The sequence below is a fragment of the Pseudomonas argentinensis genome, assembly GCF_001839655.2.
Taxonomy (GTDB): Bacteria; Pseudomonadota; Gammaproteobacteria; order Pseudomonadales; family Pseudomonadaceae; genus Aquipseudomonas; species Aquipseudomonas argentinensis_B.
The window spans coordinates 2,595,001-2,652,671 of the sequence record NZ_CP056087.1; the positions used below are offsets into that span (position 1 = coordinate 2,595,001).

At 54.0% G+C, this 57,671-nt stretch carries 46 protein-coding genes and 2 pseudogenes (2 of these 48 only partly in view); 25 read left to right on the forward strand and 23 right to left on the reverse strand.

Annotation, left to right across the window (positions count from 1 at the left end):
* Positions 1–1,146, reverse strand: partial view of a DUF5623 domain-containing protein gene (locus tag SA190iCDA_RS11580; protein ID WP_070886934.1) — the 5' portion only. It extends 162 nt beyond the left edge of the window; only the first 1,146 of its 1,308 coding nucleotides appear in the window; its start codon is at positions 1,144–1,146; the stop codon falls past the left edge of the window.
* Between the two features lie 355 nt (positions 1,147–1,501).
* Here SA190iCDA_RS11580 and SA190iCDA_RS11585 point away from each other — a divergent pair, with 355 nt between their 5' ends.
* Together SA190iCDA_RS11585 and SA190iCDA_RS11590 are read left to right on the forward strand one after the other, a co-directional pair.
* Complete coding sequence (locus tag SA190iCDA_RS11585) at positions 1,502–2,044, forward strand: HEPN domain-containing protein (RefSeq protein WP_070886933.1); 543 nt, start codon at positions 1,502–1,504, stop codon at positions 2,042–2,044.
* A 187-nt stretch (positions 2,045–2,231) separates the two neighbouring features.
* Entirely contained in the window at positions 2,232–3,404 is a 1,173-nt protein-coding gene (locus tag SA190iCDA_RS11590) for a hypothetical protein (RefSeq protein ID WP_070886932.1), read from the forward strand.
* Between the two features lie 59 nt (positions 3,405–3,463).
* On the opposite strand, the gene SA190iCDA_RS11595 is transcribed toward SA190iCDA_RS11590, so the two are convergent.
* A complete protein-coding gene (locus tag SA190iCDA_RS11595; RefSeq protein WP_070886931.1) occupies positions 3,464–3,823 on the reverse strand; it encodes a histone-like nucleoid-structuring protein, MvaT/MvaU family in 360 nt (119 codons plus the stop codon).
* A 335-nt stretch (positions 3,824–4,158) separates the two neighbouring features.
* On the opposite strand from SA190iCDA_RS11595, the gene SA190iCDA_RS11600 reads away from it, so the two are divergent.
* The gene (locus SA190iCDA_RS11600; protein WP_236100840.1) at positions 4,159–5,061 is read left to right on the forward strand and encodes a DMT family transporter; all 903 of its coding nucleotides are present in this window, start codon (positions 4,159–4,161) and stop codon (positions 5,059–5,061) included.
* Between the two features lie 112 nt (positions 5,062–5,173).
* Here the strand turns inward: SA190iCDA_RS11600 and SA190iCDA_RS11605 are convergent, their stop codons facing one another.
* Together SA190iCDA_RS11605 and SA190iCDA_RS11610 are read right to left on the reverse strand one after the other, a co-directional pair.
* Complete coding sequence (locus SA190iCDA_RS11605; RefSeq protein ID WP_070886930.1) at positions 5,174–5,719, reverse strand: cysteine hydrolase family protein; 546 nt, start codon at positions 5,717–5,719, stop codon at positions 5,174–5,176.
* Positions 5,720–5,878: 159 nt separating this feature from the next.
* Positions 5,879–6,769, reverse strand: a complete 891-nt coding sequence (locus SA190iCDA_RS11610) for an MBL fold metallo-hydrolase (protein ID WP_070886929.1) — start codon at positions 6,767–6,769, stop codon at positions 5,879–5,881.
* 117 nt (positions 6,770–6,886) lie between these two features.
* On the opposite strand from SA190iCDA_RS11610, the gene SA190iCDA_RS11615 reads away from it, so the two are divergent.
* Positions 6,887–7,924: a GlxA family transcriptional regulator gene (locus SA190iCDA_RS11615; RefSeq protein WP_070886928.1), complete on the forward strand. Its 1,038-nt coding sequence runs from the start codon at positions 6,887–6,889 to the stop codon at positions 7,922–7,924.
* A 36-nt stretch (positions 7,925–7,960) separates the two neighbouring features.
* On the opposite strand, the gene SA190iCDA_RS11620 is transcribed toward SA190iCDA_RS11615, so the two are convergent.
* The 8 genes from SA190iCDA_RS11620 to SA190iCDA_RS11655 form a co-directional block, all read right to left on the reverse strand.
* Positions 7,961–8,248: a c-type cytochrome gene (locus SA190iCDA_RS11620; protein ID WP_083329855.1), complete on the reverse strand. Its 288-nt coding sequence runs from the start codon at positions 8,246–8,248 to the stop codon at positions 7,961–7,963.
* A 331-nt stretch (positions 8,249–8,579) separates the two neighbouring features.
* Positions 8,580–9,104: a putative natural product biosynthesis protein gene (locus tag SA190iCDA_RS11625; protein WP_083329854.1), complete on the reverse strand. Its 525-nt coding sequence runs from the start codon at positions 9,102–9,104 to the stop codon at positions 8,580–8,582.
* Between the two features lie 201 nt (positions 9,105–9,305).
* Complete coding sequence (locus tag SA190iCDA_RS11630) at positions 9,306–11,384, reverse strand: TonB-dependent receptor (protein ID WP_070886927.1); 2,079 nt, start codon at positions 11,382–11,384, stop codon at positions 9,306–9,308.
* A gap of 59 nt (positions 11,385–11,443) precedes the next feature.
* Complete coding sequence (locus SA190iCDA_RS11635) at positions 11,444–11,866, reverse strand: DUF2946 family protein (RefSeq protein ID WP_236100841.1); 423 nt, start codon at positions 11,864–11,866, stop codon at positions 11,444–11,446.
* Positions 11,863–13,392, reverse strand: coding sequence for a PepSY domain-containing protein (locus SA190iCDA_RS11640; RefSeq protein ID WP_070886925.1), 1,530 nt, complete (start codon positions 13,390–13,392; stop codon positions 11,863–11,865). The genes SA190iCDA_RS11635 and SA190iCDA_RS11640 overlap by 4 nt, the downstream gene beginning before the upstream one ends.
* Positions 13,393–13,397: 5 nt before the next feature.
* Entirely contained in the window at positions 13,398–13,562 is a 165-nt protein-coding gene (locus SA190iCDA_RS11645; RefSeq protein ID WP_170833971.1) for a hypothetical protein, read from the reverse strand.
* An 80-nt stretch (positions 13,563–13,642) separates the two neighbouring features.
* On the reverse strand, positions 13,643–14,122 hold the full coding sequence (locus tag SA190iCDA_RS11650; RefSeq protein ID WP_329610153.1) for a DUF2946 domain-containing protein: 480 nt from the start codon (positions 14,120–14,122) through the stop codon (positions 13,643–13,645).
* A gap of 47 nt (positions 14,123–14,169) precedes the next feature.
* Positions 14,170–15,129 (reverse strand): GlxA family transcriptional regulator, encoded by a 960-nt coding sequence (locus SA190iCDA_RS11655; RefSeq protein WP_070886924.1) that lies wholly within the window; start codon positions 15,127–15,129, stop codon positions 14,170–14,172.
* 587 nt (positions 15,130–15,716) lie between these two features.
* Here SA190iCDA_RS11655 and SA190iCDA_RS11660 point away from each other — a divergent pair.
* The 7 genes from SA190iCDA_RS11660 (at position 15,717) to SA190iCDA_RS11690 (ending at position 23,208) form a co-directional block, all read left to right on the forward strand.
* Positions 15,717–16,091, forward strand: a complete 375-nt coding sequence (locus tag SA190iCDA_RS11660) for a hypothetical protein (protein ID WP_139159533.1) — start codon at positions 15,717–15,719, stop codon at positions 16,089–16,091.
* A gap of 156 nt (positions 16,092–16,247) precedes the next feature.
* Positions 16,248–16,835, forward strand: coding sequence for a hypothetical protein (locus tag SA190iCDA_RS11665; protein WP_139159532.1), 588 nt, complete (start codon positions 16,248–16,250; stop codon positions 16,833–16,835).
* A 350-nt stretch (positions 16,836–17,185) separates the two neighbouring features.
* Positions 17,186–17,581 carry a DUF2946 domain-containing protein gene (locus SA190iCDA_RS11670; protein ID WP_083329851.1) on the forward strand — a complete coding sequence of 132 codons (396 nt, stop codon included), beginning with the start codon at positions 17,186–17,188 and terminating at the stop codon, positions 17,579–17,581.
* A 71-nt stretch (positions 17,582–17,652) separates the two neighbouring features.
* Entirely contained in the window at positions 17,653–19,812 is a 2,160-nt protein-coding gene (locus tag SA190iCDA_RS11675) for a TonB-dependent receptor (RefSeq protein ID WP_070886921.1), read from the forward strand.
* Entirely contained in the window at positions 19,812–21,869 is a 2,058-nt protein-coding gene (locus SA190iCDA_RS11680) for a TonB-dependent receptor family protein (RefSeq protein WP_236100842.1), read from the forward strand. Before SA190iCDA_RS11675 ends, SA190iCDA_RS11680 begins: the two co-directional genes overlap by 1 nt.
* A 90-nt stretch (positions 21,870–21,959) precedes the next feature.
* Positions 21,960–22,451, forward strand: a complete 492-nt coding sequence (locus SA190iCDA_RS11685) for a copper chaperone PCu(A)C (protein ID WP_070886920.1) — start codon at positions 21,960–21,962, stop codon at positions 22,449–22,451.
* 133 nt (positions 22,452–22,584) lie between these two features.
* Positions 22,585–23,208: an SCO family protein gene (locus SA190iCDA_RS11690; protein ID WP_070886919.1), complete on the forward strand. Its 624-nt coding sequence runs from the start codon at positions 22,585–22,587 to the stop codon at positions 23,206–23,208.
* Between the two features lie 370 nt (positions 23,209–23,578).
* On the opposite strand, the gene SA190iCDA_RS11695 is transcribed toward SA190iCDA_RS11690, so the two are convergent.
* Complete coding sequence (locus tag SA190iCDA_RS11695) at positions 23,579–24,511, reverse strand: GlxA family transcriptional regulator (RefSeq protein ID WP_070886918.1); 933 nt, start codon at positions 24,509–24,511, stop codon at positions 23,579–23,581.
* Positions 24,512–24,986: 475 nt separating this feature from the next.
* Between SA190iCDA_RS11695 and SA190iCDA_RS11700 the strand changes: the two genes are divergently transcribed.
* From SA190iCDA_RS11700 to SA190iCDA_RS11705, 3 genes are all read left to right on the forward strand, one after another.
* Positions 24,987–26,045: a hypothetical protein gene (locus tag SA190iCDA_RS11700; protein WP_139159530.1), complete on the forward strand. Its 1,059-nt coding sequence runs from the start codon at positions 24,987–24,989 to the stop codon at positions 26,043–26,045.
* A 134-nt stretch (positions 26,046–26,179) separates the two neighbouring features.
* Positions 26,180–26,488: a DUF3817 domain-containing protein gene (locus SA190iCDA_RS23435; RefSeq protein ID WP_083329849.1), complete on the forward strand. Its 309-nt coding sequence runs from the start codon at positions 26,180–26,182 to the stop codon at positions 26,486–26,488.
* A 40-nt stretch (positions 26,489–26,528) separates the two neighbouring features.
* Positions 26,529–26,933, forward strand: coding sequence for a CopD family protein (locus tag SA190iCDA_RS11705; protein WP_236101280.1), 405 nt, complete (start codon positions 26,529–26,531; stop codon positions 26,931–26,933).
* Positions 26,934–27,038: 105 nt separating this feature from the next.
* Here SA190iCDA_RS11705 and SA190iCDA_RS11710 read toward each other — a convergent pair whose 3' ends face one another.
* Positions 27,039–27,977 carry a LysR substrate-binding domain-containing protein gene (locus SA190iCDA_RS11710; RefSeq protein WP_083329847.1) on the reverse strand — a complete coding sequence of 313 codons (939 nt, stop codon included), beginning with the start codon at positions 27,975–27,977 and terminating at the stop codon, positions 27,039–27,041.
* Between the two features lie 209 nt (positions 27,978–28,186).
* Between SA190iCDA_RS11710 and SA190iCDA_RS11715 the strand changes: the two genes are divergently transcribed.
* Positions 28,187–28,522, forward strand: a complete 336-nt coding sequence (locus SA190iCDA_RS11715; protein WP_083329846.1) for a carboxymuconolactone decarboxylase family protein — start codon at positions 28,187–28,189, stop codon at positions 28,520–28,522.
* A gap of 115 nt (positions 28,523–28,637) precedes the next feature.
* Here SA190iCDA_RS11715 and SA190iCDA_RS11720 read toward each other — a convergent pair whose 3' ends face one another.
* The 3 genes from SA190iCDA_RS11720 to SA190iCDA_RS11730 all read right to left on the reverse strand — a co-directional run bounded on the left by SA190iCDA_RS11720 (position 28,638) and on the right by SA190iCDA_RS11730 (position 31,703).
* On the reverse strand, positions 28,638–29,564 hold the full coding sequence (locus SA190iCDA_RS11720; RefSeq protein ID WP_070886916.1) for an AEC family transporter: 927 nt from the start codon (positions 29,562–29,564) through the stop codon (positions 28,638–28,640).
* Positions 29,561–30,721 carry a pyridoxal phosphate-dependent aminotransferase gene (locus SA190iCDA_RS11725; RefSeq protein WP_070886915.1) on the reverse strand — a complete coding sequence of 387 codons (1,161 nt, stop codon included), beginning with the start codon at positions 30,719–30,721 and terminating at the stop codon, positions 29,561–29,563. The genes SA190iCDA_RS11720 and SA190iCDA_RS11725 overlap by 4 nt, the downstream gene beginning before the upstream one ends.
* A 97-nt stretch (positions 30,722–30,818) precedes the next feature.
* The gene (locus SA190iCDA_RS11730) at positions 30,819–31,703 is read right to left on the reverse strand and encodes a LysR substrate-binding domain-containing protein (protein ID WP_083329845.1); all 885 of its coding nucleotides are present in this window, start codon (positions 31,701–31,703) and stop codon (positions 30,819–30,821) included.
* Between the two features lie 617 nt (positions 31,704–32,320).
* Here SA190iCDA_RS11730 and xth point away from each other — a divergent pair.
* The 3 genes and pseudogenes from xth to ligD (SA190iCDA_RS23445) form a co-directional block, all read left to right on the forward strand.
* A pseudogene (xth, locus tag SA190iCDA_RS23240) lies at positions 32,321–33,106 on the forward strand (exodeoxyribonuclease III); the annotation flags it as partial.
* Between the two features lie 219 nt (positions 33,107–33,325).
* Positions 33,326–34,291 (forward strand): annotated as a pseudogene (gene ligD / locus SA190iCDA_RS23440) (non-homologous end-joining DNA ligase); the annotation flags it as partial.
* The gene (gene ligD / locus SA190iCDA_RS23445) at positions 34,282–35,151 is read left to right on the forward strand and encodes a non-homologous end-joining DNA ligase (protein WP_419203647.1); all 870 of its coding nucleotides are present in this window, start codon (positions 34,282–34,284) and stop codon (positions 35,149–35,151) included. The pseudogene ligD (SA190iCDA_RS23440) and the gene ligD (SA190iCDA_RS23445), both read left to right, overlap by 10 nt.
* A 305-nt stretch (positions 35,152–35,456) precedes the next feature.
* On the opposite strand, the gene SA190iCDA_RS11740 is transcribed toward ligD (SA190iCDA_RS23445), so the two are convergent.
* The 6 genes from SA190iCDA_RS11740 to SA190iCDA_RS11765 form a co-directional block, all read right to left on the reverse strand.
* The gene (locus SA190iCDA_RS11740; RefSeq protein ID WP_236100843.1) at positions 35,457–35,705 is read right to left on the reverse strand and encodes a hypothetical protein; all 249 of its coding nucleotides are present in this window, start codon (positions 35,703–35,705) and stop codon (positions 35,457–35,459) included.
* Positions 35,706–35,956: 251 nt separating this feature from the next.
* Positions 35,957–37,119 (reverse strand): IS3 family transposase gene (locus SA190iCDA_RS11745; protein ID WP_139159584.1). Its coding sequence is split into 2 segments (ribosomal slippage): positions 35,957–36,864 and positions 36,864–37,119, totalling 1,164 coding nucleotides; the frame shifts between segments, so codons are not numbered across the junction.
* 280 nt (positions 37,120–37,399) lie between these two features.
* Positions 37,400–38,377, reverse strand: a complete 978-nt coding sequence (locus SA190iCDA_RS11750; RefSeq protein WP_070888311.1) for a hypothetical protein — start codon at positions 38,375–38,377, stop codon at positions 37,400–37,402.
* A 176-nt stretch (positions 38,378–38,553) separates the two neighbouring features.
* A complete protein-coding gene (locus SA190iCDA_RS11755; RefSeq protein WP_070888310.1) occupies positions 38,554–39,696 on the reverse strand; it encodes a hypothetical protein in 1,143 nt (380 codons plus the stop codon).
* Between the two features lie 332 nt (positions 39,697–40,028).
* A complete protein-coding gene (locus SA190iCDA_RS11760) occupies positions 40,029–41,258 on the reverse strand; it encodes an ankyrin repeat domain-containing protein (protein WP_170834009.1) in 1,230 nt (409 codons plus the stop codon).
* 395 nt (positions 41,259–41,653) lie between these two features.
* Positions 41,654–44,743 (reverse strand): error-prone DNA polymerase, encoded by a 3,090-nt coding sequence (locus SA190iCDA_RS11765; RefSeq protein WP_070888309.1) that lies wholly within the window; start codon positions 44,741–44,743, stop codon positions 41,654–41,656.
* 85 nt (positions 44,744–44,828) lie between these two features.
* On the opposite strand from SA190iCDA_RS11765, the gene SA190iCDA_RS11770 reads away from it, so the two are divergent.
* The 7 genes from SA190iCDA_RS11770 to SA190iCDA_RS11800 all read left to right on the forward strand — a co-directional run.
* The gene (locus SA190iCDA_RS11770) at positions 44,829–45,512 is read left to right on the forward strand and encodes an SOS response-associated peptidase family protein (protein ID WP_070888308.1); all 684 of its coding nucleotides are present in this window, start codon (positions 44,829–44,831) and stop codon (positions 45,510–45,512) included.
* Between the two features lie 167 nt (positions 45,513–45,679).
* Positions 45,680–47,116, forward strand: a complete 1,437-nt coding sequence (locus tag SA190iCDA_RS11775) for a TolC family outer membrane protein (protein WP_070888307.1) — start codon at positions 45,680–45,682, stop codon at positions 47,114–47,116.
* A gap of 136 nt (positions 47,117–47,252) precedes the next feature.
* Positions 47,253–47,717: a hypothetical protein gene (locus SA190iCDA_RS11780; RefSeq protein WP_139159581.1), complete on the forward strand. Its 465-nt coding sequence runs from the start codon at positions 47,253–47,255 to the stop codon at positions 47,715–47,717.
* Complete coding sequence (locus tag SA190iCDA_RS11785; RefSeq protein ID WP_236100844.1) at positions 47,710–53,115, forward strand: calcium-binding protein; 5,406 nt, start codon at positions 47,710–47,712, stop codon at positions 53,113–53,115. Before SA190iCDA_RS11780 ends, SA190iCDA_RS11785 begins: the two co-directional genes overlap by 8 nt.
* A gap of 227 nt (positions 53,116–53,342) precedes the next feature.
* Entirely contained in the window at positions 53,343–55,493 is a 2,151-nt protein-coding gene (locus tag SA190iCDA_RS11790) for a type I secretion system permease/ATPase (RefSeq protein ID WP_070888304.1), read from the forward strand.
* Positions 55,494–55,541: 48 nt separating this feature from the next.
* The gene (locus tag SA190iCDA_RS11795; protein WP_070888303.1) at positions 55,542–56,957 is read left to right on the forward strand and encodes an HlyD family type I secretion periplasmic adaptor subunit; all 1,416 of its coding nucleotides are present in this window, start codon (positions 55,542–55,544) and stop codon (positions 56,955–56,957) included.
* A gap of 637 nt (positions 56,958–57,594) precedes the next feature.
* Positions 57,595–57,671 carry the start of a calcium-binding protein gene (locus tag SA190iCDA_RS11800; RefSeq protein ID WP_139159580.1) on the forward strand. It continues 8,554 nt past the right edge of the window, so the window shows 77 of its 8,631 coding nt (coding positions 1–77); its start codon is at positions 57,595–57,597; its stop codon lies off the right edge, out of view.

The following is a 57,671-nucleotide window of genomic DNA, read 5'->3' on the forward strand; positions in this document are numbered from 1 at the left end:
GTCATCGCCGTAGTACGTATTGTAGAACTCGCTGTTACGGGTTTCTGCGGGGTGCTCGGCATACATCCAGTCTTCCAAGGTCGAACGTACCTTCTCAAAGACTTGATTTGCCCGGAAATTCATTGGTGAAATGCATAGAGACTTCAGCTCTTTCGAGAGCTCTTTGTGCTTGGAGATGGCCAACCCGGTTTTAGGGCGCCATTTGATCGGCTCGCCCGCCCGCCGAAAAAGCTCAGTTGCTCCCTTGCTGTATCCGTAGGTCGTTCCGAGCCTAGGCTTACGCTTACGTCCACTTGCCTCGGTAGCGGGGCTAGCGAAGCGTGCGTAATAGCCGAAACCTGGTTTGTCTCCCTCTCGCGTTACCGTTGTAATCTGCGGGGCGGGAAGTTTCTCTACGATGCTGGTCAATTCAGAAAGCCAGTCGCCGTCCTGGCCAACGAAGTGCGGAACCGCATTATTCGGATAGTAAAGGCCTGGCCACACCGGCTTCGAGATGTGAAAGTCATTTTGATCCGCCCACTTGCTGCGTGCGGTGACTTCATCTGTGCGGTTTACATGGTCGTAAGGCTCATCCAGTGCAACGCACCGCTCGGTTGTGGGATCTACCCACCAGGAGATGTGGTCGCGACGAGGTAGTGTTTCCGTGCGGCTCAGTTTTTTGCGTTGAGCTTGAGTCGTGACAGGGCGTAGTCCCGTTGCTTCAACGAACTGCAGTGCCAAGGCTGCCCGGTGAAGAAGTTCTTTTGCACGTTCCTGAGAGTCAGCGTCGAAGGACATTTCCAAGTGGTCGGTATCTGCAACGCGAAAGCCAGAGAGGTTTCGCGTAAAGGCTATCTGGTACTTGGTCAGGAACGAAAGCATGGGGCGTGGCAAATCAACCCGGATCACCTCAAGGCCAGCCTCAGAAGGTTTTTTGTTCCTGTCATGCCAGTAGGCAGACAGGTAGATGCTATCGAGCATGGGGAGTTCGGCGGTAAGCTTTTCCAATACACGGCGAGCGTGATGGAAGCTCTGATAGCCTGAGTCTTGAGCAGCCAGGTCGAGTGCCTGCAGGTGGGTAACCTCAGGGCCTTTCAGGGTTTTGGCTTTGCGTTTGATCCCACGAAGGGTCTGAGGAACGGCATGTACAGCGGGAGTGATGCTCATAATTTCTCTCCAGCTCCATTGCGCAACGCCACTCGCCTACGTCAACTCGGAGCCTAGAAAAATCATGGCTTAGAGGGTGTTCAGGTTTACCACATTGGCAGTGCCGTTTTGCAGCTTTCACTGGCGAGTGAGGTGCGCCTGCCTTGCGCTACTATTAAGCTAGCAAGTACTTCGGGCGTATTGCAAGGGATTTTTCACGACTTAGAGGCCGGTTGGCCAGGCCTGATCCAGCGGTACCGTGAGTTCTAAGTAGGGGGGAGATGTGGTGGGGCAGCGTACCACCAGTAGCAGCAGAGCACTGTGAGTATTAGGATGGCGCACAGCGCAATGGACACAGACGCAAAAGGATTTTTTGATGTCAAAAGCAGAGCAGGCTTTCCAGTACTCGATTAAAGACGCCGAAGAGCTCCTTGAACACTTCGACTCCCTCAACGCCAACCCGCCTCCGGCCAATGCGGAGGTGCTCAAACGCGCAGGGCTGGTCATGGCCCTGACCGCCTGGGAGACCTACGTCGAGGATCGTGTCACTGAGGCGCTGGCAATCCAGCTCAAGCTGATCAAGGGAAGCCGGTGCGGCGACTTCATGGCCGAGAAACTGGAGAACGAGCTCAAGCGTTTTCACAACCCTGATTCGGCGAAGACAAAGCAGCTATTCCTGGACTACCTCGGTGTCGACGTCACTACCAGTTGGGCCGGCATGAGCACTGATGCAGCAGGGAATCGGAAGGCGCTTGACGCTTTGATCAGCAAGCGGGGGCAGGCTGTGCATCGATCCAAGGTACAGAGCACGGGTGTGCCAGCTGCTCACCTGGTCAAGCGTGATGATCTGGAGAAAGCCATCCGACTTATCAAGCTTCTTGTGCAGAAGACTGATCAGTGTGTGAATGAACAGATTTAGTAGTAACACACAGAGGAACCTCAAGGCTTCTGTCTCAGCTATGGCGAGCCGTTCTTCAGATAGCACGCCAATTGAATAAATAGCTAAAGTCCTGCAGAAAAAAGTGTGCTACCTCCTCCCGATGCAGTTCATGTTTCATGTTCCCGTACTATCAGCATCCGCCGTACAAAAACTCAGGAGTCATAGATTGCCAGCTAAGAACAAATTTTCAGAGGTCGAAAACCAGAGCGATCAGACACAGGATTCGGAGAAAGGTTTTTTTCTTAGTGAGGAGATGTGTCGAAAGTTAGCCGAATCCCAGAAGCAATATCGCCGTGAGCAGCGTCGCCAGAGACGACTTGAGTTTAGCTGGGTCTCTTGGTTTTTTGATGAGTTTCCTAGCGACGATATGTTTAGGCCCGCACTTCGCGAGAGGAGAAATACGCGGCAGGAGATGATGTATCACCGTTTTCGGCAGATGATTAGCTGGTCATTCTGGTCAAGAATGAAGTCCTCAACTGGGGTCAAACTTGTAGCCATCGGGGGGTTGGTGGCTGCATTCCTCCAGGCAGCTCCGGACTTGAAAGGAGTAGAGGCCGCTGTACTTCCATTAAGCTGGTTACTGTTGGGCGGCGTCTTCTATTTGCTCGCAGTGATTTGTTTTGAGATTAGGTGTCCGGTTCTGCTCAAGCGAACGCTTGCAAGTAACGAGGACTACCTTGGAATTGAAGGCCGACGCTGGTTGCTCGCGCTGGTGGAGGATGAACTCAGGCGATGGTGGAGCATTAAGAGCTACGATATGGAAATCGGAGCGTATAGTCCTGAGTCAAATAAATATCAGACTGCAGAGGCTATAACTCAGTATGGCGATATACCAGTCTACGATGGGTTCGACGATTATGCTTCTACGCGAATTGAGTATGCTTTAAATGAGTATTCAAACTTAGCTTCGGTAGCTATGTGGAGGGCAGAGTTTGAGCCCAATCAGTACGAGAAGTTCAGCCCGGTACGCGTAATATCACCGACGAATGCGCCTTTGCGCAGTTTCCACCTGAGCCGCCTTAATTCATTTGACGCAAAATTGTCTAAAGAGGGAAAGGAAGGAGACTTGGTGCTGCGTTGGTTCGACAGTTCCTTGATGTTCCTCTCAAAAGTGGAGGGGCCTCATAATTTGACTGTATCTGCTAACGCTGAGGGGCTTCTATATCTTTTCCAGAACGATTCATCTGCGTTAATCTTCACGCGGATCATTGCCCAGTGGCAGAACACAATGCGGCCATGGAGTCGCTTGCTTTTGATCTGCTTATTTATCGCTAGCGGAGGCTGCTTTGCTTGGTTCGTTCTATTACAGATGAAAATATTGATTCCTATCCTCATGTGATGCCGACGTCGAGACACCATTGAGAATAAAGGCCGCTCTCGCGGCCTTTGATCAATCATTCACTGCACCCAGCTCTCAACCGTCTCAGCGCCGTGCTCTTCTTTCCAAGCCTTCAGCACCTTGTGATTTCCGCCCTTAGTCTCAATCACTTCACCAGTGTTCGGGTTCTTGTAACGCTTAAGAGCCCGCTCACGACGAGCCTGCTTAGCTGGAGCAGCTTTGCGTCCGGTGCCAGCCGACGGATCCAACAGGTCAATTACGTTGCGCAGCGAGTAGTTGTACTCACCCAAAAGCTTGCGCAGTTTGCTTTCAAATTCGATTTCTTTCTTCAGGCCTTCGTCACCCTGAAGGGCCGCGAGGCGCTGCTTGTGCTCTTCGATCTGGGCTTCGAGTGCTTTAAATTCTGCGAGTTTCGACATAAGAGCTCCCCAATTTTTAAAATGAAAGGTATTTGATAATTTGTCACGCAGGGTAGACAGCTTAATATAAAAAACATTCCGCTGCTTTTATATTTTGGACAGCTGGGTCACACGGTGCGCTCGGGTAGACGGGGCTTTTTCGTCATCCAATGTGAAGGAGGTCACAATCAGGAGCTGTCTCTAGCCATAGACCCTGTGAGCAGCTAAAGATTTTCTTTTTTGGTAAGACAGAAAGTCCTTGTTGTTGACTTCAGCCTCGCCATCCAGAATTCCCCTCACGGGCGAGCGGCTCCAAGTGCGCTGCTAGTGGTGAAGCTTTAATGAGGTGGCCAACAATGACAAATGAGCCAATGCACACGTCTGCTGGGGCTGTTTTTTCATCGTGGGGATTTCCAGCTGCTATCAGTCTATTGGCCTTTGCGGCCAACTCGATCCTTTGCAGACTTGCGCTGGCGGGCGGAAATATTGATCCAGAGTCCTTTACGGCAATTCGCCTGGTCAGTGGCGCTCTCTTTTTGGTGTGTTTGATCAGACTTCGGCAGCCCGTAACGGCGCTTGGTGGAAGCTGGAGGGGCGGCTTGTCTCTGTTTTTCTATGCATATCTGTTTTCGCTCGCCTACTTGGAGCTGGAGGCGGGAGCAGGGGCGTTGATTCTTTTCGGCGCAGTCCAAATCACTATGTTTGTATTCGGCTGGCTCAAAGGGGAGTTTTTACGCTTGCAGGTCGTTCTGGGGATGTTGGTTGGGTTTACAGGCTTGGTGGTCTTACTACTTCCCAGTGACAATGCACCTCCGCTTATCAGTGCACTAGTCATGATGGCCTCCGGGATAGCTTGGGGCGCCTATTCAGTGATTGGAAAGGGCTCGGAAAATCCCCTGGCCGACACTACAGGTAATTTCGTTCGTAGCCTGCCTATGATGCTTGCTGCTTGGATTCTTCTGGGCGGGGAAACGCATATCACTTCTGCGGGCTCCATGTACGCCCTCGGTTCGGGAGTATTAGCCTCAGGGGCGGGCTACTCGATTTGGTATGCTGTTGTGAAGCGGATCAGTGCCCAACAAGCTGCAACGCTTCAGCTTAGCGTGCCGGTTTTGGCTTCGTTTGCCGGGGTTGTTCTGCTTAGTGAGCCTATGACGTGGAGAATGTTTCTGAGCTCGGCAGTCGTCCTCGGTGGAATCGCTATCGCGGTGATCCCCCTTAGACAGCGGGTAGCCGATAGCCCGGACTTAGGGCGGTAGGTGGTGTTATTCGAAATCCATTCAATGGGGCGTGTAATTATTCAGGTACGCGCGGCGGCTCAATCGAGGTGAGCCGCTGCGTGTCATACGTTGATGCCTATCAAGCACCGCTTTAGGCTGAAAGATATTCGTCTACCGATTTGACGGTGGCGTAGCCGAATGCGAATGCTGCCATCATCGCCGCGTGCACGTGTTCAGCCTGTACAGTCACACCCCCAAAAGTTAGATCGAGCGTGGCGCAGGCGTCATGGAGCACTGTGACTGGATAGCCCATGTCTGCTGCAGCCCTAACTGCAGCATCGATACACATGTGGCTCATTGCCCCGATCACAATTAATTCTTCTATACCAACAGCATCCAGCTGCGCCTTGAGATCAGTCTCCCGAAAGGAATTGATATGGCTTTTAACGATCACCGGTTCGCCATGCAGAGGCGCAACGTCCGACTGAATCTCAGCGCCGTCAGAGTCCTTGGCAAATATAGGGGCATCGCTGGAGGCAGATTCGTGTCTGACATGAAAAATCGAAATACCCCTGCTGCGGGCGTGTTCTATCACACGTTTAGCGTTCGCAATGGCGATATCGATTCCCGAGAGGGGCAGTTTTCCAGTCGATAAATACTCGTTTTGAAGATCAACTATTATCAGTCCACTTTTCATTTCATTTATCCCGATAGCCAAGATTGCTCAAATATTTAAATTGAAGTATTTGTATGGGTTATCTCAACAGGTTGAGCTATGCCTGGTGCGAAACGCTTAGCGGTTGAATTTCGGCGCCAATCGCTATCAAAGGTTCACTTCCTGCAGTATCGACGTCACTCAATATCTGTGTATTGCACCGTCTTCAGGAACGTCTACGCGGTTATCGACACCCTTTTTCTTCGCAAAGTCACGTAGTTCCTTGCGTGTGAGAGACATATGATTAACTGCGTCCATATGCACTGCGACGATCTGTGCGCTTTTGGTTACCTGGGTGGCGCGGTATACGTCTTCCTCTCCCATGATAATTGAGCCCTCAAATCCAGTCATTTTTGCTTTACCAGCATTGAGAACGATGATTTCAGGCTTGAACTTTTCAATCGCCTGATCGACCTCTTTGCGCCAGATGGTGTCGCCGGCTAGGTAAATCGTTTTATAGCCTTTTGCTCGGAAGACCACCCCCATTGCTTCACCGAGAGGTTTCGCAAGCTCTGGCACCGCATACATTTCGTCAGTGCCATGTTGGCCACCGGTCTTAGTGAGTTTGACTCCTCCGAACTCGTCTTCATCGGTTAACACACGTACGTTGTCAAAACCTTGGGAACGAATTAAAGCCGCATCAGATTCGTGCTGAGTGAACAGCGGGATGTCTTTGGGTAATGCTTTTTGCGCCGCGTCATCCCAGTGGTCAAGGTGGGTATGGGTGACGATGATCGCGTCTACGCCGGAGATAACCTGATCGACGGACTCTGGTAGATCAACCAACGGGTTACGAAGATTACTGCGATAAGTGTTCTCAAAACCGGGGTAGGTTCCTTTTGTAGCCAGCATGGGATCAACCAAAAATGTAGTGTCACCGTACGTAATTTTCACGGTGGCATTACGTATTTGCTGTATCTCAACTTTGTGTGCTGCTTTAGCTGCTGGAGTCTTTACCGTTTCTGCATATGAAGAGGTAGCGAATGCACCACAAGCGAGGTGAAGAGCGAAGCGAAGGGGTGTGATATTCATGAGGGGCCCTGCCAGTCTGTTGAGGCTCCATTTTTATCCGCTCACCACCTACATACCAGTGGCCCAAATGACGTTTGTAGTTATAATTGGGCCAAATCGATAAGTGAGGAAGGTCTCATGTCCGCGATAGGTGTTGCCGTTCTTGCTTTCAATGGCGTAAGCCTTTTCCACCTTTCTGTTCCAGGAGTCGTGCTGGGCGCGGCCGAGGCAGTACCTGGAGAACCCCTATACGACGTCAAGTTTTGCGCGGAAGCGCCTGGGATGATAAGCAGTGATCAAGGCATCGGCATCGAGGTCATGTATGGGCTTGAGCTCATGCAGAGCTGCGAAGTAATCATCATTCCGGCTTGGAGCGACTTTTCAACCGTGGCTTCAACCCGGCTTATTGAGGCGCTTCAATTGGCCAATGCCGAGGGGAAGTTGATTATCGGTTTGTGTCTAGGCGCGTTTGTGCTGGGCGATGCGGGTTTACTCGATGAGAAAGAGGCAACTACCCACTGGGCCGCTCGCGAGGCATTCGCTAAGCGCTATCCGAAGGCCTGTTTTCGGCCCGAGGTGCTGTATGTCGCTGCCAATAACATAATGACCTCAGCCGGAACCGTGGCAGCGATAGATTGTTGCCTGCACCTCGTGCGTCAGCGACATGGAGCTGACGCTGCAAATCGCACTGCGAGGATGCTCGTGACCCCGCCACACCGGCAAGGTGGCCAGGCGCAGTATGTTGAGCAACCGGTGCCGCAGCTCGCTTCCGATACCAACTTATCAGACGTGTTGACGTGGGCGAGGGCGAATCTTTCTAGCAATCTTTCACTGGATATGCTCGCTGAAATTGCAAGGATGAGCCGGCGAACGTTCACACGCCGTTTCAAAGATGCAACAGGAAGCACTGTATCGAAGTGGCTGAATGCCGAACGGGTACTCAGGGCGCAGCAGTTGCTGGAAACGACGGATCTTCCTATTGAACTTATTGCTGACGAGGCGGGCTTTGGAACACCGCTATCTTTGAGGCAACAATTTAGTTCGCATCTTGGAACGTCACCCTCTGAATATCGCCGGATGTTTTTCCGCGAAAGGGAATCCAGTGTGAAAGCGAAAGATTTTAACAGTGGGCGGGGTGCAAAGCTCCCAATTCAGGCGGTTAGCACAGTGCCATAGCAGCCTGTACCTTATTCTTACCACTTAGTGCACGCATCACTTGGACATCCATTCAATTACCGCTTTATGGTCTTGAGCAGTGCAATCCATGCAGAGACCGCCAGGCGGCATGGAATTATACCCGTTGGCTACATGCTTCAGCAGTACATCCATGCCTTGGTCAAGATGCGATTGCCAGGCTTGAGTATCACCTTTCTTGGGGGCCAATGGCAGCTGACCGTTATGGCAGATTCCGCAAGATCGGTTGAACACCGCTTCGGGATCCTTCGCGGCAAAGGAGCCAAATGATAGCGAACCCAAAGCAAGTATTAATATATATCGCATTTATCCCCGCCTTTTCGTGTTCTGCTACCATGCATTATAATGGATCGCGTATCACTAAATTTTTTAAATGATTGGGTCTGATCTAATTGTATGGGTTAAATGTGGCAATGCTGGAGTGCGACGTTCTGCCTCAGTATGTCCGCTAGACTGTTTGCATTGCATGTTATTACCCGTAGTGTGACAGTATGTCGCGCCTCGTTCAGAGGATGCACACGGGTCACGGGCGGTCTCGGGACACTTGAAGCTTATTCGTGATCTTGGTCGCGAGCGCATTAAGCGTCGCGAGTGTCGATAGCTTTGACACCCACAGCGCCTTTAATTTTTTAGCATCCTACTCAGGTATTCGTAACCAGCGTTGAAATCCTTTTTCTCCAGCCGCCGTCAGAGGTGACCAGGCAAAATCCATTCTGGCAGGAGGCAGCGATTCGAAGTTGAAGCTCTGATGGTTTTCATAAGACTTCCACTCCAGCGTGATCGCCGGGATCACCGAGCATGTGACCAGTATTCCTTTCGCTTGACTAGAGTCTGTACTCACCCATCGTGCAGCTGCTGCAGAAAGTAAGCTTTCGACATGAGAGTGGTTTAACTCCGTGGCGAATTTTGAGTTAAGCAGCCACCGGCATAAGTTGACGTGGAACGTCCAATCTTGAGGTGGCTGTTTTCGATAAGCCCAGCTCATAAAACGACGGAAAATCTTTAACCCATCAGGCGGATCCAATTTCAGGAGTATTGGACACAAGTCAAAAATCAGGTGCCAGTACGGTAGTAGCTTCGAGTCTAATGTAATAAATGTTCTGGCATTACCCGGGTAGTCTGGAAATATCGCATTGCTGGCTCTTAGCTTAGGCATAGTCATCGCGCGTGGCCCTCCTGCCTATGGCGTGCTAATTTCAACCAGTCGACGCTGTGAAGTCGCAGCTTTGTCCGCAAGGTGCAACACGCTGAATGCAAAACGGGTAAGTGCCGAGTAGGTGAGTTTTTCATCTTTTTGAGCTCGTAATTTCGGTCGCTGCGAGGTTTGTCGGTGTTATCGCTTGGGCTGTGCGGCACACGTTTTTTAAAAGTCCAGCGTCAGCCCCGCGTAAACGGCCCGACCATCTCCAGATGCGTGTAGCGATTGCTGCACGCCAGCGCTGTCGTCATACCAGGCGTATTCGTAGTAACGGTCGGTGATGTTCTTGGCTTGCAGGTCGACGCTCAGGGTGGGCGTGAGCTGATAGACCGCCCCCAGGTTGAGCAGCACGTAATCGCCGAACTTGCCGGTGCTGTTGGTGCGCTCGAGGTAGTAGTCGCTCTGGCCGTTGAGCCAGGCGGACAATTCGAGCTCAGGCGTCAGCTGGTAGGTAGAGCCAGCGGCGTACAGGTGATGGGGCACATGATCCATCTCCTTGCCCTTGCTGGCCGGCAGGTTGGGGTTGGGCTCGAGGATTTCCGAGAACTGCCGCGAGTAGGACAGCCAGAGGCTGCTGGCGTCGGTGGGGTACAGGTTAAGCTGCAGATCCCAACCCTTGCGCAGGGTCTTGCCGACGTTCTCGGCATCGCCGACCGCGTCGTTGAGTTTGCGCTGCACTTCATCCGAGGCCTTCTGCTCCCAATAGGCGATACGGCCATCGATCCAGGCGGCTGGCTTGAACTTGATCCCGGTTTCCCAGCCATCGTTGATCGAGGGTTTCAGGTCGTCGCTGAGGGTCGCCAGGCGATAAGCCGCCGAACCGACCCCGACCTGATAGCTGCGGCCCCAGTTGGCATACAGGCTGGCTTGCTCCCAAGGCGAATAGACGACGCTGATCTTCGGCTGTTTGATCAGACCATAGTCATTGACGTCGGCATGCTCACCGGACAACCCGTTGACGTAGCCGCCATACAGCTTGTCGACACGGTACGCCGGGATGATCTTCAGCGTGTCGGAGGGCTCGATCACCGCCTGCACATAGGTGCCGTAAACATTCAGGTCGAACTGCTGATCGCGGGTCTGCGCCACGCGGGTGCGCTGTTGCGTGCGGTAACGCAGGCTCTCGTTCTCCTGGCGCTGTACCTCGGCACCACCTTCCAGGGCGAAGGCATGCAGATGCTCCACCTTGGGGCGCCAGGTCAGGCTGCTCAGGGCGCCGTACTGGGTTTCGTCGGCGTAGCGTTCCTGTTGCGACGAGGTGCGCCAGTACTGCGTCCAGCGGCGGTCTTCGAAGGTATTCACGTAGGCCTTGCTGGCCCAACTGAGGGTATCCGAGAGGTTGGCATCCAGATGCAGACTGAGCTGGTTCATTTCCCGCTCGCCGGTGTCGGTGGCGTTGTTGGCATAGGACTGCCGAGGCCGGTTGCGGGAGTCGGAGCGGCTCAGGTAGCCGGCTTCATCAGCATCGACCGTGTAGTGCCTGGCGATCAAGCCGGCGCGCCAGGCGTCATCGTCTGCGGTATAGAACCACTTGCCTGAAAAATTCATACGCTCGGCCTTGGCATGATCCCGATAGCCATCGCTGGCCTGATAGCTGAAGGCGTAGTTCTGGCGCCAGTTGCCGTCTTCAATGCCCTTCACCAGTTGCAGTTCACGGGTGTCGAAGCTGCCGTAGCGCAGCCGCAACTTGCTGTCGTTGCCGCCCTGGCGGGTATTGATGCTGGCGTTGCCGGCGATGTTGTGCAGCCCGTAGCGCGGGTCGTTGGTGCCGCGCACCACTTCGATACTGTCGATCTCCAACGGGAAGACCATATCGATGAAGGGCATGTTGCCGTCGTTGGTATTGCTGGGAATCCCGTCGATCAGCAGCTTGACGGCATTCACCTCACCCTCGCCATTGAAGCCGCGAAACGACAGCTTGCCGGAGGTGGTGCCCTGGTTGAACTGCGTGAGCATCACCCCAGGCGCGCGGCTGAACAGCTCCCAGCTGTATTGCACCGGCTGATTTTCGAGCATGTCGGCGCCCAGCACATCGACTGAGCTAAGAATGTTGCGGCTGGCCAGCGGGCCAGCTTGCCCTGCAACAACGCTGACTGCGCCCAGGGTGACGACCGAATCGCCGGTATGGGGAGTATCTGCAAGGGCTTGGCTCAGCGGCGTTACAGCAAATAAGCATGACAGCAGCAGGGGAGGTGCCGAGTGGGAGGTGGATAGGGATCGAATGTGAACGGACATTGCGTGCATCCTGTGAAAACGATAGGCGAAGGCAGCGCGCCTCAATACGAGGCATGCAAGCCGAAGGGTTAAGCCAAATCGAAAAGAGCTGTCAGGCCTTCAGCCAGACAGTCAGCAGGAGGGCGGTGCTCGGGGAAGATGCGCCACCCAGTTGTGCAGTGCCGTGGTGTGGGGCGTTTGATTTGGGGGATGAGTGGATTGTTCAGTGCCGGCAGGGCTAGCAGCCAGGCGGTACTTTTGAGCAATGCGACCCCACCGCCGAACGAGCACATCGGGCAGTCGATCTTGCTCAAGGGTTGAGGTAAGGACTGGTCGGAAAGCCCCTTTAACTCTGTGACGACCTGGTCGCCGATGGAAAGGCAGAACCCGCCTTGCAATCCGCTGAGCCTCAAGCCGCTAATCTGTCCATGCGCAATTGCGCACGCGAAGAGGCTGAAGAGCACGCAGCCATAGAGCGCCCAAGCGGTAAAGGCTCTTAGGGGGCGGCTCATCGGCATCCGTTCTTGCTCTGAGTATCTGGTTCAGGCCGGCGATTTTCATAGGTCTTGCGCTTTGCCGTCCTTTTGCGCGGAGCCAGGCGACGCCATCCCAGTACGATACCGGTCAGGCTGATGAGCAGGCCGCCAATGCTGAAAAGGATGATCAGTGGTTCACGCAGCCATGGTCGCTCCAGTAGCGGTGCCCAGTCCCAGCTGTGCAATAGATTGAACAGCAATCGCCCGGCGCGTTGATGCCGATCCAGTTGCTCGATCACAGCGCCGCTATAGGGATCAATATGCAGCCATGTGGCGGAAGGATCTTGGAAGCGCACACGCAGCATCGGCAGTCGCTTTCTCGTGGCGCCGTACATGCTCTGTTCGGCTCGAGAGACGTAGTAGAAGTCGTAGGCATCCAGCCATTCGACTTCAAGAACATCCTGGGGGCGTACGAGACGAACCGCTTTTTCCAATGTAATCGAAGGCAACTGAATCAGAGCCTGGGCTTCCTGGGTCTGCGGCAGGATCCGGCTTTCCCCGGTGCGGTCGTAAGCCACTCGATAGATGCGCTTGCCAACGATCTGCCAATGCAACTCCACGGGCTCGAAGCCTGCAGCTTGGAAGCGTTTTAACACTTTGGAGACTGGCTCTGTATTGATGTGACTGTCGAGGCTGATGCTTTGGTAGGCACTAGTATCCAGACGCTCCGGGTTTGCGAAGATGCCCCACGGCCGCATCGACATCAGTCCACTGAATATCCAGACAATGAGGAGGATCCCGAACAGCAACCCCGCGATATGGTGCCAGCGGGCCGAAAAGGTCTGATAAGGCGAGCGTGATCCGCTGCGGTAGGGCTTGGCAAACCGCCAGCGCAGGATGCCAATGATGTACCCCAGAACGGCCATCAGCGTTGCTGCAAGCGAGAGGTAGATGACGATCTGCGTCCACCAGGGATTGTCACGTAGGAGGTAGATCCAGTGCAGCCATGAGCCAACCCAATTCCATACCCGCTCGGTACTATTGGCGTCCCGTATCACCTCGCCGGTCTGGCTGGAGATATACAGCAACCGTGCCTGAGGCTCGTCCAATTGAACGACATGTAATGGCCGATCACTGTCCAGAGCGCGCGAGCGTGTCCAGGCATCTTCCTGAATAGCACTTAGGTAGCGGCGAGGCACTTGCGCGAACTGCTCGGCACTTGCGAGTGCCATAGCCGCATTCACATGTGTGACGCGCTGCCCGGTACGGGCCGCTACTGCGACACGTGTGCCCTCGGCGTATTCCAGTATGTAGTGCGGTAGCCCAACTACGGTAGTCAGTCGTACTGCCTTAGGCGTCGAGCCTGCAACCTGGATGGCCTGTGCCGGGCCTACGCAGCAATCGTTTGTGGCCAACGGTGGTAGATGCAGCAGATGCTCTTGAGGCGTCAGCTTTGGGTATCCAACGAACAGCATCACGACCCCGGAAAAGAACCAAAGGGCCATGAACAGGCACAGGACAATGCCCAGCCACCGATGCAAGAGATAGAGATAGCGCTTCATGATGGTCAGAAGCGCAGGGTGATAGGGCCGACATGCCTCATGTAGCTCGAGCCTCTACAAGCCTTTAGCTCGATGCCATCCACAGGCAAGTTGTGCTCTTGGGTGATTCGAACATGCGCAAGATCGCAGGCGCCGCGCAGCTGCACCTGAGAGGTGTTTTCTTGGTTCATGAACAGCAATTCCACACGAATGGACAGGCGCTGTTTCCGAGCAAAGCCAAGGCGTCATGCTGCGGATCAGCCAGAAATATTCACACTGCGTAGGAAGTGGAGGGTGGTGCGCGGGGATTGAGAGAGGGCCAGAAATATCGGGGAGGGGGCTGTGCCAGGGTACGTGTGATTACTGGAGAAAGGCTGCCATTGGGCATATTGCGCAGATTCCAGTCTGCCGTGTTCACTGCGACTGCAAGCGAAGAGGAAGAGCACAGTGGACAGTTAAGTTGGTAAGCCGCATGTTGCGTCTGGTCGGAGCCGTCTGCGTCGAAGCCTTGGCCATCACCACTACCCATAGAGCAGTAGCCGCCATTGAGACCGCTAAGTGCGAGTCCGCTCATCTGACCGTGATGAATACCGCAGGCGAACAGGCTGAACAGGACGCTGGCGTATAGCATCCATGCAACGAGTGTCCGTTCATCGCTTGCAGTTTTCATGGGCGCGACTTTAACACTAGGACAAGGTTTCGCACGCACTCGAGGCGTGGTGAATTGCCGCATGCCAGTACTGGTGATCATGACCGATAACGTTGAATCATTAAACCCGCACGCAGCTCGTGCAGTCCCTAGGGCCTTGATCTGAAATGTGCGCGATGCTCCCTTGGTGTCACGCCAAATGCTTTGATAAACCGCCTGATCAAAGTTGCTTCACTCCCGAGGCCCGATTTATGAGCTATTTCCTTGAGGGGGCTGTTGGACGTAACTAGCAGATGGCGGGCGGCATCCAACCGAAGCAGCTCCACCATTTTGCTGGGCGTCTGGCCGGTATCTGCCGTGTATTTGCGAAGAAATGTACGCTCGGTCATGTTCATAAAATCGGCCAATACCGGAACAGAAAGATCCAGGTTCAAGTTTGTGCTTATCCAGGCGTGCAGGTCAGAAAACTGACTGCTACCGGACTGCAGTCTTAAAGATGAACTGAACTGATCCTGATCACCAGGGCGCTTCAGGAACATCACAAGATGTCTCGCGACCTCGAGCGCTGCGGTGTGACCTAGATCCTGCTCAACAATGGAAAGGGCAAGGTCGATCCCTGATGTCACCCCTGCCGATGTCCAGACGTTTCCATCGTTAATGAAAATCGGCCCCCTCTTGACGATCACCTTGGGAAAGAACTTTTCTAACTCTTCATACGCAGACCAGTGTGTCGTCACTTTTCGGCCATCTACTTTACCGCCTGCCGCTAGTGCGAATATGCCTGTGCATACCGATACCAAGCGCTCCGCCTTGTCTGCATGAGCTACGAACCTGGAAAACTTTGACTCTTTGCAAAACTCCTGAATACCAGGCCCGCCAGGGATTATTAGAGTGTTTGGCGATGGCGTGTGCGCTTCTAGAACCTCGGCGCTGAGGGAAAGCCCTGTAAAAACCTCCGTATCACTCTCCAGAGCAAGGATCGATAAGGAATAGGGTGGAATAGGGGATTTCGTGTAGTGGTTGGCCGCGATGAAAACATCGAGAGGCCCCGCTAAATCGAGAAGACTGACCCCGGGATACGACATGATCTGTATCGACTTGCTGACCATTGATACCCCTCCAGAGCATGGCGGCTTGATCTTCCACCGATTGGCGGAAACGCGCAGTTTTTTGTCATTTTCGCCAAGATAGCCTGCCTTATGCTGGCTCCGCAATCCCGAAAAAGCGTTATTCAGCGCTTGTGAATTCGAGCTTGCCTGGCGAGGTGGAGGGAAAACCAGGGCTACTACCGCACCGATGCCATGAAGCAGGTTCGCTTTCAAATGCCCTTTCTACGCGCTCTAAGCCTTAGGGGTTCCACCATGTCACCAGTAAGCAACGTCATCGAGTTCGAGGCGAAAAAGGATGAAGACCTGCAGCTAGAGGTTCTATTGCTCTTGAAATACATAAAGCAGGTTTCGGTTAGGTGCACTGACTGCAGCCTGAAACGAACTCAGGTAACCAACGGTTGGATTATTGAGCTCGTTTGGTATGACGCAAACGCGATGCACGATCACTTGTCTTCCAAACCGCTTGAAATACTGGCGAATCTGTTAATTGCAAAATGCTCCCGAGTCTCTTTCGGAGCCTTGGTCAGCGCAGCGGCATGAGACGCCGTTCTTGCGGGAACTGACTCCTACCACTTAAAGGTAAAAAAATGAAAATTTGGATGATTGCTGCCGCAGTTGTTTTGTTGTCAGCTTGCACCAGTACGTTGCCGGCACCAACAGATTCGAAAAGTGTAGTGTTGTTTTCTAGCGACTCTACTCACACGCTAGTGGCCAGTAAATTGAATGGAGAGCGTGTGGAGAACGGGCGTTATTTTTCTGTCCTCCCAGGTCATAACCGTTTGGAAGTGCTCGTCGTTGGTGAGTCAGGTAAAAATTACACGTTCAACAGGTTTGTTTTGATCGACTATGACACTTTCAGCAAGGCAAGTACTTATAAAATATCGCTCACCGACAGGGGCCTTACCAAAGCCCTACAATTGATTGACGAGAATGGTGTGCTTCTGGGAGAGAGCTCTTTTTGATTCATGTTGAGAAATTTATTCGTGCCTCTGTGCCTTGAGAAAAACACATAAATCACTGCAGTTCAAACAATGGCCCTAGTTCGGCTCTCATTACTTTTTCAGATTAGAAAGACATTGCCAAGATTTTTGAAGATATCAGCTGCTGCAATCACATTGATGATCGTCATCGGTTGCTCGTCTAAACACATTACTGAGAACCACTATGACCAAGTAGAGGTTCCCGCCGGGTTACCAGCAGGCCCTGTCGCCCTGATCATTACTGGTTCAGTGATCGCGACGATTGAAGAGCTTGGGGCCTATAACAGGTATTACAAGGAAGCTCTGACGGCGCGCCTTTATACCGAGAACATCCGCCGTGCCTATGTGGAAACCTCTCAACCACACTTTAGCGTGGAGGGTGTGACGCGAGTACTCGAGGGACGGTTCGGCGAGGTTCGCTCATTCCAATCATCCGATGATGCTGCACGCAGTGGTTTTCCGCTCATTGCGACATTGAGCATGAAAACTCAGCTGATCGATGGTCGCGGTTCTGAGCCGACTTCTTCCCTTTCGTTGGCTTTCCAGAAGTCAAATGGACGTCACTTGGGAACCATCCATGGCACAGCAGCATTCGCGCTGGCACCACTTTGGCCCCGTAATAAACGAGAGAGTGAGATCGTTGCCGAAATACGGCAGCAGGGAGAGGTTCAGCGACAAGCACTTGAGTTACTCGAACAGCGATTGAAGGAAATACCTGCGGAGTAGGCGTTGCCGGTGACGATGTCGCAAGTCGATCTCTGCGATGGGAGGAGGGTATGCGGTTAGGTTCCTTGGAAATCGGCAGCTAAGGGGTGCGACAACTTGCCATCCTAGGTCGGGGCGTGTTGGTGGATTTTGCCAATTGGCCCCGAGATTGTCAGGTGCAGAGCCAGTTTGTATCGAGGTTCGTAAGCCTGAGGCGGGATGTCGCAGGTGCAATATGTTTCGCTGCTGTCAGCATCAGCGTTTCTACTGAAGGGTGTGCAGCTTTCAAACACCTCTGATCGGTTGGGGCAGTTCGGTTGTTAACCGCACTGGCCTGTGCGTCGACCCTAACTGCGGTAACGTATCGCCTCATGAAATTCGCACGCAATGAACGCGCGCTCGTAGCCTGGGTGCTCTATGGATGCATCCTGTTCAGTGCGTTCGCCTGCGCGATCGGTCACGCTCAGATGGCAGGCCTGCAGTTAACTGGCCTCGATGGGCAGTATTGTTCGCTCGACGGCAGTATGGGTACTGGGGCCGATCTTGATGGTTCTCGTTTGGTTGCAGCAAACCCCGCCACTGGATCCAGTTGTGCGCTGGCCAGCCTGTTCAGCGCCATCATTCTTGCCGCGTTCTTCGGTCTGTGCGGCTTGCTTGCTGCCGATCAGGTGCGGCCTCTACCTGGCTCACAACGCCCCCGATTGAATCGGTATCGCTGGCCTCCGGCCAATCCACGTGCATCGCCCCTCGGACTTCTCTCGCTCTGAAAGTACCCCTCAGGCTGGCTATGATGCCGGGCCTTGTGCGGGCTTATCGAATAAAAGCCTGGAAGTCCTTTATGTTCCGCATGACCACCCTGGCGCTGCTCGTTGGCAGTAGCCATCTTGCGTTGGCGCAAGATAACGCCCTGAAACTACCTGTCAGTACCGTCTCCGCAGTTGCCACAGAGCCTAAAGAAGCAACGGGTATCGATCTGGATGAGGCCATCGAGAGTGGCTCGCGCCTAAACCTGAGCGCCCGTGAGAACCCCGCATCCGTCAGTGTGGCCGACCGCGAGACGATTGAGCGCATCGGTGCGCGTAACTTCCAGGATGCGGCTAATGCGCTGCCTGGAGTGAATGCCTCCGCACCACCTGGCTGGGGTGGCTATGTCTCTTACCGCGGCTTCAACGGAGGGCAGATCGGGCAGTTATTCAACGGCATCAATCTGCAGTACGGCGGCTCAGCGCGCCCGGTCGGTGCGTGGATCTACGATCGCGTCGAGTTGCTGGGTGGGCCCTCGTCATTTCTGAATGGCAGTGGCGCGGTGGGCGGTAGCCTGAATTTCATCACCCGATTGGCCAGTCGTGACAAGGACAGCATCGAGGGGCGAGTGAGCTACTCGCGCTACGACACCTGGGAGACTGCTATCGGCGTAAACCAGGTCATCAACGAGGGTGACGGAGCGCGCCATTACGGGCGTCTGGACTACAGCCGCACCCACACCAATGGCTACATCGATCGTCAGGAGAACGGAGCTGGCAATCTGGCTTTTTCCTTGTTGAGCGATATCAACGACCAGCTCTCACACACACTCGCCATCGAGTATCTGGAAGAGCAGGAGGACAGCCCTTACTGGGGATCGCCAGTATTGCAGCCACTGAGCGGCAAGCTGAATATCCACAAACACAACCGTTTCAAGAACTACAACGTCGATGATGGGCGCTACGAGCAGAGAACTCGCTGGCTGCGCTCAATTACCGACTACCGCTTGGACGACTCCACCGGGGTGCGCAACACCTTCTATCACTACGACGGCCAACGCGATTATCGCAATCTCGAGGTATACCGCTTCAATGCGGATAACAGCGCGGTGGCGCGTTCTGGTGGCTATCGCCAGCGGCACGATCAGGAGGTGAACGGTAACCGCCTGGAGTTGACGCAGGCAGGCGAACTGTTTGGTCGGGCCAGTGACTGGGCCGTTGGCCTCGAATACAACCGCAACAGGCAAGTCAACTATCCACTGTCCATCAACGGGCCTTTCGGCTCTGCGGTAGACCCAGGCAGCTTCGATCCAGGCGAATTTCTCGACATCCCTGGCATGGATGCCGCACGCACGAAAGGTCGCAGCACCTGGACGGATACCACGTCGACCTTTGTGGAGAACCGCACACGCCTGACTGATCGTCTGGCACTGATTACCGCGCTGCGCTACGACCACATTGATTTCGAGGTTGTTGACCACGCGGCGCGCAACTCACTCAATCGCCGATGGGACGCCTTTACCGGCAGGGCAGGGCTCGTCTATGACGTGACCGATAACGCCAGCCTCTACACCCAATACAGCACCTCAGCCGAGCCGCCAGGCGGAACCCTGACCAGCGCAAGCATCGGCCAGGTCGGTGACTTCGACTTGAGCACCGGACGCCAGATCGAAGTCGGTAGCAAATTCGACTTCCTCGACGGCCGCGGATCTGCGACTGCAGCTGCTTACCGAATCGTGCGCAAGAACATCTCAGTGCCATCCTCCACACTGCAGAACACCACTGAGCAGGCTGGCCAGCAGACCTCTACGGGTATCGAGTTGGCAGCATCGTTCAAGGTAACTCCGCAGTTGTTGGCTGCCGGTAATTTCGCCTGGGTGCGGGCCGGATACGACGAGTTCAATGAAACCGTCGCCGGCGTTGTGCGTTCACGCAAGGGAAAGAACCCGGTGAACATTCCGGATCGCACCGCCAACCTCTGGCTGACCTACGATTTGGCACCGCAGTGGCAAATCGGCGCCGATGCACGCTACGTGTCTTCGGTCTACGCCAATACAGCCAACACCATGTGGGTGCCGTCCTACACGGTCTACGGAATGTTCCTCAAGCACGACCTCGACGTGCATACCGAGCTGAGTGCGCACCTGCGTAACCTCACCGACGAGACATACGCACGCTTCATTCATCAGACCAACACCCAGTACTACCTGGGTGAGCCGCGTAGCCTCGAAGTGGCCGTGCAGTGGAGATACTGATGATGCTCATACAGCGTCGTACCGAGTTACCAGTTCGCTCCTTCGCACTGCTGTCATGCTTGTTCTTGCTTATGCCTCTGGGCCACTTGAAAGCGGCTGATCCGGTACATGGGTTGCCTGCGCAAATCGAGCTGGATCCTCTGGATATTGTCGGCAACAGGGACAATGTACAGACGAGCGCGCGCGAGAATCTGGAGAGCCGAGCTGCCAGCACTGCTGTTATCGATGCCCAAAGTTACCGTAATGGACGAGCGACCACGGTGGTTGATGCCTTGGGCTATGCGCCGGGCGTTTTGGCTCAGAGTCGTCACGGCGATGAGGCTAGATTTTCCATTCGGGGCTCGGGTATTCAACGTGGCTTTCTGATGCGCGGCATTCAGCTTTACCAGGATGGCATCCCACTAAATCACGCCGACGGCAGTGGTGACTTCCAGTCAATAGAGCCTCTATCCGCGAAGTACATAGAGGTGTGGCGAGGCTCCAGCGGTCTGGAGTATGGCTCTAACGCACTTGGAGGTGCGGTGAACTTCGTCTCTCCTACTGGGCGAGATCATGGGCCTCTGCAATTGCGTACCCAAACTGGTGCCTACGATCAACGCCGCAATCAAGTGGCTGTTGCCGGGGCCGGCGATGTCTTCGACGGTTTTCTGAGCATCACCGACAGCCATCAGGACGGTTATCGCGATCAGTCCGCAACGGACTCCACACGTTACTTCGGCAATATCGGTATGCGAATTTCCCAAGACTTGGAAGCGCGTCTGTTCCTGACCCACCTCGAAAGCAAGATGGAAATGCCGGGGAGCATTAGCAAAACAGCACTACGCAACGCCCCCCGTTCTGCAGGTGCCAACTACGAGCGCCTGAATGCACACAACGACTACCGCCTTGATCGAGCAGCACTGAAGCTGAGCTGGAATGCTTCTGAGCAGACTGAAGTCGACTCGTCGTTTTATGTCGCGGATCGCAAGCGAGATCATGCGATGACCTTTGCGATTCTGCAGCAGGATCTTATCGATACAGGACTGAGCGTCAGGATGGCCACCGAGTTCGGTCAAGCGGATCTGACTCGCAAGCTGACATTGGGAGCTTCCTACTCACGTCTTGAAGGCGAAGAGGATCGCTTCACCAATCCTAACGGTAAGCCAGGTGTTCTGACCCGACAGAGCGATCTCGACGCTAACGAGAGCATTCTTTATGGCCAGTTTAAGTATGGACTGAGCAGCCACTGGGCCGTCGAAGTCGGCGTGCAGGTTGTGCAGGCTGAGCGCAAAACGACCTTCAGAGGGCTGCCCGCAATCAGCTATGACGAACGCTACGAGGGCATGAGTCCCAAGATAGGTGTGCTGTTTGAACCAGACGACAATACACAGTGGTTCATGAGTGTGAGCCGTGGCTATGAAGCGCCCCCATTTGGCGAAATCACGGTCAACACCCAGCCCCTCGCTGAAGATCAGGAGTCGACTACCTGGGAGTTCGGATACCGCCACCGTCGTGGTGATCTGCAGCTCGATGCGGTGATTTACCGCTCCTGGATCGACCGCGAATTGCTGTCGCTGACCGATAGCCTGGGCAATGCACTCGGCACGGTCAACGCAGACAAGACAATTCATCAGGGCTTGGAGCTGTACGCCAATGTACCTCTGGCCGAGCAATGGTCGGTGCGTATGAACTACCTCTTCAACGACTTCAAGTTCGATGGCGATTCGGTTTACGGCGATAACCAGTTGGCTGGAATCCCTCGCCAATTTATCCGCGCGGAACTGCGCTGGTCGCCGTCTTCATGGCTTTACATCGCGCCCGCTCTCGAGTGGTTGCCAGGCAAGACCTACATCGATCACGCCAACACCTTATCAGCCAGTGGGTACAGCCTGCTCAACATGACGGTCGGTGGTGCGTTGGGCCGGCACACCAGTTGGTTTGTAGAAGGGCGAAATCTTGCTGACCGCAACTACGCCGCCACAACAGCTGTGCAGGCCAATGTGCGGGGCGTGGACGGTGCTTATTACTTCCCCGGCGATGGCCGTAGCGTCTATTTGGGCCTCGAGTGGCGTCTATGACCGCTTCATGCTGAACCGATCTACAACTCATTCACCGTCCGCCGTTTAGTAGTACTGAACGACGCCTGCTTAAAACAAATAGGTATTCCCATGTCCCTCGCAAAATCTCTTTTGGCACTCTCGTTCCTGTCGCTTGCCCAGGTTGCCCATGCGCACGAGTTTCAGGCCGGTCACATCGAAATCATTCACCCGTGGTCACGCGAGCTCCCACCTGTGGCACCAACAGCTGCTGCGTACTTCGTCCTCAAGAATCAGGGCGGCGACGCTGATCGCCTGCTCAACGTGAGTACCAGCGTCGCCGGAAAAGCAGAGCTGCACGAGCATGTGCATGCTGACGGTGCGATGAAGATGCAGCAGGTGATAAGCGTAGAAATTCCTGCTGGCGGTGAAGTGAAATTCGAGCCGATGGGCTATCACGTGATGCTGATTAACGTGAAGCAGCAAGCCAAAGCGGGTGATCACTTTCCCCTAACGCTGACCTTTGAAAAGGCCGGCGCGGTTGAAGTCGACGTCGTCGTACAAAAGGACGCCCCGGCTGAGCAGCAATCTCACCAAGGCCATGGCGAAGGTCACCAGCACTGAGTTTCAGGGCGCCAAGGGGATTCCCGATATTCCCTTTATCGCGGCCAGCACAGCTGCTGGCCTGCGGTTGCCAAGAGAACTCTCACTGTAGAGCCAATCTCGAGCTCGCCTAGTATTTTTTGGAGAGATACTGATGCGTCGTTTGCTACTGTTTTTCACTGCTGCATGTGTTGTCGGAGCAGGAGTCGCCTACTGGGCCTTTAAGGAAGCGCCATTGGATGAGGCGGAACTGGCCAGTGCTGATATCGTGCTGATGCCCAGCCCTCGTGAGCTTCCAGATGTTCAATTGGCGACCATGGATGGGCAGGCTTTCGGCCCGGAATTCTTCGCTGGAAAATGGACAATGGTGCTGTTCGGTTACACCTATTGTCCGGATATCTGCCCTACAGCCTTGAGTGAGTTGAGGCAAGTTTACTTGGCGCTACCGCCCGAATCGCGTGAGCTGATGGGAGTGACGATGGTCAGCGTCGATCCGCACCGGGATACGCCAGAGCGTACTCAACAGTACGTGACGTACTTCGACCCGAGTTTCACAGCCATGACGGGCGAACTCGCTGCAGTACAGCATGCCTCCAGCGTTATCGGTTTGCCGTTCGTGCCTGGTGACATCCGCATGCCGAACTACCCTGTCGTGCATACCGGTAACCTGGCTCTGATAAACCCCGAGGGTAAACAGGTCGGTTACGTCAGAGGGCCGCTCAAGGTGAACGAACTCATCGAGATCCTACCGAAGCTGTTTTCGATCGCTAGCCCCTAGCGAGGTCGGATTGACCTCTATCACCTAGATTACGCTTCGTGCTCCCCCGGCCAGGGTACGGCTGGAACGATCGCATGGGAGGAAATCAGCGCGAGTCAGTTCAAGCTGCTGCCTTCCCAACGTAGCACAGGGTGTGATGCACGCATTCAGGCTCAGGCGTGTGCTAGCAAGGTCAGGTACGCCGCAGCATCCAACTGCCTGACCTTGTGGTTCCAGGCCTAACCGTCCGAATACGTCATTTTGCATTCATTGCAGTGCACAGCATGGGCGACGTCCCTGCGATCGCCCGACTCGGTTTCTGTCTAAGCGTGGAACACGTTCGAGATACGTTAAATCGGCGACACCTTGACGCTCGCAAGGAGGCAAAAATTTACCTCTCCAGCCGCCGTACAGTTTGTGGTGACATCCCGTGGAGCTTAATAAAAGCTCGTCTCATCCGCTCTGGATCAGTGAAGCCCACTGAAACAGCTATTTTTTCAATTGGCTCCGAACTTTCGCGTAATCTCAGGCGCGCAGCTTCAACACGCAAACGCTCCACTGCTTTGGCGGGTGTCTCCCCAGTTTCCTGACGGAATGCTCTACCAAACTGCCGAATGCTCAAGTTAGCTACCTCGGCGAGGCGTTCGATGGGCAAAGGTTCGGCGAGATGATCACGCGCAAACGTTAGCGAACGCCTTATACGATCGGATGCCGGCTCCATCTTTGAGAGCTCTGAGAATTGCGATTGCCCCCCAGTTCGGCGGTGATACACGACAAGGTGTTGAGCCACGGATTGAGCTATTTCTACTCCATAGTCTGCCTCAATCAGTGCTAGGGCCAAGTCAATTCCAGCAGTCGCGCCCCCCGACGTCCATGTGTTCCCATCGGCCACGTAGATCAGATCGGGCTGCATCGTAACGGCGGGATACCGCTCCAGAAATATAGGTACGGCTTTCCAGTGAGTTGTTGCGCGTTTTCCGGCGAGAAACCCTGTCTCTGCCAGAAGAAAAGCGCCAGTACAGACACTGGCTACCCGGATAGCACCCAAAGCGTGTGTGCTGGCTGCGCAGATCTGTTCTGCCTCGAACATTGGTTCCAGACGGCCGCCAATGAAAATTACAGTATCTGCCGTGAACGCGTTGAATGCGTTCGTCTCCACAGCAATGCCGCTGCTGCTGATTACAGCGCCACCCTTGGAGGATGTGACGGCAAGGGTGTAGACGTTTCGGCCGGCCACTAGCGAGGCGGCTTCGAATGCGGCAAGAGGCCCGGCTAGGTCGAGCAACAAGAATTCGGGGCAGACGTAGAGAGCAATGTTTTTCATATGGCGTTTTATAAGGGATTTGCGACCTTTACGCCATCCGAGCGTTACAGGAGACTGGCACTCGAATCATTCTTTGGCTCCGCTCCGGCTTGCCATACCCCAACGATCCGCAATGACCAAACTATGAAATGCTCTTGTTCCTTCAACCCCATAAGCGTAAGCGCTATGTCTTGCTCGGTGTCAGGCGATAGCTCGACTTCCTCGGGGAGAGTAGGCCCTATTTCCCATACCATTCTTAAGCTAGCCATATCTATCGAGCCTGATGTTTTAGAAGTGGTGAGGTGGTTTGCAGATGACCCCATTTTCACACTGGGTGGGTGCACAGCTAAGGACTTAGTTGCGTCTGGGAGGGGCCAGTCTGTCGTGAGCTTCCTTCATAAGGTGAAGCGCAGCGAGGGGGAGGTCATCAACCAATGATCTGGAGCGAAGAGCGCACCAGGCGATATCCGAAGACTTAGAAAATTTCCGAATTTGCTTGGATTATTCAAACTTGCACCAATTAAAGATCAGTGCTCGGAAACGAGAAGTTATCACTAGCAGAGCAGTTGCTGCGTTGCTCGCAGCATGGCTTTGTAGCTCGATTATACAGCTTGGCGGCTGCAGAACGGACTCCAATCAAGGAGATAATTTTGTCTTTGAATCAAGGCTTTCCGAATATGGTTTTTTTAAGGGAACCATTTCCGAGCTTGTTCCTGTTGATGAAGCTTCAATTATTGAAATAGCGTCGCCGCTATTCACTGATTACGCAGAGAAGCAACGCCTAATTTTTTTGCCGAAGGGAGAGAGAATGAGGGGGAAGGGTAGTGATCTTCCTGATTTTCCAGATGGCACTGTAATCGCCAAAACATTCTTCTATCCGCGATCAACTAAAGGCGCTGGCATCTCGAAATTAATAGTGGAGACCCGGGTTCTTATTAAAAATGAGTCCGAATGGAGTGCTGCTACCTATAAATGGAACGCCATGCAGGATGAGGCTTTTCTGCTACAAGACAGCGCCACAGTTCCTATCTCTTTTATTGACGAAAAAGGGCACAGCAGAAGCATCGATTACAGGGTTCCCTCGCGTTCCGACTGTCTTGCCTGCCACCGTCAGGGCAGTCAGCTTGTTCCTCTCGGTATGAAGCTTAGAAATATGAATATCGACGTACAAAGGGATGGGGCACTCGTCAATCAGCTCGAATACTTACAGAGCGGCAATAAGCTAGATATGATCCCGCCGGCGGTAGTCATACGCACACCTGATTACAGGGCCGAACTGACCTCCCTTGAAGATAGGGCCAGAGCTTATCTTGACGCTAACTGTGCGCACTGCCACAGGCCTAAAGGTACAGCTAGGTTTACCCGACTTAACTTGACGTACGAGGAGACAGCTGACCACGTAGCGACCTATTCAAAGCGGCAAGAAATTGCTAGGAGAATGACAACTTCAGGCCCTCTACACATGCCGCAAATTGGCACAACTGTTTCTCATGACGAGGGTATCCAGTTGGTCATCACGTACTTAAGCGGTCTTGATGCGAAGGTGAGGGACTGAAAAGTATCTTGTCTGTGTTCAAACATTTTAAAGCTACATCGGAACCGAAGAAGACATTTGGGTACTGGACTTCGCGTTTTTGTAGTCGGCATCTACCATCCCTCAATGCTGCTAATTATTGATAGGTTTAAGGCATGCAAAATTCGAAAGGCTTCGAAGCTTCCCCTTTACGAAGTCTGATATGGGCTGCGCGTGTTGAGGGGCTTACACTGCTACTGCTCGTAGGCGTTGCAGTGCCACTAAAATACTTGGGCGGCGATCCCCAACTAGTCTCCTTTCTGGGGCCCGTTCACGGGATTGCCTTTATTACTTATGTTTCAACTGCACTCATGGCAGCGGCAGAGCGCTCTTGGAGCAGGGGGATGCTGCTGCGGGTGTTGCTCGCTGCCTTCGTCCCAGCGGGAGGCTTCTTTACAGCGCGGCTCCTGCGAAAACAGGGTTAAGAAAGAGGAGTGGATAGTGCTTTATTTGACGCTTAAGGTGATGCACGTGTTCTTCGTGCTGTTGTGGGTCGCCGGAGTTATCATGCAAGCACTGTTGTTAAGGGTGAGCAGAAAATTGCCGGGCCCTCCAATGCCTGAAGAACGTTCCACCTTGCGTCTTCTGATCAAGTGGAACCGGCATATAACCACGCCCGCTATGTTGGTTGCTTTTAGTAGCGGTGTCGGTGTTGGAATTACTAGCGGATGGTTTGGAGCAGGATGGCTGTCTGCAAAAATAGCCATTGTCATGCTGCTTGCGGGCGCTCATAGCGTCCAGGCCGGCACATTACGTCGGATATTGAATAACGGAAGTGCCAACCCTGGAATTGATCTAAGAGTCTTGTTGTCAATCATTCTTGGTGCGCCGCTAGTAATTGTTTTTCTTACGATATTCAAGCCGTTTTAATGGCTTTAGGGGTTTAGATAGGTCGCCTCTTTATTACGTCTATTACGATTCTATCGGTTATTCGAGGAATGGTTCAGTTCTGATGATCCCAGATCTTATCTCTAATCAGGACTCACTGACTTGCGAAAAATTTCTTGCTTCCGCGAGCAGCCAGTCTCGAAAGTTCCGAACCTTTGCTAGTTCCCCGAAGCCTTCCTTGTATACGAGATAATATGCTTGGGTGAGGGGGCACTCTAAACCTTTATCTACGAAGGGGCGCATTAGACGTCCCGCTGCCAAATCATCATGAACTATGACACTTCTAGCCAGCGCTAAACCATGACCCTCGATAGCTGCCTGTAGAACCTCAGCCGAACTAGTAACTCGCAATCCGTTACCGGTCGCGATGTGCTCATACCCTGATGCATCCAGCCACATTCTCCACGTTGGATAATCATGATCTTCAGCCATGCTAAGGTCATGAATGAGCGTCGACTTTTCCAATGCTTCGCGCTCGAGTATCCCGTTTTGTAACAGCCGAAAATTTGGCGAACAGACTGGGAAAATTACCTCATCCATCAAGTGGATCGCTATTAGTCCCACCCAATCTCCAGATCCGTAGCGAACACCTATATCGAAATGCTGACTTTTGAAGTCTACTGATCGAGGATTGGTATCGAGTAGCACATTGATTGTCGGATATGCCTGTTGAAATCTCTCAATTCGAGGCAGCAGCCACTTAGAGGCGAATGCTGGGCTCAAGGCTACCGTTAAACTGGATCGTCGACTATCGTCTTTTAGACATGCTAGCCCAAAGTTTAGGCGATCAAATCCTTCTTGGATATATGGCAATGCTGCCTGCGCTGCATCCGTAAGTATTAGACGATTAGCTCCGCTTCCTATTCGAATAAAAAGAGAAACTCCTAGCAATGCCTCCAAACTTCTCACCTGTTGACCGACTGCAGCAGGGGTAACGCTCAGTTCGATTGCTGCTTCAGAGAAGCTTTGATGTCGTGCTGCAGCTTCAAAAGCTCGTAACGCATTGAGGTGTGTAGGTGCTGGCATTGATAGTTTTTCTTTTTCGCTAGGCAAGATCTTATGCGTTGCCTTCTCAGTATACCTCTATCAGCATATGCGCTCAATCTGGAGAAAGCAAAGGCCGATTGTTTGAAAAGCAATTCAAAACGCGACCAGTGAGGCATTAATATAGTTTTTTGGTGTGGCGGTATAACAGTTTTCCGCATCAATCTAGAGTTCTTTAACGAGGCAGCTAAATGATCGACTGGAAAGAGTATTCGGGCCAACTGACAGAAAAAGTCGGGCAGTTCGCAAAATTGGCGCCTGACACGATGCGTGGTATTACTGCAATTGGCAGTGCACCAGCAAAGCACTTACACCCTAAAGTGCATGAGCTGATTGCATTATCTGTAGCGGTCACGACTCGGTGTGATGGTTGTATAGCTGTACACGCTCAAGCAGCATTGGGGCACGGTGCTACGCGAGAGGAAATTGCTGAAGCGTTGAGCGTGGCTATAGCGTTGAATGCGGGCGCGGCGCTGACCTATACGGCACGCGTCCTTGATGCGGTTTCTGCCTTTGAGAAGACGTAGTTGGGGCCAGTTGTTTTTTACCTTGGCTTCAGTGGTCTTTGTGAATGTTGAAGGAGGGATGGCGGATTGATATTACTCAGCCGTCCTTTGTTCTCCTTTGAATGATCAATCTTTGCTACAGCCACTGGGTGCTGCTCAGTAGGATAACCGGTAAGGTAATTGCCGCAAGCAACGTCTGGCCCGCAACGATTCCGGCCATCAGGGGAGCATCCCCGCCTAGTTGTCTCGCCATGATATAAGAGGATGAAGCGGTAGGTAGCGCCTGGAACAATATAGCTGCAACTGCTGCTTCACCTGTTAAGCCAAATATGTGGCAAAAACCAAGCGTCATGAAGGGCATGAGTAAAAATTTTATAGAAGACGACCACACGATCGGTCTCAGCCAGCTGATCGAGTTGCTAAGGTTCAAAGCCGCTCCCACACACAACAGTCCCAATGGCAATGACGCTTGACCGAGAGCTTTTAACACCGGCTCGACCCAGGCGGGAATTCGAAACCCTATCGTTTGAGCGATGATACCGAGGGTGCAAGCGATCACGAGGGGGTTTAGCATCAGTTGCCGTCCTATGGACTTTGGTGACAGCTGGCCGCCAGCGCCATAACGCGCGAAAACTAAAATGCACAGCACGTTTACGGTTGGTACGATCGCTGCGTTAGCTACCGTCGCCAGCGCGATTCCATGAGCGCCGAGCAATCCTGCAGCAATTGAAATACCTACGTAGTTGTTGAAGCGCACACCGCCTTGAAAGACTGAAGTAAATCCCGGGTCATCAATTCCCAGCAGTGGCTTCGTCAAAACGAGCGTTGCGGCTGCTATTACTGTTGAAAATACTAAGGCGAGAGTCATCTCAATAAGCGGAACTTTGCCAAGTTCCGCTGTTGCTAGGCTGTGAAAAAATAATGAGGGTAGGAGAACGTAATAACCTAAGCGTTCCGCCTGCGACCAGAAAGATTCTTGTAAAAAGCCCCTATGCCTGAACCATGCTCCCATTCCGATGAATATTATGATTGGGGCCAGGGCTAGGAGTAGTAGATATGTCATTTTTCGCTAACCAATGCGGCTACAAGACGTTTACAGCCTTCGACGAGGCTAGCCTGGTCGGTTGCAAAGGAGAGCCTGATGTGACCTGGCATCCCGAATGCACTGCCGGGGACAGTTGCCACTCCGGACGTTAGTAAGTCGTAAGCGAGCTTTTGGTCGTCAGTGATACCTTTAATCTTGGGCAGGAGGTAAAAGGCGCCCTCGGGGCTTGTTACATCGAGTGCCATTGAAGAGCTCAGGATGTTCATCGCAGCATCTCGGCGCTGGCGATAGATCTCATTGCGTTCTTGCAAAAAGTCGCGCGGGCCGTTCAGTGCTGCGATAGCGGCGTGCTGGCTGAGTGTGCTGGTTTGCGTGCAATTCTGAGATTGCACTGAGGTGATGGCTGCTATCAGCGCGCGTGGGCCGCAGCCCCAACCAACCCGCCAGCCTGTCATCGCATAGGCTTTAGATACACCATCGACGATCAGTACGCGCTCTGCTAGGTCAGGCGCTACGGCGGCGAGGGTTGAGTAAGATTCGCTGACGTAGAGAATTTCAGCGTATATATCGTCAGACAGAATCATCACTTCGGGATAGCGGCGCAGCACCTCTGCCAGAGCTTCCAGATCTCGCTTGCTGTATAGCGCGCCTGATGGGTTCCCTGGGGCATTCAATACAAGCCAGCGCGGGCGCTTTGAGAGCTTGAGTGCGGCGGCGAGGTGTTCTGGCGTAATTTTGAACCCCTCTGCGGCGGTGGTCGGGAGTACCACTGGTGATGCGCCGCACATTCTGATCATGTCTGGATAGCTAGCCCAGTACGGTGCAGGAATGAGAACGTCGTCGCCGCGCTTCAGCGTGGCAAAAAAGGCGTTGAAGATAATCTGTTTGGCACCGCAGCCAACCGCAACTTGATCATCGTCGTAATTCAACCTGCGGTCGGCTTCCATGCGATCGCGAATGGCTTGCCTTAAAGCGGGTAGACCATTTGCGGGCGTGTATCCAAGGCGTTGCTGCATCGCCTGCAGTGCAGCCTCGATGACATGGCTCGGAGCGGTGAAATCAGGTTCTCCAAGAGTCAGATCGATCACGTCGTGATTGGCCGCCCGCAGTTCGGCAGCTCGTCGAGCCATGAGCAGAATAGGAGATTGGGTGATCTGGTAATTGGGGCTGATCATCGCAGAAGCGCTCTTGGTGGGACTTAATGAGCGCTACGATAGCGATGTGATCTATTAATAAAAAACGATAATAAATCAGCTTATGATCAATTAATTCTCATGGGTCAGTGGGTGAGGTTTCTTTGTGAATGGCTTCTGCGAGAGCTTTTACCAGCCTTCCAGCCGGCCTGTCTTCGCGCTCTAAAAGCACAACACGACGCATTTGATGAGGGTCACCGAATGGTAGCCGGAGCACGCCGTCAAGATGACTTACATCGCGAGAGGAAAGGGGGATGACCGCGACTCCTAGGCCGCTCGCGACCATCTGAATGATTGCGTCTTGACTATCGAGCTCCATGCTAGTTTGAACCTTAATCCGCGAACGTCGTAGTTCGCGCTCGATCGTTCTACCGGCCCAAGCACGTCGGTCGAAGCGAATGAAGGGATTCTCTTGCAAGATGCGCCGACAGTCCGATCCTGCCAGGTGTGCAGGAAAAATGACCCAAAAACCCTCTTGGTAGAGAGCGGTACTCACCAAGCCACTTGGGTGCGGCTTTACTGGCTCTGTAGTTATCGCTGCATCAAGCTCTCCAGACTCGATACGAGTGGCTAGCTCGGCAGACATTCCTGACGAAACGTTTATCCGCAGGTTTGGTTGCTCAAGACTTAGCCTGGCTAATGCTTTTGGCAGGACGCCTGCTAACGCTGTTTGTATGGCCCCTACCTTTAGTCGGCCTCGCAGCTCGCTGCCATCACCGAGATCAGAAGCGATGCTTTCATAAATTGCTAGTATTTCCCGGGCTCGCTCTACAGCTAAATGACCCGCTTCAGTGAGAACGGGTAGGCGTCGAGATCGATCAAACAGGGAGGCGTTGAATTCTTCCTCTAGCCCCCGGACGTGCAAGCTCACGGCAGATTGGGTGAGGTGCACAGCCTCAGCGGCTCTTGCGAACGAACCATGCTGTGCAATCGCCAATAAAGTGCGTAGAGCACGAAGTGACATGTTTGACCAACCTTAAAATCCGAATCGATAGGACGTAATAGCCATCCTATATAACAAATGCCGACTTCTAGGGGAGGAAATTCGAGTTTGGCGCTCACGTGAGCCTCAGATATCCCTCCGCCGCAGTAAGCCTATCGAAGCAGTGCAACTTCGTCTGACAAGAACTGGGACGTACACCGACGACGTTTATCAGTAGGAGGCATGCGTGGTGGTGTGTCACCGAGCCTGACGTTTTGCCAGGCGGGCTTGAGAAGGGCTTGGCTGATACGCCAAGACGGCTTTTGCACAGCGCGGGCGGCTTCACGCCAGCCTCAGCATGGAAGCTCTTTCTATAAACAAGGTATTCGGTATGAGGCAGCCACATTCGGCACGTGATCTAGGAGCTCGACTCGGTGGCGTATGGGGAGTGGCTCAGAGGCTTAGCATAGGATGTAAACCAGCTTTTTATCGCGGTAAACCTGCTGAGGTTACAGTGCAAAAAAACAGGGTTACAGCGCGCTTTTGGCGCGAGCTCAGACAGCCTTTGCCTGCAGGGCCCTTGTCATCAGGTTGATTCTACTGGACTGAATGCTCGCAACCCTTGGTCATAATCCTGACGATTAATCAGGTGACCCGTGATGAAACGCCTTCGGATCGCAACCTTCAATATCAATGGCATCAACGCGCGCCTCTCCAACTTACTGAGCTGGTTGGAGCGCGAGGCACCTGATGTTGTTTGCCTGCAGGAGCTGAAATCGCCAGACAAGTCATTCCCCGCCAAGGACATCGAAGCGGCGGGGTACGGCGTGGTCTATCAGGGGCAGACGTCCTGGAATGGCGTGGCAATCCTCGCGCGCGACGCGCAACCGTTGGAGATTCGTAGAGGGCTTCCCGGAGCCGAGGGGGACAAGCAGGCGCGATATATCGAGGCTGCTGCTCACGGCATCGTAGTCGCCTGTTTGTACCTGCCGAATGGCAACCCACGTCCAGGGCCTAAGTTTGATTACAAACTGGCCTGGTTCGAGCACCTGATCGAGCACGCCAAAAGCCTTCAGGCACTTGAGCACCCTGTGGTGCTTGCGGGCGACTTCAACGTGGTACCAACGGACTTCGACATCTACAACACCAGGTCGTGGTTGAAGGATGCGTTGCTGCAGCCTGAAAGCCGTGAGTGCTACCAGCGGCTCCTGGATCAGGGTTGGGTGGACAGCATTCGGCATCTTCATCCGGAAGAGCAGATCTTCACCTACTGGGATTACTTCAGGCACCACTGGCAGACCAATTCGGGCCTGCGCATCGATCATCTGCTGACCAATCCAGCACTTGCTCCTCATCTCGTCGCTGCGGGCGTAGATACCTGGGTGCGAGGTGAGGAACATCCGAGCGACCACACGCCGACTTGGATCGAGGTGGGCGGGCGGAAGCTGCCGCGTGGGCGTGTGGCGAAGGCGACAGGCTCGGGCAATCGGAAGACCAATCGTGCCGATGATCCAAACTCGCAAACAGCGCCGACAAAGGCAGGCGGAAAGACGAGTAAGGGAGCTAAGAAGGCTTCGGCCAGCAAGACTCCCGATACGCTTAAACCGCAGCTCGCCACACTCGTGGAGTCAGCACCGCCCGGTGAATGGCGCTACGAGATCAAATTCGATGGGTATCGCATGCTCGCTCGCATCATGAATGGCGAGGTGAAATTCTTCACTCGAAATGGCCACGACTGGACGGAGAAGCTACCCGCTCAGGCTGCAGCTATCGCGAAGCTCGGAGTCAAAAACGGGTGGCTCGACGGTGAGATGGTGGTTCCGAACGATAAGGGATTGCCGGACTTTCAGGCTCTGCAGAATGCGTTCGACTCAGGCCGCAGCGCGGACATCATCTACTACCTGTTTGACCTCCCATTTCTGGAGGGAAATGACCTACGTGATGCACCATTAGAGGAGCGTCGGGAGGCACTTTCTGATCTGCTGAGCGAGCCCAAGTCCGGATCGAAGATTCTACGATTCTCCGAGGATTTCGAAGAGGCCCCCGAGGCGCTTCTGAACAGCGCGTGCCAAATGCAGATGGAAGGCTTGATCGGAAAGAGGGTCAGCAGCGCTTACAGATCGAGGCGCAGCGATGATTGGATCAAGCTGAAGTGCAAGCGCAGGCAGGAGTTTGTTGTCGTTGGCTACACCGATCCCAAGGGCGCGCGCGCCAAGTTCGGCGCGTTGCTTCTCGCACTGCATGATCCGGACTCAGGTGAGCTGAAGTACACGGGCAAGGTGGGTACTGGCTTCAATGAAGCTAGCCTGAACTCGCTCTACGCCGAACTGCATCCGCTGGAGACGAAAGGGGTGCCTGTCACGAATCCTCCAAAGGGCCCTGATGCTAAAGGCGTGCACTGGCTTGAGCCTGTACTGCTTGCGGAGATCTCGTTCGCGCAGATCACCAAGGATGGGATTGTCAGGCATGCCGTGTTTCAAGGGCTTCGCGTCGACAAACCTGCGGTAGCTATCACCGAAGAGCAGCCTAAGAAGGTCGGTGCTCGGTCGGCGGCGAGCGATGCGAAGCCGGAACCTACCAGATCCTCTCGGCGCTCTGGGGCGCAGGTGCATCGAGTCACATGCGTTTAACTCACCCCGACCGCGTCATTGATTCCAGCAGCGGCCTTACCAAGCGGGATCTGGCGGAGTTCTACATACGGACGCTGGACTGGATCATTCCCCAACTCGCCGACCGCCCGGTGGCGCTTGTGAGGGCTCCTGAAGGCATCGGTGCGCAGCTGTTCTTTCAAAAGAATCCAGAGAGCCTGGCTATCCAAGGTATCGACTCGATCAGCAAAGCCCAGGCCGGCCATCCTGCGATGGTGATCAACAGCCCCGAAGCACTGCTAGGGGCCGTTCAAATGAGCACGATCGAATTGCATACCTGGAACGCTACGGGCGCTGATCTGAAACGTCCGGATCGCTTCGTGTTGGATCTCGATCCTGATCCGGCCCTGCCGTGGAAAAGCATGGTTGAAGCCACCCAGCTAACGCTTACGGTGCTTGATGAGCTAGGACTCAAGTCGTTCCTGAAAACCAGTGGGGGCAAGGGGATCCATATCGTTGTGCCGCTTACTCCGAAGGACAGCTGGGAGGACGTGAAGGCGTTCAGCCAGAGCATTGTGAAATATATGGCGCGGCTCATTCCTGACCGGTTTTCAGCCATTTCTGGCCCAAGAAATCGAGTGGGCCGTATCTTCATCGACTACCTGCGTAATGGCCTTGGGGCGACGACTATCTCTGCGTATTCGGTGCGGGCGAGAGAGGGCTTGCCGGTGTCCGTGCCGATCCATCGCGAAGAAGTGGGTGAGCTTAAAGCAGCCAACGCTTGGACTATCGTCAACCTCCACGAACGGCTGGATCAGCTGAAGGAAGACCCTTGGGCGGGGTTGCGCGATACGAAGCAGACTATTACCCGAGACATGCGCAAACGTATTGGTATGAAGTGAGCAGTAGGCGGTGGGTCAACCTGTGGCCACCTCGGGAATCGTCGCGATTGAGTCATGCTGGCAAGAGCTTTCGTCATGCCCATGGCCGTCCTCCGTAGACTCCGTCTGAAAACTGAGTGAGCGTGCGAGGCCGGACTTTCACTAGGGGCGGGTAGGCTCAGAAGCACTCGTACAAAAGAGCGCTACTTTGTTGCCGTCCGGGTCTCGCAAATAGCCCACAAAAAAGTTAGGACTGTAAGCCTCGCGAAAACCAGGGGCACCTTCATCCGCACCGCCATGGCGTAACCCCTCAGCATGCAGGCTTCTCACTTTCTCGTGTGTAGGTGCGCGAAAAGCAACCATGGTGCCGTTGCCAACTGTCGCCGGCTTACCGTCGTACGAGTGGTCACATGAAAGGCACCTGGGCCGTTCTCCTGATCCTCAATGCCGGGCATCGAATAGCACAGCTGCTTTTCCCAGCGCTCCACTTCGTACCCCAACGGCAACAGAATCGCGTTGTAGAACCTACCTGCAGCCGATAGGTCGTTCGAGCCGATCATTGTGTAGCTCAGCATGATTCGTACCTCCGGAATTCCTTAGGCCAAGCCCAAGTGTCATTCTCAAAGTGACTCCAGTACTTCCGCCTCAACAATCATCCTTTCCCGGATTTGGTTGAGCGCTCTGTATACGGCCTCTCGTTCATCGGGCGTAAAGCCCTCGCTCGAAAGATCCACCTCATTCGGTGGAGCGGTGTTGATGAGCGCAGCGGTGTACCTTTTCGCGAATGCTTGGATTTTTGCGCTCTCCATAGGGCATCTTGTAGTGGTCAACTTATACCGGACAGTGGGTTAAGTTTTTCTTCGGCCACCGCAGGTGGCAGTCCGTCGTTGAACTGATGCGGCCTGATCCAGTTGTAACGGTGCATCAGGTAATGACTGATGTCCCGTTGAGCTTCTTGAGCGGTTAGGTATCCGGTCGTTGGAACCCATTCCGACTTTAGGCTTCGGAACAGGCGCTCCATCGGTGAATTGTCCCAGCAATTACCCCGACGACTCATGCTCTGCTGCATTCGGTAGCGCCACAACCGCTGGCGGAACAGACGGCTGGCGTACTGACTGCCCTGGTCCGAATGGAACATTACCTGTTGTGGCTTGCCGCGTTGCTCGTAAGCCATGTCCAGGGCCTTGATGACCAACTCGGCATCTGGTTTGGCTGAGAACGCCCAGCCAACTACCCGGCGGGTATGTAGATCCAGCACTGCGGCCAAGTAATACCAGCGACCTTGCACCCAGATATAGGTGATGTCGCCACACCAGACCTGATTGGGTGTTTCCGTCGCGAACTCGCGATTCAGTCGATTGGGAATATCTGGTCGCTCAACCGTGGCCTGCTTGTAGGCGTGCGAGCCTGGTTGCTTGCTGACCAGGCCCAGCTCACGCATCAGCCGGCGCACACGAAAACGGCCAATCGTCTCGCCACTCTCGCGCAGCATGCCCAAGATGCTCCGACTTCCAGCCGAGCCTCGGCTCCGGCTGAACAACTGATTGACCTGGCTACGTAGCGCCACGCGGCGAGCATCGACACGACGACATCGAAGACGATGGGCGTAGTAGCAAGACCGCACCACATCGAAGGCTGAACAGACCACTTCCACCGACTCCTGCTCACTCAACTGGTCTATCAGCGCGTACGATTGAACTCGTCCGACATCAAGAGAGCGGTAGCCTTTTTTAGGATCGTTTTCTCTCGTTCCAGTCGGTCTATCCTGGCTTCCAACTCCTGGATTTTCTGCTGCTCGGGTGTCAGTGCCTTGCTTTTCGGCGTGACTCCCTGGCGCTCATCTTGGAGCTGTTTCACCCAGCGTCGTAATGCCGAGTCCACGACGCCCAGTGAACGGCAGGCCTCGACATGGCTGTAGCCTTGATCCAGTACCAAGGCCGCTGCCTCTCGCTTGAACTCTGCGGAAAACGTACGTCGTTGCTTGCTCATCAAACACCTCTTTCGCGGCGAGGATTTTCGCCTAAATCGGTGTCCGGAATCAGTAGACCACTACATCTCGATTTGTCTGCAAAGACAGAGAGGTTAGTCCAGTTCTGGGGCCTTTGGCGGCCACTACTTCTTCTGCCGATGTTCGGCCTCAACTAAGGGCAGCTGTCGGCCAAAAGTTGCCTGTTGACGTCCGCTAAAATCTATCTGGAGCAGCCCTTCGCTTCAGAGGGTAGGGGCTGAACATACACGGTAGGCCCTACATAGAGAGGGTGTGGCATGCTCAGTGCAGCCAGATGACGAAATCCATTGGGCTTGCGATTGGATCTGGATGGTGTCCGACCATCACAGCTTCTAGCACATTGATGATCTCTTGCGGCAATTGCCTCCTGGCAAACTCGTTCGGAGAGAGGATGGGGTTCGCAGGTGTGTCTGGCGTCCAATATGAACCGTAATCCAAATCAGACATGATGTGGCTAGGGCGGCGCCCGGCAAGTGCTCTTTGTAAGAAGGTTTGGTGTTGAGTTGTGACAACTCCAGAGACGTGCGCAAACTCCACCACTTCCCCGTCTTTACGATAGTAGCTGGCCGAGGTGAGTAGGCCGCATATTTCATTGGACAGCGGTGACACAGCCTCGAACATTCGCTCCGTCCAGCAGACTACGAGCAAGCCATAAGTTGGTACGGAAACTTCTCCAAAACTTGAAAACTTTCTTTCAGCGCTGACGAGGAAGTCCTTCAATTTATTGTCCAGCGGAAGCGCTGGCTCCGCTCCAGAGAATTCTGAAATAACATCCTTGAATCCAGGAATCCTCGCCGGGAGTTGTTGTGTTGCCGAGCGGTTTTTAAGCTCGTACTCATACAGCGAAGGGCACTTCACCTCTACCAATACGCGCCATTCTGGCCCCTCAATCATAAACTCGGGATTAGCTTTGCCTATGTCCGTAGGCTCCCAATCGAGCTTGAATCCTTCATCAGCGGGAAAGGCGTCGATGAACCTTTTTCCGATGATTAACTCGCAAAGCGCTTGAATAATCTGTTCATACACCGCTCGATCTGTCCCGCGTAGGGACGAAATCTTCTTGACCGTGGCGCAACCCGCTCCTGGGCATAGGTCTTCTAAAACGCATATCAGTTCGATGAATTCCTGTGCGAACTCGTTATGGGCGGCGAAATGGAAGTCCAAAAAATGACGTCCCTCTCCGCCAAAGATTGCGGCGTCAATTTTTTCACGCATCGCCAGAAAATTCTTGTGCGTCATGTCTTTAATGTCTGCTGAGCGGCGGATATTCGGATGGTGACGATAGCCTACTCGAAATTTCGACGCCCCACAGCCTGCTTCTGGCCGATTGCCGTTGACGATGTACTGCTATCGGCCAATAGTAGGGGCGTGGGAGACTGTCAAACTGATTCGTCTCGTTAAGTCCTTCTAAATGGCTATGCTGATAAGCCCTGCTTGCAATAGCGCTCAATCAGTTCGCATAACTGATCTACATTGCCGGCCGGAACAAACAAACTTACTGACCAACCGTCTGCACCTCGGCGTTGACTAAAAACCTGATAACCAATGTATTCACCACCATAGCGGTAACGGCTAATTAGCAGTGTACCGTCACCGTAGGTGAAGTCTGGCGTTTTGGAAATATGCAGCTTTTGATAGGGAGCGTCAGGGTCAAAATATATCGACTCAAAAAGTCCGGCTTTGTCTAATCGCTCAAATGCAAATTTGAGGTCACCCTGGTAGCTATAGTCGCTTTTTTCACGCTCACGGATCGCAGCGATGGGCTGGGTTTTTACTATCCCGTAATCCATTTCTTTTAACAGATGATCCCAGCCCTTCTGCTTGGCTATATCACTTGGTGTTTCGCCATGGGCATTTTCCCGATGCACATTCACCATACCTTGCAGTGCCTCAAGAATGCCTTGGCGCCGAGGGCAACCATACTCATTTAGCGTCTCCGGGAAGTTCGCTTTCATCAGAGCGGTTGCCAAAGTTTCTCCTTCCTTGGTTAAGCCTTCCAGGATCTCTGGAGCTATAGCCTCCCATGGAATGGCGTAGGGATCGCCCATCTGAACAAGCGTGGCCAGCGCATCGGTACTGTGCTGACTGAGCATTTCTGCGTTAATGCGCTTGAACGCTTTCTTCGGCACGTAAACAACGTTGATAGAGTCCGCCCCAGCGAAGTACAGAAAATTTCCGGCAAGCTTCTTTTTGCAGTGTTTCTGGAGCGCATCAAAGAAGCGCTCGTCAATGTAGGTGCCGCTCTCATGTTTGAAATGAAGCGAGTAAGCTTCCTGCCGCTGAGTAAATGTGAGACTGAGTTTTTCGTTGCGACCGACATTGATTTGAATGTCGCTCGGCGACAGCTCTCCATTACTAATAACGGCCAAGCGGGCAAGCAGCCCTTCATAGCTCGCAGGCTCATCGATGATGTCTGGCTGCAATGACTCGGTGTTGGCGGGAAGTAATTCGCGGAGTATTTCTGCAAGGGACGCCTTTTCTCTAGCCTTACTGGGCACTCGACCAGAAAAGGCTTTGGCCTGGCGCAATATATCTACGACGTGTTCGAGGGTATCCATTTTATATCTCTATCGGTACGGAATTTTTTGCCGTTAGAAAGACCGACTCTCATGAGTCGGTGGTGTCGTTATAAAGACTGTCAATCGCGCCACTATTCATTGGCAAGTTAGAAAGTGACTGCGGGAATACCTATTTTTGATCGCGATCATGTGAGGATAAGCACTCGGAGAGTGCGTTACCTCTATGAGTCATAGCCACTCCGAATCACCACTGATTTTGTAAGCGTTTAATAACTGCTTCTGGCCGGTAGCATCCTATCGTCCCCGGCGGCTATCGGGCAGGACGGACGTTAAGAGTGATAAAAAATCTGCCCATTCCTACCGGAGCTTTCTTAAGATACTGTAGACAGATATTCAACGACGGCTTCGTGGCCATAAGCCCTTGCAAGATTTATTGCCGGAGCATCGTATGTCAGTTCTCTATCTATGCCAAACCTGGGAGACTTGATATATGCAGTGTCAAGTTTCACACCCCTCCCCACCAGCATTTTTACAATCTCAAGATGTCCGTTCGCCGCAGCCTCGGCTAGCGGGCTGCTAGGTGTCTGGCTATATAAGGGCAAAGATATCTTCATGTCGCCCGCTCCCGTAGGCGGCAGATTACAAGCCTCGAAAAGTTCTTCTGATGCGCAGAATGCGAAGCCTTTCCCAGAGTAAACAATATATTTCGACGAGTCGGTGGCATGCACATCTGCCCCCAAACCAATAAAATACTCTACCAAGTCAATATGATTATGCTCGCATGCGGTAGACAACATAGTCCGATTATTATCAACCAGATCAAGTATGCGTGGCTCAATTCGCAACAATCGCTCAATTACACTAACCATTCGATGCTTAACAGCAGGTATAGCCATGTGGTAAGGATACTCTTGGGTACTACCTTTCTTCCTGCCTGCGTCCAGGCTATCTAGTAAATATTGCGCAATCTCTTCATGACCATTTTCTGCAGCCAATACTGCTGCGCGAACCAGCGTCTTTTTGTCTTTTTTAAACTCTACAATCAGTTTGACAATATCCAGTCTTCCTTGACGCGCGGCTTCACCTAGCGGGCGATCATCTTTGCCTATCCTGCCGTATCGATCTTTTACGTAGGGGTTGCACAATCCAGAGCCAACGAGCGCTTCGCAGCACTCGTAATTACCACTGATAACTGCGATTAATAGCGGGGGTTCGGTATGACGTTTCTTGTTTGGATCGAAACCTTTACTGATCATAAGGCGAATCATATCAGCCTTCCCCAATAAAGCAGCCTGGGCCACAGCAGCTGTATAGGGGAAGAGCGCCTGCACATGCTGTAGCGAAAATACGTTGTCAGCAATCTTCAGGGCATTTTTTAATGCGATAACTTCTGGAACTGTCCAGTGATAGAAATTTATACTTTCAGGATTATTGCTTAGAATATCTCCAATCCATGAGCCATTAAAGTTATGACCCAAGAAAAGACCTTGTTCAAGAAGGGAGTTGAACTTTTCGGCATCATCCGTGGCTATGGTTTTGAATATTTCCTCTTCCAGTTCATCGGTTACTTCCAGAAGACTCTGAGGCCCGTGTTTCAACATATCTGATCCTTCCATAGAGGTGATTATCGACTGACACTACTTCGCCTTCCGCGTGGCTCGCGCATCAATCAACAGCTATTTCCTGAATATCCGCAAGCAACCCAGCTAAGGTAGCTGCCAGTTTCGTGGATCGTGGCAGAGAAACGAACAGCTATCTCTATTTCCACTTATGACGAACGAAGCAACCCACTAGATTGTGTCCGAACGGAGATTTAGATCGGAAGCCTGCTGATCCTAGCGAGAAATTTGCCACCAGTACGAGGCCCAAATCGCATTATTAAACTCGACGCTCCGCCTAAAAGAACGCAGTCAGACCAGTTGTAAGCCAAACGTCCGCTGTTGGCCGGTTCCGGCCATTCGGGCGGGTTATATGAGAGGGTCTTACACTGTTGGCGTCAGTGAAAATTCCTGCTCCTCACATCCAGCCCCTTCAGTAAATCACTCCTATCTGCCAGATGCCCCGCGATCAAATGCACCACACCTTCCTGATCCTCCAGCTTGCCCTTCACCTGCAGCAGCTTGGAATGCACCAGAGCCGATCGATACTGCTCAGCCAAGTCCTTCCATACGATGACGTTGGTCATGCCGAACTCGTCTTCCAGGGTCACGAAGGTGACGCCGCTCGCAGTCGATGGCCTCTGCCTGCCGGTGACAATCCCGATCACGGTGACGTGATTACAGTCTCCCATTTCCTTCAGATCCTGCGAGCTCTTTGCACGCATCTTCTTCAGCTGAGCTCTGAGCAGCGCCATCGGATGCGGGCCCAGAGTCGTACCTGTCCGCGCATAATCCGCGTGCATGTTTTCCACGACGCTAGGCTCTGGAATCGCTACCGGCTTCTCATCGGGCTCCTGGGCAAACAGAGGTAGCGGCTGCTGCACCGCTGCAATTTCCCAACGCGCCGCATGGCGGTGCCCTGCGAGGTTCTTCAGCGCATCAGCTTCAGCGAGGAGCTCGCGCGCCTTGTGATCCAGCCCCGCGCGCAGACAGAGGTCGCCTACGTCGCTAAAGGCCTTCGCCTCCCGTTCGACCTGAATCCTTCTGCCCACGGTTTCAGCAAGTCCCCTGATCATTCGCAAGCCCATTCGCAGCGCCGGCAGTCGGCGATCCAGCGCTTCCAGGGTGCAGTCCCAATCGCTCACCGTCACGTCGACAGGGCGGATCTCAACGCCATGCCGGCGAGCATCCTGGAGTACCTGGTCAGGACTGTAGAAGCCCATGGGCCAACTGTTGATGAGGGCGCAGGCATAGGCAGATTGCTCATGACATTTGAGCCAGCAGCTCGCGTAGGTGAGCAGGGCGAAACTGGCCGCGTGCGACTCCGGGAAACCATAGCTGCCGAAGCCTTTGATCTGTTCGAAGATGCGAGCCGCAAACTCCTCGCTGTAGCCTCGTTCGAGCATGCCTTGGCGCAACCGGATCTGATGTGGTTCCAGCCCTCCATGGCGCTTCCAGGCGGCCATCGATCGACGAAGCTGATCGGCCTCGCCAGGTGAGTATCCCGCCGCGACAATCGCCAGGCGCATGACCTGCTCCTGAAACAGCGGGACACCGAGCGTGCGCTCGAAAACGTCACGCAGTTCTTCGCTTGGGTACGTCACTTCCTCCTCACCATTGCGGCGCCGCAGGTAGGGATGAACCATGTCGCCGACGATAGGGCCGGGCCGCACGATGGCCACCTCGATCACCAGGTCGTAAAACGTCTTTGGCTTCAAACGCGGCAGCATCGACATCTGTGCGCGCGACTCGATCTGGAATACCCCGAGAGTGTCCGCTTTGCTGATCATCCGGTACGTCGCTGCATCCTCGGGTGGGATTGTCGCGAGCGTTAGATCCCTGCGTTCGTATGTGCGCAGGAGATCGAGGCAGCGACGGATAGCGCTTAGCATTCCCAGAGCCAGCACATCGACTTTCATGAGGCCCAGGGCATCGATATCGTCTTTGTCCCACTGAATGATCGTACGGTCTTTCATCGCCGCATTTTCGACAGGCACGAGCGTCGAGAGCGGGTGTTCTGAGATCACGAAGCCACCCGGATGCTGAGACAGATGCCGGGGAAATCCAACGAGCTGCTCAGTAAGGATCAACACCATCCTGACCTGCTTATTTTCCGGGTCAAACCCGGCCTCCTGGAGGCGCTGGGCGGGTGGCAGTTGATCGCTCCAGCGTCCGCAGCAATTCGCTAATGCCGTGACCTGATCAGGCTGCCAACCAAGCGCTTTCGCAACGTCTCGGATCGCGCCGGCAAAGTGGTAACTGCTGGCCACGGCGGTCAGAGCCGCACGCTCTCGACCGTAGCGATTGAAGATGTACTGGATCACTTCTTCTCGCCGCTCGTGCTCGAAGTCGACATCGATGTCTGGCGGCTCATTTCGCTCCTTCGAGATGAAGCGCTCGAACAGCATGGCCATCCTAGTCGGATCCAGTTCAGTGATGCCTAGCGCGAAACACACTGCGGAGTTGGCGGCTGAGCCGCGCCCTTGGCAGAGGATATTTTGGCTGCGGGCGAAGCGAACGATGTCATGTACGGTGAGGAAGTAGCTTTCGTACTGGAGCTCCTCGATCAAGCCAAGCTCGGCTTCGATCTGGATTCTCGCTTTGGGCGACATACCATCCGGCCACCGCCACGCGGCACCTTCGTAAGTGAGCTCGCGCAACCAGGCGGCTGGCGTTTTTCCCTGCGGGACTACCTCATGTGGGTACTCGTACTTCAGCTCGCTTAGGTCGAACGTACAGAGCGAGGCGATACGAACTGACTCGGCTAGAAGATCTGACGGGTAGAGGTCGGTCAGGGCGGGTATAGGGCGGAGATGTCGTTCCCCATTTTGAAATAGGTGTCCGCCTGCTTCAGCAACGATGCAGTGGTGTCGGATGGCTGTCATCGTGTCTTGGAGAGCCCGGCGACCACGCACATGCATGTGCACGTCTCCCGTCGCTACCACGGGCATCTGGAGGGCTTCGCCCAGGCTGATCAGCTCCCTGAGCTTCTGATCGTCGTCCGCATCCCTATGCAGCTCTACACCAATCCAGGTGCGCCCTGGAAAGCGCTCTGCCAACCATTGACCCTGGTCAACCTCACGATTCGCGCCTGGAATCCAGATAGCTACAACCCCATGGTTGTCGCCATCCAAATCTGCCCGGCTGAGTTCGTACTGTCCTTTCGGGCTACGGCGGCGTCCGGCTGTGATGAGTGCGCAGATCCTTTGGTAGCCAGCCAGGTTCTGAGCGAGCAAAACGAGCTTGGGGCCGTCGGCTAGTCTTACCTCAGTCCCTGTGATCAGCCGGACGCCGGATTCCTTGGCGGCTTGCCAGGCTCGGACAATGCCCGCCAAGGAACACTCGTCAGTGATTGCCAGTGCCTCGTAGCCGAGTTGGCCGGCTTTTTCGAAGAGCTCCTTGGCGCTTGAAGCGCCACGTTGAAAGCTGAAATTGCTGAGGCAGTGGAGCTCGGCGTACTGGACTGGGGGACGAGTGGAAGTGTTCATTGCTAGCAGGTTTTACTGTATGGATATACAGTTTTGCTGCTGACTCAAAAGCGGGTCAATCGGATGCCGACGAGAGGAAATTGAGATGTGCGGAAGACTCGCCCAGTACCGGGCGGCTCAGAAATATCTGGCGTCACTTGGATTGGACGCGCGCCCCCTTAGCCGCGTGGCCGGAGAAGATATCGCGCGCTACAACGTGGCTCCGCACTCGCAAGTCGATCTGATTAGGCCGACTGCTGACGGCTACATCTGGACTGCAGAGAAGTGGGGATGGACGCCAGCCTGGGATACCGAGCCTGCAGGGCGGGACATCAACGCGACGAGGGAGAAGGCAGCCAAGAGTAAGTACTTCCGGCAGATCTGGCCGCACCGGGCCTTGGTTTGTGCTGACGGTTGGTACGAGTGGTGCCTGGTTGACGGTGAGAAGGCCAAGCAGCCGTACTACATCCGCCGCTCAGATGATGAGCCTCTTTTTCTGCCAGCCATTGGGCAGTTTTCAGAGGAGGGCGTTGAGCCGGGAGGGCGCGAGGGCTTCAGAATCATCACCGCTGACTCTGAGGGCGGCATGCTCGATGTCCATGATCGACGACCCGTGGTGTTCAGCGCAGAGGACGCCAGGCTGTGGCTTTCAGATATTGGCTCTAAAGGAGCTGATCAGCTGCTCCAGGAGCGCGCGCTGCCCGTTGCTGAGTTCGCGTGGTACCCAGTAAGCCGTGCTGTCGGCAGTGTTCGAAACGAGGGGAGGGGACTGATTGATCCCTGGTGTTGAATGAAGGTGTCCGCCGTGCACATCCCTGCCATGTCTCATGTCGAGAACCATTGCTCTGAAGAAAAAGTTTGAGTGTCTTCAGATCCTGAGCATTTTCACCTTGACGGAAACTACGAATTCCATAGGATTCGCAGCCACAAGGCTGTGGTTTCTGACAAGGATTGTTGATGCGATACCTCTTTGGCTGCCTCGGCTTGACCTTGGCGCTTCTTCCCGTAACGGCCTTCGCGCAGAGTACCGAAGGCTCGTCCGCCACTAGGGCGAGTCTGCTCTCGGTTTACACCCAGGCAGCCATGAACGATGCTGAGCTGGCGGCTGTACGCCATGAGTATCGGGCGCGCACCGAGGCGACCCCTCAGGCTCGTTCGGGGTTGCTGCCGAGCATCACTGCCGGAATGGTTAGCGAGTCGACCCGGCTCGATAGAGATAGCCCTTCGCTCATTCGCTCGCGCAGCGGCAATACTTTTCGTGCAAGCCTTACCCAGCCACTTTTTCGCCTTGATCGCTGGTTTGAGCTCAAGGCTGCCCAGGCAGATGTCGCCCAGGCGGAAATGGAACTCGCAGCCAAGGAGCAGGCGCTTATTCTGAAAGTGGCGGAGGCGTATTTCGAAACCCTTCGCCAACTGGATGCGCTCGCCGCTTCGCGTGCTGAGGAATCGGCTCTGCTTGAGCAGCAGGCCCAGGCGCAAGGGCGCCTGGAGGGTGGTGTGGCCAGCATCACCGACGTGCTCGATGCGCAGGCTGCTTATGATCTAGCAAAAGCGAATTCCAAGGTTTTCCAGCGTAACGTCGAAGAGGCCTTCGATGTCCTATATCGCCTGACCACACGCGAATACGCCCTTATCGATGGTGTAGACCATTCGATGCCGGTAGACCCTCCAGTCCCCAACGATGCGACAGCGTGGGTCGATTCGGCTATCGAGCAAAACCTCAATCTACTTGCGACCAACCATGCCGTTACGTCGGCGGAAGAAAGAGTCAGGCAGAGCAAGTCAGGGTTTTCGCCTACCGTCGATGTGGTTGCCTCTTATCGAAAAGGCGACAACGACAGCTTCGGCTACAACAACCCCTCTGATTTTGGTCGCAGCGATTATCGCGATGATGTCGCGCAGAGCAGCATCGGCATCGAGCTCAACATCCCTCTCTACAGTGGCGGCGTGACTCGTTCTCAGGTGCGTCAATCGGTAGAACTCCTGGCTAAGAGCGAAGATGATCGCGAGAACGCCAGGCGTGAGGTGGTTCTGCTGACCAGAAGCTCTTATCGGGCGATCAATGCTGGTGTAGAGCAGATTGCAGCACGTCTGCAGGCGATTAAGTCGGGCCGGATGTCATTAGAAGCCAACGAAGTCGGCTTGAGGGTTGGAACTCGCAACATGGCCGATGTGCTGAATGCTCAGCGGCAGCTCTACGCGGCGGTTCGGGATTACAACAATTTTCGGTATGACTACATCATCGATAATTTTAAGCTCAAGCAGGCGGCGGGGATGCTGGCTGTTGGTGATCTCGAAGAGTTTTCCGGTTATTTGAAGTCGGATTACGATCCTGATCGTGATTTTCTGCCAGCTGCAAGCTTGGACTTAAATCAATCGAGCGGAGGGCTGTAAACGCCTTTCCTGCAGATGATCCCTCGTGAATGTTTCAGCGCTTATGGCGACCAGATTTGTGGGCAACACCTCCGAAAGGTCTAGTTAAATAAGCCCAGAGCATTCGAAATTATGGTTTTAATTGTGGAGTTTGGAATTGACTAGAATTCATGGTCTTTTGATTGGTTTATGGTTCGGGGTCAGTGCTGCTTTTGGGTGTTTGGCGGTTTTTTTTGTATCACCACCTCTCATCGTTAATCGATTGTATGGATGGGTTGATGATTATATTGAAAATTTTTCTGCCTTTGGATGGTCAGTTTCAATTTTCATCGCGGCGCTTCCTGTTGTTCTTTTTATTTTTCTTCGCAGTGTAAAGTTTAATGGTTTGCTGCCGCGGGCGGCGCTGATAGCATTATTTGCTGTTGCGATATCTTCTTTTTTTGGTTTGATTGGTATGATCGAGATGTCAGGGAGTAATGCGTTTTCTAAGTTTGTTAGGTTGTTAATGCAAAAATTTGACTGGTTTGGTGCGCTTATTTTCTTTTATCTGGTTGGCTATTCGCTTCTAGTTTCACTTACGTTATTGTTCTCTATGGCACGCAGGAGCAGGGAAGATGTCTGATAATAATGCAACGGCTGAAAGTTTGTTTCAGAGCTACTGGTCGGACGTGTCTGGGGCGCTATCTAGCACTCTGAGTAATATTTCCAATAATTACTCTAAGCAAGATTTCTCGAGTGCGGCAAAGCGTGCTGAGATAGTCGCTGATTTGGCTGCGCAATACGACCACTTTTCAAGTAGAGCTTCAGAGCTTGCCAAGTCAGCGGATAAAGCTGGCTTGGACATGAAGAAAAGTGCGCAAAACGCGTTAGATAGTGCCTCTTTAATGTTTAAGCAGCAGGCAGACAGTCTCCGGACTCAAGGCATGGATGCCGCACAGAAGCTAAATGCAGACTTGTTGAGTGGTTTGAATAGGGATTTGCTTGCTAAAACTGGTGGGGCGCTTGGTGCTTTAGGAGACGTCCTCGATATTGGCTTGAAGTCTCTTGAGGGTGACTATTACGGTGCTGCAGGAGCTTTTATTGGCGCAGTGGCCAGCGCGGCGCTTGCTGCTGCTCTGGTCGGTCTTACTGGATGGATAACAATACCACTAGCTATTGGCTTTGGTATGTTGGCTGGTGAAAGTTTTGAGAAGATATTCAATTATCTAGACCCTTTAGGAATAAATTCCGGTGTGAACGCGGACTTTCTCGGGGCGTTAAATTTTGTTCAGCGGTACGACCCTTTAGTGCTGGATCTGGATGGCGACGGAATAGAGACTGTATCAGCTAATTCCGGGATTGTTTTCGATTTCAACGGTGATGGACTGAAAACCGGTACGGGCTGGATTAAAAAAGACGATGGCTTCCTCGTTCTTGACCGCAATGGCAATGGTGCTATTGATAACGGCAGTGAGCTTTTTGGCGTAGATACTGTTAAGAAAAATGGACAGAAAGCCACTGGCGGATTCGATGCGCTTAGTGATCTGGACAGCAATGGTGACGGTGTCTTTGATGCTACCGATAATGCCTTTGCCGGTGTCAGAGTATGGCAAGACCTCAATCAAGACGGAATAGCTCAGGCAAGCGAGCTAAAGAGCTTGGCTGAACATGATATAGCCGCGATCAACTTGGGCTCGAAGTCTACGAGCCAGGCCTCCAACGGTAACCTGATCACAGCTGAAGGCAGTTTTGTGCGTACCGATGGCAGCAAGGGGGTGGTCAATGGCAACCAAAGCGTCATAGCTAACCTCGACCTCGCAAGTAATCCCTTTTATCGTGAATACTCCGATACTAATCCGGCGGCAGCCGACTCGTCTTTACCCGACTTGAAAGGCTCGGGCGCGGTGCGTGATCTACGCGACGCTGCCGCATCAAACGCTGGATTAAGTTCAGCAGTTTCCGCCTACTCTCAAGCACAAACGCGTGAAGAGCAAATTTCGCTTGTCGATATTTTGATCGCCGAGTGGGCCGCTAGCAGCAACTATAAGATGCTCTTTGAGCGAATTGATGACATGAAGCATGGCGTCATTCCTATCGAGTTTTCTTATTCATGGAGTTTGCCTGATAGACTTGTCGGAAGCTCAAGTGGTGGTGGCAGCAGCAGCGGCGTAATTGCTGTTGGAGCCGAAGGTTGGAATAATGAAAAGAAACCTACTGCTGAACAGCTCGAAAAAAAACAGTTACTGGAGCGGGTTAGGATTCTTGAGGTATTTAACGGTCAGAATTTTTTCAATTTCTCTAGAGAAGAAAAGAAGGATAGCAAAGGTGAGGTTGTCAGTGATGACATTAGATTGGTGGCCGGTACTTCTACAAGGACTAAATCTACTCGTCGTACAGGAAGTTTGTCGGGCATTCCGTCCCTAATATATATAACTGAGGAAGATCTTGCGCTCAGTCAAGGTCAGTCTGATTTGATCAATCAGTCCTATGAAAAGCTTCGCGAGTCTATTTATGATGGGCTGTTGCTCCAAACAAGGTTGAAAGCATATTTTGAATCTGTAGTTACGGTTTTTACCGATGAAGGCCCTAAGCTTGATTTTTTCGGCGCGGAAAAACTTTTTTTAGACGTCGCCGGCAGCGATCCAGTAAAGTCAGTAGTGGATCTTGTGGATTTTCGAAAGGTTTTGAAAGAACACATATCTGCGTATACCTTTGATGGCGTTCTCACTAAGCTTGTCCCCTACCTAACAGATCCCCAGGTTGTTCATGTAGTTGCCCAGCTTGGGGAAGGTTCACCATTGGTAATCGGCGACTCGTTTGCAAGCTTGTTACGTGGCTCAGACGCGTCCGAATTTATGTACGGGCGAAATGGTGACGATACGTTGACGGGGGGCGCCGGTGATGACTTCCTTCACGGCGGTGCCGGCAACGACAAGCTTGATGGCGGTACCGGCATCAACCGCCTGTACGGTGGTGAAGGTGATGACACCTTGATGGTGAACTACAACGCCCGTGACAACGTGTTCGAGGGCGGCAAGGGTAATGACATCCTGCACGGCAGCTATAACTCGGACACCTACGTGTTCAACCTGGGTGACGGCCAGGACACCATCGTCGAAACCGGCGCGAACTCTGATGCCGTTGATGTCCTGCGCTTTGGCACGGGCATCGTGGCCGGTGATATCCAGGTGCAGAAGCGGGGCACGGATCTAGTTTTTGCGCACGCCAATGGCACCGATCAGGTTCTGGTGAGGAACTGGTTCAGCTCGGATACGAACTCGCTTCATGGTGCGACCCCAAGCGCCCGTCTCGAGCGCGTGGAGTTTGCTGATGGCACAGCCTGGACTCAGAAGCAGGTCGAGTCAGCGGTGGTGTCGCAAGGCACTACGGAGAATGACAAGCTGATCGGCTGGAGTGGCAACGACATCATGCATGGCGGTGCGGGCAACGACACGCTTGATGGCGGTACCGGTACCAACCACCTGTACGGTGGCGAGGGCGACGACACCTTGATGGTGAACTACAACGCCCGTGACAACGTGTTCGAGGGTGGCAAGGGTAACGATACGCTGCACGGCAGCTACAACTCGGACACCTACGTGTTCAACCTGGGTGACGGCCAGGACACCATCGTCGAAACCGGCGCGAACTCTGATGCCGTTGATGTCCTGCGCTTTGGCACGGGCATCGTGGCCGGTGATATCCAGGTGCAGAAGCGGGGCACGGATCTAGTTTTTGCGCACGCCAATGGCACCGATCAGGTTCTGGTGAGGAACTGGTTCAGCTCGGATACGAACTCGCTTCATGGTGCGACCCCAAGCGCCCGTCTCGAGCGCGTGGAGTTTGCTGATGGCACAGCCTGGACTCAGAAGCAGGTCGAGTCAGCGGTGGTGTCGCAAGGCACTACGGAGAATGACAAGCTGATCGGCTGGAATGGCAGCGACATCATGTACGGCGGTGCCGGCAACGACACACTCGATGGCGGCACCGGTACCAACCGCCTGTACGGTGGTGAAGGTGATGACACCTTGATGGTGAACTACAACGCCCGTGACAACGTGTTCGAGGGCGGCAAGGGTAATGACATCCTGCACGGCAGCTATAACTCGGACACCTACGTGTTCAACCTGGGTGACGGCCAGGACACCATCGTCGAAACCGGCGCGAACTCTGATGCCGTTGATGTCCTGCGCTTTGGCACGGGCATCGTGGCCGGTGATATCCAGGTGCAGAAGCGGGGCACGGATCTAGTTTTTGCGCACGCCAATGGCACCGATCAGGTTCTGGTGAGGAACTGGTTCAGCTCGGATACGAACTCGCTTCATGGTGCGACCCCAAGCGCCCGTCTCGAGCGCGTGGAGTTTGCTGATGGCACAGCCTGGACTCAGAAGCAGGTCGAGTCAGCGGTGGTGTCGCAAGGCACTACGGAGAATGACAAGCTGATCGGCTGGAATGGCAGCGACATCATGTACGGCGGTGCCGGCAACGACACACTCGATGGCGGCACCGGTACCAACCGCCTGTACGGTGGTGAAGGTGATGACACCTTGATGGTGAACTACAACGCCCGTGACAACGTGTTCGAGGGCGGCAAGGGTAATGACATCCTGCACGGCAGCTATAACTCGGACACCTACGTGTTCAACCTGGGTGACGGCCAGGACACCATCGTCGAAACCGGCGCGAACTCTGATGCCGTTGATGTCCTGCGCTTTGGCACGGGCATCGTGGCCGGTGATATCCAGGTGCAGAAGCGGGGCACGGATCTAGTTTTTGCGCACGCCAATGGCACCGATCAGGTTCTGGTGAGGAACTGGTTCAGCTCGGATACGAACTCGCTTCATGGTGCGACCCCAAGCGCCCGTCTCGAGCGCGTGGAGTTTGCTGATGGCACAGCCTGGACTCAGAAGCAGGTCGAGTCAGCGGTGGTGTCGCAAGGCACTACGGAGAATGACAAGCTGATCGGCTGGAATGGCAGCGACATCATGTACGGCGGTGCCGGCAACGACACACTCGATGGCGGCACCGGTACCAACCGCCTGTACGGTGGTGAAGGTGATGACACCTTGATGGTGAACTACAACGCCCGTGACAACGTGTTCGAGGGCGGCAAGGGTAATGACATCCTGCACGGCAGCTATAACTCGGACACCTACGTGTTCAACCTGGGTGACGGCCAGGACACCATCGTCGAAACCGGCGCGAACTCTGATGCCGTTGATGTCCTGCGCTTTGGCACGGGCATCGTGGCCGGTGATATCCAGGTGCAGAAGCGGGGCACGGATCTAGTTTTTGCGCACGCCAATGGCACCGATCAGGTTCTGGTGAGGAACTGGTTCAGCTCGGATACGAACTCGCTTCATGGTGCGACCCCAAGCGCCCGTCTCGAGCGCGTGGAGTTTGCTGATGGCACAGCCTGGACTCAGAAGCAGGTCGAGTCAGCGGTGGTGTCGCAAGGCACTACGGAGAATGACAAGCTGATCGGCTGGAATGGCAGCGACATCATGTACGGCGGTGCCGGCAACGACACACTCGATGGCGGCACCGGTACCAACCGCCTGTACGGTGGGGAAGGTGATGACACCTTGATGGTGAACTACAACGCCCGTGACAACGTGTTCGAGGGCGGCAAGGGTAATGACATCCTGCACGGCAGCTATAACTCGGACACCTACGTGTTCAACCTGGGTGACGGCCAGGACACCATCGTCGAAACCGGCGCGAACTCTGATGCCGTCGACACCCTGCGCTTTGGCGCAGACCTTTCGCCAGAAAATTTATGGTTTCAGCGAAACGGTCAGGATTTGGAAATTTCTATTCTGGGTTCCGAGGATCGCATGACGGTGTCTAACTGGTACGCAGGGAGTGGTAACCGCGTTGAGGTTTTCCAAACGCATGCGGGATTGGCGCTCACCGAAAGTAGGGTTCAGAGCTTGGTTAATGCTATGGCAGCGTTCGGCGTACCTTCTGGGGCAGAGGTCAATTTGACCCAGACTCAGAGAGAGAGCCTTGATGTGGTTATAGCGGCAAACTGGCAATAGGAAACTAGGGCCGTAGCTACAATTTTTGTACGAGTTGCGGCCCGTTTTCTTGATTCTCCCCATTTTGACAATTACCTGCCGGCGTTAGGTGGCAAATCCTCTAATTCACCATCCGTCGGGGTAGGATTTGTGACGTATTTGGTGTTCGTCAGCTTGTCCCGCTGGCGGTACCAAGTACAATTCCGCAAGCCATGGCGCTTCGCCATCCCACATGCACGGATGCACAGATGCTGAACGATTCAGCTGCTCCCGAGCCAGCCGCAGAGCTGGATACAGGCCTTGCCTGCCTAGTTATGTTGGCGCGTTTTCATAACGTTGCTGCTTCTCCTGAACAACTCACGCACGAATACGCCGAAGACGGCCGACTGTTTGGTCGCCCGGAAATCTTGCTGGCTGCGAAGAAGCTGGGGCTTAAAGCCAAGTCCGCACGTAGTTCGCTCTCGCGACTGACGCAAACGCCTCTGCCTGCCATCGCCGTCGATACCGATGGCCGCTTTTTCATCATCGCCCGGATGGATGAAGGCAAGGCGCTGATCCATGATCCCCGCGCGCAGCGCCCCGAAGTGCTCACTCAGGAAGACCTTGAGGCTCGCTGGACAGGCGAACTGCTGCTGATCCGCTCCGAAGCCTCGATGGCGGGGGAGCTTTCGCGGTTCGACTTCACCTGGTTCATCCCCGCGATCGTCAAATACCGCAAGCTGCTGGGGGAGGTGCTGCTCGTTTCCTTCGTGCTGCAGATCTTCGCCTTGCTGACACCGCTGTTCTTCCAAGTCGTCATGGACAAGGTGTTGGTGCACCGTGGCCTGACCACTCTGGACGTGATTGCCATCGGCCTGCTCGGCATCATGATTTTTGAGACGTTGCTGTCAGGCTTACGAAGCTATGTCTTCGCCCATACGGCCAGCCGTATCGATGTGGAGCTGGGGTCAAGGTTGTTTCGTCATCTGGTCACGCTGCCCTTGTCTTACTTCCAGGCCCGTAGGGTGGGGGACTCGGTCGCCCGGGTTCGGGAGCTGGAGAACATTCGTAGCTTCCTGACCGGCAACGCGATCACGCTTGTGCTGGATGTGCTGTTCTCGGTGGTGTTTATCGCTGTGATGTTCATGTACAGCGGCTGGCTGACTCTGGTTGTCATTCTGTCACTGCCGCTGTACTTCATCGTCTCGTTGCTGATTACGCCGGTGTTGCGTGCGCGGTTGAACGAGAGCTTCACCCGTGGCGCGGAAAATCAGGCGTTCTTGGTGGAAACCGTCAACGGCATCGATACTCTCAAATCCATGGCCGTCGAGCCGCAGATCAACCGCAAGTGGGATAACCAGCTTGCCGGCTATGTGGCCGCAAGCTTCAAGACCCAGAACCTGTCGAACCTGGCCAATGAAAGCGTCGGTTTGATTGGCAAACTGGTGACGGTGGCGACCCTATGGCTGGGCGCTCGTCTGGTGATCGATGGGCAATTGAGTGTGGGCCAACTGATCGCCTTCAACATGCTGGCCGGCCGGGTTTCTCAGCCGATCATGCGCCTCGCTCAGCTATGGACGAACTTCCAGCAAACCGGCGTCTCGGTGCAGCGCCTTGGCGACATTCTCAACACACGAACAGAAATGTCCCAGTCCTCGCGCAGTGCGTTGCCTCCCCTTAAAGGCGATATCGAATTCGACCAGGTGCAGTTCCGATATCGGCCGGACGGTTCGGAAGTGCTGCGTGGGGTCAGCCTGAAAATCCAGGCGGGTGAGGTGATCGGGGTGGTGGGCCGCTCCGGCTCGGGCAAGAGTACGTTGACACGTCTGTTGCAGCGGCTTTACACCCCAGAGCGCGGGCGTGTGCTGGTCGACGGCATGGATCTCGCGTTGGCAGACGTATCGTCCCTGCGCAGGCAGATCGGCGTGGTGCTGCAGGACAATATGCTGTTCGCCCGCAGCATCCGGGAAAACATCGCATTGACCGATCCTGGCGCGCCTATCGAGGTCGTGATGCAGGCTGCAAAGATGGCCGGGGCCCATGACTTTATTCTTGAGCTGCCGGAAGGCTATGACACCGTCGTCGGTGAGCACGGTGCCTCGCTCTCGGGTGGTCAAAGGCAGCGCGTGGCCATCGCCCGGGCCCTGATCGGCAACCCGCGCATCCTGATTTTCGACGAGGCCACCAGTGCCCTCGATTACGAATCCGAGCGCGTCATCCAGCAGAACATGCAGGCCATCTGTAAGGGACGGACGGTGATCATCATTGCTCACCGGCTATCCGCTGTGCGCGATGCGAACCGCATCGTTGTCATGGATCGTGGCCAGATCGTGGAGCAGGGCAGTCACTCGGAGTTGCTGACTCACCAGGCAGGGCATTACTCGCGCTTGCATCGGTTGCAGCAGGGGGATGTGGCATGAGCAGTTGTCTAGCGTCGTGCGTACTGCCGTTGGCAAAGGAGCAATGCCATGGGCGCTAAGCGTGAGTTGCTCAATCGTTACCGCAGTGCCTGGCGTCACTCATGGCGTAACCGCAAGGCGATGGATGCGCCGCCTCGGCTAAGTCACGAAGTTCAATTTCTGCCCGCTGCGCTGGCATTGCAGGAAAAGCCCGTGCACCCGGCACCACGTTATATCCAGTGGACGATCATGGTCTTCGCGGCGCTCGCGTTGGTCTGGGCCTGTGTCGGCGAGATCGACGTCGTGGCCACTGCAACCGGCAAGATAGTGCCAAGCGGTAAGACCAAGGTCATCCAGCCCAATGAGGTGGCCGTCGTGAAGGCCATTTATGTGCACGATGGCCAGCAAGTGAAAGCAGGTGAGCTGCTTGTCGAGCTCGATAGCCAGATCACTGGAGCGGATGTCGAGCGACTCCACAGTGAGCTACTTGCCGCCCAGGTCGATAGTGCCCGCGCTCGACTGCTTCTGCAGGCGATAAAGGATAAGACCGAGCCCGCATCGGTTTCCGGTTTTATTGCGAACGCCACTCCCGCCCAGCAAGAAAGTCTGCAGCGGTGGGTGCAAGGCCAGTATCTCGAACTGCGTGCGGCTCTCGATCAAAGCGATGCCCAGATCGAGCAGCGCGAGGCTGAAATACGTTCCCTGCGAGCCTCTATCACTGCGCTCAGCAAAACGCTCCCTATCTCCCGTGAGCTGGCAGCCGACTACCGTGGCCTGCTCGACAAGCAGTTTGTCGCCAAGCACGCTTATCTGGAGAAAGAGCAGCTTCTGCTGGATCAAGAGCGTGAGCTGGCCCAACAAAAAGCACGAATCAGCGAACTGGAAGCCGCTTTGAAGGCCGCACAGCAGCAACGCACAGGGGTCTTGGCTCAAACGCGCAGAGCGATGCTCGATCTGCAGAACGATGCGGACGTTCGCGCTGCAAGCCTCACTCAAGAACTAAGGAAGGCAGAGCAACGAAATCGACTCACACAGCTTACGGCCCCTGTAGATGGGACTGTCCAGCAACTGGCGATCCATACCCAAGGCGGCGTTGTCACTCAGGCCCAGCCACTGATGGTGGTTGTTCCAAGTGATCAGCCTGTGGAGGTAGAAGCAATGCTTGAGAACAAGGACGTCGGTTTCGTACGTCCTGGCCAGGCCGTAGAAGTGAAGGTCGAGACCTTTAACTTCACAAAATACGGCGTGGTAGATGGGACTGTGGTGAGCGTATCCAGTGATGCGATTGAGGACGAGAAGCTCGGTTTGGTTTACAGCACTCGGATTCAACTCAAAGACAACAAAATAGCTGTAAGTGGGCACTTTGTAGAGCTTTCTCCAGGGATGGCTGTCAGGGCAGAAGTTAAAACGCAGAAGCGAAGAGTGATCGACTATTTCTTAAGCCCGCTACAGCAATATGTAGACGAAAGTTTGATAGAGCGATAGAGCGATAGAGCGATAGAGCGATAGAGCGATAGAGCGATAGAGCGATAGAGCGATAGAGCGGTAGGACTGAAATTGGTTACATCGTTCGGCAACAAAGCGTAGTTTTCAATTGGAGAGGAAATGTTAGTTAAATGGCTTTTTCTATATCTGTTTTTTTTACTGGCTTGGAGTGCTTTGTACCTGCTCTCTAGGAGAGAAAGGCGGAGAAAGCTTTATTTCAGGTTAATCTCATGGTTCGTCTGGCTGCCGGCTGTGTTTTTGATTTTGGCTTTGTTTTTTTTATGGCTAGGTGAGGGCTTAAGGTCTTGGAGGTTAAGTGGTTATCAAGAGTCTCGCTTGATCGCCGATCAGACCAATGAGTTTCTAAGCAGATTCGAAGAGGCGCCGCTCACCGCGAGTGGGGAGCATGTTTGTATCTATCCTTCTTATGATATCGACCGAATTGAGAAACAGAATGTGGAGCTCTCGAGAATATTGAATGGGAAGAGCTATCCCGCGGAGGATGGCGTTTGGTATGTGTTCCATATATCAAAAAAATCTTTGACCAAAACAGAGGTTATCTATTTCAAGGCGCCAAGATTGGGATGCTTCACAGAGAAGTTAATAAATAACTAACTTATGACATTAAGGAAGAGTCATGGCTGAAAGATCAATGATGCAAAAAACTCCGTTAAGCCGAGAGTGGTGGCAAGATAAAGCTAGAGATATGTACGA

What these genes read in the sequence shown, in the direction of transcription:
- SA190iCDA_RS11585 (WP_070886933.1), top strand. Translation starts at nt 1,502, where the DNA reads ATGTCAAAAGCAGAGCAGGCTTTCCAGTACTCGATTAAAGACGCCGAA.
- SA190iCDA_RS11595 (WP_070886931.1), bottom strand. Translation starts at nt 3,823, where the DNA reads ATGTCGAAACTCGCAGAATTTAAAGCACTCGAAGCCCAGATCGAAGAG.
- SA190iCDA_RS11600 (WP_236100840.1), top strand. Translation starts at nt 4,159, where the DNA reads ATGACAAATGAGCCAATGCACACGTCTGCTGGGGCTGTTTTTTCATCG.
- SA190iCDA_RS11605 (WP_070886930.1), bottom strand. Translation starts at nt 5,719, where the DNA reads ATGAAAAGTGGACTGATAATAGTTGATCTTCAAAACGAGTATTTATCG.
- SA190iCDA_RS11610 (WP_070886929.1), bottom strand. Translation starts at nt 6,769, where the DNA reads ATGAATATCACACCCCTTCGCTTCGCTCTTCACCTCGCTTGTGGTGCA.
- SA190iCDA_RS11615 (WP_070886928.1), top strand. Translation starts at nt 6,887, where the DNA reads ATGTCCGCGATAGGTGTTGCCGTTCTTGCTTTCAATGGCGTAAGCCTT.
- SA190iCDA_RS11620 (WP_083329855.1), bottom strand. Translation starts at nt 8,248, where the DNA reads ATGCGATATATATTAATACTTGCTTTGGGTTCGCTATCATTTGGCTCC.
- SA190iCDA_RS11625 (WP_083329854.1), bottom strand. Translation starts at nt 9,104, where the DNA reads ATGACTATGCCTAAGCTAAGAGCCAGCAATGCGATATTTCCAGACTAC.
- SA190iCDA_RS11630 (WP_070886927.1), bottom strand. Translation starts at nt 11,384, where the DNA reads ATGCACGCAATGTCCGTTCACATTCGATCCCTATCCACCTCCCACTCG.
- SA190iCDA_RS11635 (WP_236100841.1), bottom strand. Translation starts at nt 11,866, where the DNA reads ATGAGCCGCCCCCTAAGAGCCTTTACCGCTTGGGCGCTCTATGGCTGC.
- SA190iCDA_RS11640 (WP_070886925.1), bottom strand. Translation starts at nt 13,392, where the DNA reads ATGAAGCGCTATCTCTATCTCTTGCATCGGTGGCTGGGCATTGTCCTG.
- SA190iCDA_RS11645 (WP_170833971.1), bottom strand. Translation starts at nt 13,562, where the DNA reads ATGAACCAAGAAAACACCTCTCAGGTGCAGCTGCGCGGCGCCTGCGAT.
- SA190iCDA_RS11650 (WP_329610153.1), bottom strand. Translation starts at nt 14,122, where the DNA reads ATGATCACCAGTACTGGCATGCGGCAATTCACCACGCCTCGAGTGCGT.
- SA190iCDA_RS11655 (WP_070886924.1), bottom strand. Translation starts at nt 15,129, where the DNA reads ATGGTCAGCAAGTCGATACAGATCATGTCGTATCCCGGGGTCAGTCTT.
- SA190iCDA_RS11660 (WP_139159533.1), top strand. Translation starts at nt 15,717, where the DNA reads ATGAAAATTTGGATGATTGCTGCCGCAGTTGTTTTGTTGTCAGCTTGC.
- SA190iCDA_RS11665 (WP_139159532.1), top strand. Translation starts at nt 16,248, where the DNA reads ATGATCGTCATCGGTTGCTCGTCTAAACACATTACTGAGAACCACTAT.
- SA190iCDA_RS11670 (WP_083329851.1), top strand. Translation starts at nt 17,186, where the DNA reads ATGAAATTCGCACGCAATGAACGCGCGCTCGTAGCCTGGGTGCTCTAT.
- SA190iCDA_RS11675 (WP_070886921.1), top strand. Translation starts at nt 17,653, where the DNA reads ATGTTCCGCATGACCACCCTGGCGCTGCTCGTTGGCAGTAGCCATCTT.
- SA190iCDA_RS11680 (WP_236100842.1), top strand. Translation starts at nt 19,812, where the DNA reads ATGATGCTCATACAGCGTCGTACCGAGTTACCAGTTCGCTCCTTCGCA.
- SA190iCDA_RS11685 (WP_070886920.1), top strand. Translation starts at nt 21,960, where the DNA reads ATGTCCCTCGCAAAATCTCTTTTGGCACTCTCGTTCCTGTCGCTTGCC.
- SA190iCDA_RS11690 (WP_070886919.1), top strand. Translation starts at nt 22,585, where the DNA reads ATGCGTCGTTTGCTACTGTTTTTCACTGCTGCATGTGTTGTCGGAGCA.
- SA190iCDA_RS11695 (WP_070886918.1), bottom strand. Translation starts at nt 24,511, where the DNA reads ATGAAAAACATTGCTCTCTACGTCTGCCCCGAATTCTTGTTGCTCGAC.
- SA190iCDA_RS23435 (WP_083329849.1), top strand. Translation starts at nt 26,180, where the DNA reads ATGCAAAATTCGAAAGGCTTCGAAGCTTCCCCTTTACGAAGTCTGATA.
- SA190iCDA_RS11705 (WP_236101280.1), top strand. Translation starts at nt 26,529, where the DNA reads ATGCACGTGTTCTTCGTGCTGTTGTGGGTCGCCGGAGTTATCATGCAA.
- SA190iCDA_RS11710 (WP_083329847.1), bottom strand. Translation starts at nt 27,977, where the DNA reads ATGCCAGCACCTACACACCTCAATGCGTTACGAGCTTTTGAAGCTGCA.
- SA190iCDA_RS11715 (WP_083329846.1), top strand. Translation starts at nt 28,187, where the DNA reads ATGATCGACTGGAAAGAGTATTCGGGCCAACTGACAGAAAAAGTCGGG.
- SA190iCDA_RS11720 (WP_070886916.1), bottom strand. Translation starts at nt 29,564, where the DNA reads ATGACATATCTACTACTCCTAGCCCTGGCCCCAATCATAATATTCATC.
- SA190iCDA_RS11725 (WP_070886915.1), bottom strand. Translation starts at nt 30,721, where the DNA reads ATGATCAGCCCCAATTACCAGATCACCCAATCTCCTATTCTGCTCATG.
- SA190iCDA_RS11730 (WP_083329845.1), bottom strand. Translation starts at nt 31,703, where the DNA reads ATGTCACTTCGTGCTCTACGCACTTTATTGGCGATTGCACAGCATGGT.
- ligD (WP_419203647.1), top strand. Translation starts at nt 34,282, where the DNA reads ATGCGTTTAACTCACCCCGACCGCGTCATTGATTCCAGCAGCGGCCTT.
- SA190iCDA_RS11740 (WP_236100843.1), bottom strand. Translation starts at nt 35,705, where the DNA reads ATGCTGAGCTACACAATGATCGGCTCGAACGACCTATCGGCTGCAGGT.
- SA190iCDA_RS11750 (WP_070888311.1), bottom strand. Translation starts at nt 38,377, where the DNA reads ATGACGCACAAGAATTTTCTGGCGATGCGTGAAAAAATTGACGCCGCA.
- SA190iCDA_RS11755 (WP_070888310.1), bottom strand. Translation starts at nt 39,696, where the DNA reads ATGGATACCCTCGAACACGTCGTAGATATATTGCGCCAGGCCAAAGCC.
- SA190iCDA_RS11760 (WP_170834009.1), bottom strand. Translation starts at nt 41,258, where the DNA reads ATGTTGAAACACGGGCCTCAGAGTCTTCTGGAAGTAACCGATGAACTG.
- SA190iCDA_RS11765 (WP_070888309.1), bottom strand. Translation starts at nt 44,743, where the DNA reads ATGAACACTTCCACTCGTCCCCCAGTCCAGTACGCCGAGCTCCACTGC.
- SA190iCDA_RS11770 (WP_070888308.1), top strand. Translation starts at nt 44,829, where the DNA reads ATGTGCGGAAGACTCGCCCAGTACCGGGCGGCTCAGAAATATCTGGCG.
- SA190iCDA_RS11775 (WP_070888307.1), top strand. Translation starts at nt 45,680, where the DNA reads ATGCGATACCTCTTTGGCTGCCTCGGCTTGACCTTGGCGCTTCTTCCC.
- SA190iCDA_RS11785 (WP_236100844.1), top strand. Translation starts at nt 47,710, where the DNA reads ATGTCTGATAATAATGCAACGGCTGAAAGTTTGTTTCAGAGCTACTGG.
- SA190iCDA_RS11790 (WP_070888304.1), top strand. Translation starts at nt 53,343, where the DNA reads ATGCTGAACGATTCAGCTGCTCCCGAGCCAGCCGCAGAGCTGGATACA.
- SA190iCDA_RS11795 (WP_070888303.1), top strand. Translation starts at nt 55,542, where the DNA reads ATGGGCGCTAAGCGTGAGTTGCTCAATCGTTACCGCAGTGCCTGGCGT.